The sequence below is a fragment of the Paenarthrobacter nitroguajacolicus genome (genome assembly GCF_007786235.1).
GTDB lineage: Bacteria > Actinomycetota > Actinomycetes > Actinomycetales > Micrococcaceae > Arthrobacter > Arthrobacter nitroguajacolicus_A.
Genome location: NZ_VNFK01000004.1, coordinates 56,242 through 111,468 on the forward strand (window position 1 = coordinate 56,242; position 55,227 = coordinate 111,468).

At 63.3% G+C, this 55,227-nt stretch carries 59 protein-coding genes and 2 pseudogenes (2 of these 61 cut by a window edge); 26 read left to right on the plus strand and 35 right to left on the minus strand.

What is annotated here, in order from left to right; translation table 11 throughout:
• The 3 genes in view from FQP90_RS05990 to FQP90_RS06000 are tightly spaced (at most 53 nt apart) and all read left to right on the plus strand, a layout consistent with a single transcriptional unit that may run on beyond the window.
• A protein-coding gene (locus FQP90_RS05990) for a CHAT domain-containing protein (protein WP_144648783.1) crosses the window boundary here: on the plus strand, window positions 1-1,357 show its 3' portion. The gene continues 1,223 nt to the left of window position 1, outside the view; the window shows 1,357 of its 2,580 coding nt (coding positions 1,224-2,580); its start codon lies off the left edge, out of view; it ends in the stop codon at window positions 1,355-1,357.
• Entirely contained in the window at window positions 1,354-1,698 is a 345-nt protein-coding gene (locus FQP90_RS05995; protein ID WP_144648784.1) for a CU044_2847 family protein, read from the plus strand. The genes FQP90_RS05990 and FQP90_RS05995 overlap by 4 nt, the downstream gene beginning before the upstream one ends.
• Before the next feature lie 53 nt (window positions 1,699-1,751).
• Window positions 1,752-2,258: a universal stress protein gene (locus tag FQP90_RS06000; protein ID WP_144648785.1), complete on the plus strand. Its 507-nt coding sequence runs from the start codon at window positions 1,752-1,754 to the stop codon at window positions 2,256-2,258.
• 200 nt (window positions 2,259-2,458) lie between these two features.
• Here the strand turns inward: FQP90_RS06000 and FQP90_RS06005 are convergent, their stop codons facing one another.
• Genes FQP90_RS06005 through FQP90_RS06020 form a run of 4 tightly spaced genes read right to left on the minus strand, consistent with a single transcriptional unit; the run spans window position 2,459 to window position 7,478 of the window.
• Window positions 2,459-3,850 (minus strand): GntP family permease, encoded by a 1,392-nt coding sequence (locus FQP90_RS06005; protein WP_144648786.1) that lies wholly within the window; start codon window positions 3,848-3,850, stop codon window positions 2,459-2,461.
• Between the two features lie 22 nt (window positions 3,851-3,872).
• On the minus strand, window positions 3,873-4,508 hold the full coding sequence (locus FQP90_RS06010; RefSeq protein WP_144648787.1) for a bifunctional 4-hydroxy-2-oxoglutarate aldolase/2-dehydro-3-deoxy-phosphogluconate aldolase: 636 nt from the start codon (window positions 4,506-4,508) through the stop codon (window positions 3,873-3,875).
• A complete protein-coding gene (locus FQP90_RS06015; RefSeq protein ID WP_144648788.1) occupies window positions 4,505-6,148 on the minus strand; it encodes an N-acyl-D-amino-acid deacylase family protein in 1,644 nt (547 codons plus the stop codon). The genes FQP90_RS06010 and FQP90_RS06015 overlap by 4 nt, the downstream gene beginning before the upstream one ends.
• Before the next feature lie 10 nt (window positions 6,149-6,158).
• Window positions 6,159-7,478, minus strand: coding sequence for an alanine racemase (locus tag FQP90_RS06020; protein ID WP_208759951.1), 1,320 nt, complete (start codon window positions 7,476-7,478; stop codon window positions 6,159-6,161).
• 178 nt (window positions 7,479-7,656) lie between these two features.
• Here FQP90_RS06020 and FQP90_RS06025 point away from each other — a divergent pair, with 178 nt between their 5' ends.
• From FQP90_RS06025 to FQP90_RS06035, 3 genes are read left to right on the plus strand one after another with little or no spacing between them, the layout of a single operon-like run.
• On the plus strand, window positions 7,657-8,664 hold the full coding sequence (locus tag FQP90_RS06025; protein WP_144648790.1) for a sugar kinase: 1,008 nt from the start codon (window positions 7,657-7,659) through the stop codon (window positions 8,662-8,664).
• A gap of 4 nt (window positions 8,665-8,668) precedes the next feature.
• Window positions 8,669-9,430, plus strand: coding sequence for an IclR family transcriptional regulator (locus FQP90_RS06030; RefSeq protein WP_244296534.1), 762 nt, complete (start codon window positions 8,669-8,671; stop codon window positions 9,428-9,430).
• Window positions 9,427-9,831 (plus strand): RidA family protein, encoded by a 405-nt coding sequence (locus FQP90_RS06035; RefSeq protein ID WP_144648792.1) that lies wholly within the window; start codon window positions 9,427-9,429, stop codon window positions 9,829-9,831. The genes FQP90_RS06030 and FQP90_RS06035 overlap by 4 nt, the downstream gene beginning before the upstream one ends.
• A 148-nt stretch (window positions 9,832-9,979) precedes the next feature.
• Here the strand turns inward: FQP90_RS06035 and FQP90_RS06040 are convergent, their stop codons facing one another.
• The 4 genes and pseudogenes from FQP90_RS06040 to FQP90_RS06055 all read right to left on the minus strand — a co-directional run.
• Window positions 9,980-10,807, minus strand: a complete 828-nt coding sequence (locus FQP90_RS06040) for a polyprenol monophosphomannose synthase (RefSeq protein ID WP_280115945.1) — start codon at window positions 10,805-10,807, stop codon at window positions 9,980-9,982.
• Between the two features lie 127 nt (window positions 10,808-10,934).
• The gene (locus FQP90_RS06045; RefSeq protein ID WP_144648794.1) at window positions 10,935-12,248 is read right to left on the minus strand and encodes an LssY C-terminal domain-containing protein; all 1,314 of its coding nucleotides are present in this window, start codon (window positions 12,246-12,248) and stop codon (window positions 10,935-10,937) included.
• Window positions 12,249-12,315: 67 nt separating this feature from the next.
• The gene (locus FQP90_RS06050; RefSeq protein ID WP_144648795.1) at window positions 12,316-13,287 is read right to left on the minus strand and encodes an NAD-dependent epimerase/dehydratase family protein; all 972 of its coding nucleotides are present in this window, start codon (window positions 13,285-13,287) and stop codon (window positions 12,316-12,318) included.
• Window positions 13,288-13,346: 59 nt separating this feature from the next.
• Window positions 13,347-13,679: pseudogene (locus FQP90_RS06055) on the minus strand (cyclase family protein); the annotation flags it as partial.
• Window positions 13,680-13,684: 5 nt separating this feature from the next.
• On the opposite strand from FQP90_RS06055, the pseudogene FQP90_RS23575 reads away from it, so the two are divergent.
• Window positions 13,685-13,789 (plus strand): annotated as a pseudogene (locus tag FQP90_RS23575) (IclR family transcriptional regulator); the annotation flags it as partial.
• Between the two features lie 180 nt (window positions 13,790-13,969).
• Complete coding sequence (treS, locus tag FQP90_RS06065) at window positions 13,970-16,255, plus strand: maltose alpha-D-glucosyltransferase (RefSeq protein WP_144648796.1); 2,286 nt, start codon at window positions 13,970-13,972, stop codon at window positions 16,253-16,255.
• Between the two features lie 78 nt (window positions 16,256-16,333).
• On the opposite strand, the gene FQP90_RS06070 is transcribed toward treS, so the two are convergent.
• From FQP90_RS06070 to FQP90_RS06100, 7 genes are all read right to left on the minus strand, one after another.
• Window positions 16,334-17,035, minus strand: a complete 702-nt coding sequence (locus tag FQP90_RS06070; RefSeq protein ID WP_144648797.1) for a hypothetical protein — start codon at window positions 17,033-17,035, stop codon at window positions 16,334-16,336.
• Window positions 17,032-17,529, minus strand: coding sequence for an RNA polymerase sigma factor (locus FQP90_RS06075; protein ID WP_167510418.1), 498 nt, complete (start codon window positions 17,527-17,529; stop codon window positions 17,032-17,034). The genes FQP90_RS06070 and FQP90_RS06075 overlap by 4 nt, the downstream gene beginning before the upstream one ends.
• A 147-nt stretch (window positions 17,530-17,676) precedes the next feature.
• The gene (gene ppk2 / locus FQP90_RS06080; RefSeq protein ID WP_144648799.1) at window positions 17,677-18,612 is read right to left on the minus strand and encodes a polyphosphate kinase 2; all 936 of its coding nucleotides are present in this window, start codon (window positions 18,610-18,612) and stop codon (window positions 17,677-17,679) included.
• A gap of 80 nt (window positions 18,613-18,692) precedes the next feature.
• Window positions 18,693-19,370: a hypothetical protein gene (locus FQP90_RS06085; RefSeq protein ID WP_144648800.1), complete on the minus strand. Its 678-nt coding sequence runs from the start codon at window positions 19,368-19,370 to the stop codon at window positions 18,693-18,695.
• Window positions 19,367-19,825, minus strand: coding sequence for a hypothetical protein (locus tag FQP90_RS06090; protein ID WP_144648801.1), 459 nt, complete (start codon window positions 19,823-19,825; stop codon window positions 19,367-19,369). Before FQP90_RS06090 ends, FQP90_RS06085 begins: the two co-directional genes overlap by 4 nt.
• 55 nt (window positions 19,826-19,880) lie before the next feature.
• Complete coding sequence (locus FQP90_RS06095; RefSeq protein ID WP_144648802.1) at window positions 19,881-20,417, minus strand: GNAT family N-acetyltransferase; 537 nt, start codon at window positions 20,415-20,417, stop codon at window positions 19,881-19,883.
• A gap of 17 nt (window positions 20,418-20,434) precedes the next feature.
• Entirely contained in the window at window positions 20,435-21,343 is a 909-nt protein-coding gene (locus FQP90_RS06100; RefSeq protein ID WP_144648803.1) for a MurR/RpiR family transcriptional regulator, read from the minus strand.
• A gap of 186 nt (window positions 21,344-21,529) precedes the next feature.
• On the opposite strand from FQP90_RS06100, the gene FQP90_RS06105 reads away from it, so the two are divergent.
• Both FQP90_RS06105 and FQP90_RS06110 read left to right on the plus strand, forming a co-directional pair.
• On the plus strand, window positions 21,530-22,822 hold the full coding sequence (locus FQP90_RS06105; RefSeq protein ID WP_144648804.1) for an exo-beta-N-acetylmuramidase NamZ family protein: 1,293 nt from the start codon (window positions 21,530-21,532) through the stop codon (window positions 22,820-22,822).
• A gap of 79 nt (window positions 22,823-22,901) precedes the next feature.
• A complete protein-coding gene (locus FQP90_RS06110; RefSeq protein WP_244296536.1) occupies window positions 22,902-24,905 on the plus strand; it encodes a glycoside hydrolase family 3 protein in 2,004 nt (667 codons plus the stop codon).
• 6 nt (window positions 24,906-24,911) lie between these two features.
• On the opposite strand, the gene FQP90_RS06115 is transcribed toward FQP90_RS06110, so the two are convergent.
• From FQP90_RS06115 to FQP90_RS06125, 3 genes are read right to left on the minus strand one after another with little or no spacing between them, the layout of a single operon-like run.
• The gene (locus FQP90_RS06115; protein ID WP_144648806.1) at window positions 24,912-25,922 is read right to left on the minus strand and encodes a YdcF family protein; all 1,011 of its coding nucleotides are present in this window, start codon (window positions 25,920-25,922) and stop codon (window positions 24,912-24,914) included.
• 22 nt (window positions 25,923-25,944) lie between these two features.
• On the minus strand, window positions 25,945-26,280 hold the full coding sequence (locus FQP90_RS06120; RefSeq protein WP_244296537.1) for a hypothetical protein: 336 nt from the start codon (window positions 26,278-26,280) through the stop codon (window positions 25,945-25,947).
• On the minus strand, window positions 26,250-26,603 hold the full coding sequence (locus FQP90_RS06125; RefSeq protein ID WP_144648807.1) for an iron chaperone: 354 nt from the start codon (window positions 26,601-26,603) through the stop codon (window positions 26,250-26,252). The genes FQP90_RS06120 and FQP90_RS06125 overlap by 31 nt, the downstream gene beginning before the upstream one ends.
• A gap of 131 nt (window positions 26,604-26,734) precedes the next feature.
• Between FQP90_RS06125 and FQP90_RS06130 the strand changes: the two genes are divergently transcribed.
• On the plus strand, window positions 26,735-27,172 hold the full coding sequence (locus FQP90_RS06130; protein ID WP_144648808.1) for a VOC family protein: 438 nt from the start codon (window positions 26,735-26,737) through the stop codon (window positions 27,170-27,172).
• 12 nt (window positions 27,173-27,184) lie between these two features.
• Here FQP90_RS06130 and FQP90_RS06135 read toward each other — a convergent pair whose 3' ends face one another.
• Genes FQP90_RS06135 through FQP90_RS06165 form a run of 7 tightly spaced genes read right to left on the minus strand, consistent with a single transcriptional unit; the run spans window position 27,185 to window position 33,931 of the window.
• Window positions 27,185-27,835, minus strand: coding sequence for an alpha/beta fold hydrolase (locus FQP90_RS06135; protein ID WP_208759953.1), 651 nt, complete (start codon window positions 27,833-27,835; stop codon window positions 27,185-27,187).
• Window positions 27,836-27,849: 14 nt separating this feature from the next.
• Window positions 27,850-28,254 (minus strand): rhodanese-like domain-containing protein, encoded by a 405-nt coding sequence (locus FQP90_RS06140; protein ID WP_144648809.1) that lies wholly within the window; start codon window positions 28,252-28,254, stop codon window positions 27,850-27,852.
• On the minus strand, window positions 28,251-29,066 hold the full coding sequence (locus FQP90_RS06145; protein WP_144648810.1) for an IclR family transcriptional regulator: 816 nt from the start codon (window positions 29,064-29,066) through the stop codon (window positions 28,251-28,253). Before FQP90_RS06145 ends, FQP90_RS06140 begins: the two co-directional genes overlap by 4 nt.
• The gene (locus FQP90_RS06150; RefSeq protein ID WP_144648811.1) at window positions 29,067-30,689 is read right to left on the minus strand and encodes a beta-N-acetylhexosaminidase; all 1,623 of its coding nucleotides are present in this window, start codon (window positions 30,687-30,689) and stop codon (window positions 29,067-29,069) included.
• Window positions 30,686-31,597, minus strand: a complete 912-nt coding sequence (locus FQP90_RS06155) for a carbohydrate ABC transporter permease (RefSeq protein WP_144648812.1) — start codon at window positions 31,595-31,597, stop codon at window positions 30,686-30,688. Before FQP90_RS06155 ends, FQP90_RS06150 begins: the two co-directional genes overlap by 4 nt.
• A complete protein-coding gene (locus FQP90_RS06160; protein WP_144648813.1) occupies window positions 31,594-32,586 on the minus strand; it encodes a carbohydrate ABC transporter permease in 993 nt (330 codons plus the stop codon). The genes FQP90_RS06155 and FQP90_RS06160 overlap by 4 nt, the downstream gene beginning before the upstream one ends.
• A 52-nt stretch (window positions 32,587-32,638) precedes the next feature.
• The gene (locus tag FQP90_RS06165; RefSeq protein ID WP_144648814.1) at window positions 32,639-33,931 is read right to left on the minus strand and encodes an extracellular solute-binding protein; all 1,293 of its coding nucleotides are present in this window, start codon (window positions 33,929-33,931) and stop codon (window positions 32,639-32,641) included.
• A 274-nt stretch (window positions 33,932-34,205) separates the two neighbouring features.
• Between FQP90_RS06165 and FQP90_RS06170 the strand changes: the two genes are divergently transcribed.
• The 4 genes from FQP90_RS06170 (at window position 34,206) to FQP90_RS06185 (ending at window position 39,543) form a co-directional block, all read left to right on the plus strand.
• Entirely contained in the window at window positions 34,206-36,449 is a 2,244-nt protein-coding gene (locus FQP90_RS06170; RefSeq protein WP_144648815.1) for an FG-GAP-like repeat-containing protein, read from the plus strand.
• A 109-nt stretch (window positions 36,450-36,558) separates the two neighbouring features.
• On the plus strand, window positions 36,559-36,930 hold the full coding sequence (locus FQP90_RS06175) for a metal-sensitive transcriptional regulator (RefSeq protein ID WP_144648816.1): 372 nt from the start codon (window positions 36,559-36,561) through the stop codon (window positions 36,928-36,930).
• Window positions 36,931-36,979: 49 nt separating this feature from the next.
• A complete protein-coding gene (locus FQP90_RS06180) occupies window positions 36,980-37,213 on the plus strand; it encodes a heavy-metal-associated domain-containing protein (RefSeq protein ID WP_167510419.1) in 234 nt (77 codons plus the stop codon).
• 8 nt (window positions 37,214-37,221) lie between these two features.
• Window positions 37,222-39,543 carry a heavy metal translocating P-type ATPase gene (locus tag FQP90_RS06185; RefSeq protein WP_144648818.1) on the plus strand — a complete coding sequence of 774 codons (2,322 nt, stop codon included), beginning with the start codon at window positions 37,222-37,224 and terminating at the stop codon, window positions 39,541-39,543.
• Window positions 39,544-39,617: 74 nt separating this feature from the next.
• Here the strand turns inward: FQP90_RS06185 and FQP90_RS06190 are convergent, their stop codons facing one another.
• Entirely contained in the window at window positions 39,618-39,890 is a 273-nt protein-coding gene (locus tag FQP90_RS06190) for a DUF2277 domain-containing protein (protein WP_144648819.1), read from the minus strand.
• Window positions 39,891-40,048: 158 nt separating this feature from the next.
• Between FQP90_RS06190 and FQP90_RS06195 the strand changes: the two genes are divergently transcribed.
• Window positions 40,049-40,312 (plus strand): WXG100 family type VII secretion target, encoded by a 264-nt coding sequence (locus tag FQP90_RS06195; RefSeq protein ID WP_011776688.1) that lies wholly within the window; start codon window positions 40,049-40,051, stop codon window positions 40,310-40,312.
• Between the two features lie 67 nt (window positions 40,313-40,379).
• On the opposite strand, the gene FQP90_RS06200 is transcribed toward FQP90_RS06195, so the two are convergent.
• Window positions 40,380-41,411 (minus strand): EamA family transporter, encoded by a 1,032-nt coding sequence (locus FQP90_RS06200; protein WP_144648820.1) that lies wholly within the window; start codon window positions 41,409-41,411, stop codon window positions 40,380-40,382.
• 71 nt (window positions 41,412-41,482) lie between these two features.
• On the opposite strand from FQP90_RS06200, the gene FQP90_RS06205 reads away from it, so the two are divergent.
• On the plus strand, window positions 41,483-42,031 hold the full coding sequence (locus tag FQP90_RS06205) for a CGNR zinc finger domain-containing protein (protein ID WP_144648821.1): 549 nt from the start codon (window positions 41,483-41,485) through the stop codon (window positions 42,029-42,031).
• A gap of 181 nt (window positions 42,032-42,212) precedes the next feature.
• On the opposite strand, the gene FQP90_RS06210 is transcribed toward FQP90_RS06205, so the two are convergent.
• From FQP90_RS06210 to FQP90_RS06220, 3 genes are all read right to left on the minus strand, one after another.
• Window positions 42,213-42,563 carry a hypothetical protein gene (locus FQP90_RS06210; protein WP_144648822.1) on the minus strand — a complete coding sequence of 117 codons (351 nt, stop codon included), beginning with the start codon at window positions 42,561-42,563 and terminating at the stop codon, window positions 42,213-42,215.
• Window positions 42,564-42,632: 69 nt separating this feature from the next.
• The gene (locus tag FQP90_RS06215; protein WP_244296538.1) at window positions 42,633-43,217 is read right to left on the minus strand and encodes a hypothetical protein; all 585 of its coding nucleotides are present in this window, start codon (window positions 43,215-43,217) and stop codon (window positions 42,633-42,635) included.
• 9 nt (window positions 43,218-43,226) lie between these two features.
• Window positions 43,227-44,567 carry an MATE family efflux transporter gene (locus tag FQP90_RS06220; protein ID WP_144648823.1) on the minus strand — a complete coding sequence of 447 codons (1,341 nt, stop codon included), beginning with the start codon at window positions 44,565-44,567 and terminating at the stop codon, window positions 43,227-43,229.
• 42 nt (window positions 44,568-44,609) lie between these two features.
• Between FQP90_RS06220 and FQP90_RS06225 the strand changes: the two genes are divergently transcribed.
• The 3 genes from FQP90_RS06225 to FQP90_RS06235 all read left to right on the plus strand — a co-directional run bounded on the left by FQP90_RS06225 (window position 44,610) and on the right by FQP90_RS06235 (window position 46,114).
• Complete coding sequence (locus FQP90_RS06225) at window positions 44,610-45,203, plus strand: antibiotic biosynthesis monooxygenase (protein WP_144648824.1); 594 nt, start codon at window positions 44,610-44,612, stop codon at window positions 45,201-45,203.
• Complete coding sequence (locus FQP90_RS06230) at window positions 45,200-45,610, plus strand: GNAT family N-acetyltransferase (protein WP_144648825.1); 411 nt, start codon at window positions 45,200-45,202, stop codon at window positions 45,608-45,610. The genes FQP90_RS06225 and FQP90_RS06230 overlap by 4 nt, the downstream gene beginning before the upstream one ends.
• A 69-nt stretch (window positions 45,611-45,679) precedes the next feature.
• Entirely contained in the window at window positions 45,680-46,114 is a 435-nt protein-coding gene (locus FQP90_RS06235; RefSeq protein WP_144648826.1) for a DoxX family protein, read from the plus strand.
• A 113-nt stretch (window positions 46,115-46,227) separates the two neighbouring features.
• Here the strand turns inward: FQP90_RS06235 and aztD are convergent, their stop codons facing one another.
• Entirely contained in the window at window positions 46,228-47,541 is a 1,314-nt protein-coding gene (aztD, locus tag FQP90_RS06240) for a zinc metallochaperone AztD (protein ID WP_244296539.1), read from the minus strand.
• Window positions 47,542-47,650: 109 nt separating this feature from the next.
• Between aztD and FQP90_RS06245 the strand changes: the two genes are divergently transcribed.
• From FQP90_RS06245 to FQP90_RS06260, 4 genes are all read left to right on the plus strand, one after another.
• Entirely contained in the window at window positions 47,651-48,055 is a 405-nt protein-coding gene (locus FQP90_RS06245; RefSeq protein ID WP_144648827.1) for a hypothetical protein, read from the plus strand.
• Window positions 48,052-48,384, plus strand: a complete 333-nt coding sequence (locus FQP90_RS06250; protein WP_144648828.1) for a PEP-utilizing enzyme — start codon at window positions 48,052-48,054, stop codon at window positions 48,382-48,384. The genes FQP90_RS06245 and FQP90_RS06250 overlap by 4 nt, the downstream gene beginning before the upstream one ends.
• The gene (locus tag FQP90_RS06255) at window positions 48,381-48,947 is read left to right on the plus strand and encodes a hypothetical protein (protein ID WP_144648829.1); all 567 of its coding nucleotides are present in this window, start codon (window positions 48,381-48,383) and stop codon (window positions 48,945-48,947) included. Before FQP90_RS06250 ends, FQP90_RS06255 begins: the two co-directional genes overlap by 4 nt.
• 73 nt (window positions 48,948-49,020) lie before the next feature.
• The gene (locus FQP90_RS06260; protein WP_144648830.1) at window positions 49,021-49,995 is read left to right on the plus strand and encodes an acyl-CoA thioesterase; all 975 of its coding nucleotides are present in this window, start codon (window positions 49,021-49,023) and stop codon (window positions 49,993-49,995) included.
• 45 nt (window positions 49,996-50,040) lie between these two features.
• Here FQP90_RS06260 and FQP90_RS06265 read toward each other — a convergent pair whose 3' ends face one another.
• On the minus strand, window positions 50,041-51,063 hold the full coding sequence (locus FQP90_RS06265; RefSeq protein WP_144648831.1) for an endonuclease/exonuclease/phosphatase family protein: 1,023 nt from the start codon (window positions 51,061-51,063) through the stop codon (window positions 50,041-50,043).
• A gap of 62 nt (window positions 51,064-51,125) precedes the next feature.
• On the opposite strand from FQP90_RS06265, the gene FQP90_RS06270 reads away from it, so the two are divergent.
• A complete protein-coding gene (locus FQP90_RS06270; RefSeq protein ID WP_144648832.1) occupies window positions 51,126-51,809 on the plus strand; it encodes a response regulator transcription factor in 684 nt (227 codons plus the stop codon).
• Window positions 51,810-51,823: 14 nt separating this feature from the next.
• Window positions 51,824-53,179, plus strand: coding sequence for a sensor histidine kinase (locus FQP90_RS06275; RefSeq protein ID WP_144648833.1), 1,356 nt, complete (start codon window positions 51,824-51,826; stop codon window positions 53,177-53,179).
• Between the two features lie 143 nt (window positions 53,180-53,322).
• Here the strand turns inward: FQP90_RS06275 and FQP90_RS23975 are convergent, their stop codons facing one another.
• The 3 genes from FQP90_RS23975 to FQP90_RS06290 form a co-directional block, all read right to left on the minus strand.
• On the minus strand, window positions 53,323-53,826 hold the full coding sequence (locus FQP90_RS23975; protein ID WP_306439375.1) for a PDDEXK nuclease domain-containing protein: 504 nt from the start codon (window positions 53,824-53,826) through the stop codon (window positions 53,323-53,325).
• A gap of 62 nt (window positions 53,827-53,888) precedes the next feature.
• Window positions 53,889-54,545 carry a GntR family transcriptional regulator gene (locus FQP90_RS06285; RefSeq protein ID WP_144648834.1) on the minus strand — a complete coding sequence of 219 codons (657 nt, stop codon included), beginning with the start codon at window positions 54,543-54,545 and terminating at the stop codon, window positions 53,889-53,891.
• Window positions 54,546-54,657: 112 nt separating this feature from the next.
• On the minus strand, window positions 54,658-55,227 hold the 3' portion of the coding sequence (locus FQP90_RS06290) for a transketolase family protein (RefSeq protein WP_144648835.1). Its footprint extends 426 nt past the window's final position; only the last 570 of its 996 coding nucleotides appear in the window; its start codon lies beyond the right edge, outside the window; it ends in the stop codon at window positions 54,658-54,660.

Consider the following 55,227-nt stretch of genomic DNA (forward strand, 5'->3'; position numbering starts at 1 on the left):
GGCCAACGCCGACCAAGCAATGAAGCGCGCCCAGCTCCGGGCACTCTACGTGCAGGCGTCCGCAGAGTTGCGCGCCCGACGCTTCGAGCAGGCTGTTGAGTTGTTCGACGACCTCCTCACCCTCGAACCGGACTACCGGGACGCACCTGCGCTGAGGGACACTGCACGCAGACGCCTGGACATGGCCCGCGCATACCGCGAAGCGCTTGAAGCAGAAGAGGCGGGTGACTGGCTGGCCGCCGCCGACGGGTTCGCCGTGGTCCAGGACGATCCCGAGTTCCCCGAGGCCGCGGCACGGAAACAGGACTGCGAGCGCCGCCAACGCATCTCCGACCTGCAGGGCGAACTGCGCTACCACTCGTCCCTGGGCTCTTGGGAAGCGGTGTTGGATGTGTCTGCGGAACTGGAGTCAGTGGATGCCGCTGCGGCTGACCCCGATGGACTCGCTACTGTGGCGCGGGTTGAGATCGAGAAAGCCAAGCCTAAGGAACCGCCCAAGCCTGAAGCACCTGAGGTCGATGCTGAGGCACATGGTTCATATACCGCCGTATCCCCGCCGCCAACTCCACCAACGCCACCGCGGAAACCGCCGGAGAGCGCCGCTGCCGCAGCGAGCGCCAGGCAAACAGCGAAGCCAGCCACAACCCCACCCCGTGCCGCGCCGCTTGCTGGTGTCCCGGCGTCGGACGCTGGCGTTTCGGCGTCCCGCCTCGACTCGGCGCCTCGTCCTGGCCCGGCGCCGCGTCCTGGCCCGGCGCCGCATGACGAACCCGTGCCGATGCCGCTCGCTTGGGTTCCACTCGCCTGGGGCGGTGCAGCCCTGGCCTTGGCGGGCGGACTCGGGGCTTGCTTCGCGATCTACTTCCTGTGGTTCGACGACAACTACTGGTACGAGAGCGGCGGAGATGGCTCCCTCCGTGTGGTTTATGGCTTGGTCGCGCCCTTTGGGTACCTGCTGCTGGCGGTTGCCGGACTTCCGGATCGGACCATGCTGGGACGGCTGGTGATGGCCGGCGTGGTGGTGTCCATGGCGGTTTTCGGGCTGTCAGGGCTCAATTACACCGTGGAACTGACCGCCGTCGTGGCCAGCTTTGTGCACGCGGGCTTCGGGCTGTGGGCTGGGATCCTGGCCATCCGAGCGCGGAAATCCCAACCGTTGGGATGGTTGCTGTTGTGGCCCACGGTGACCATTCCGTTCGTCTGGATCGAGGACAAAGGGGTGTTCCTTGAATCCTGGTATCGGACGCACGCCTACTTCGTCTTGATACAGCTCTTGGTGGTGTGCGCAGCCGGTATCGGCCTCTTGGTCGCCGCCCGCCGCCTGAGGCCACGGTCGGCAGAAAGGACAGGAACATGAGCAGGTTGGTTGAGTTCAGCACTGACGACGGCGGCACGGTGGTTGTGGAGGTCGCGAGCGCAGCGGGGAGCCTGGTGACAAGGGGCGGCGACCACGCGGGCGAACATTCGGGCGTGTTCGCGAGGGCCCAGCAGACCTTCGAGCGGGCGTTGGCGCATGTCCGTCCCGCGGTTCAAGGCGTGATCGACGAGCTGCTGAGCCTGGAGAACCGGCCGGACGAGGTCAGCGTGGAGTTCGGCATCGACCTTCATGCGGAAGCAGGGGCGTTTATTGCCTCGGCCAGTACGGCGTCCAACTTCAAGGTGCGGCTCACGTGGAACAAGCCGTCTCCGCCCACCTAGGTTGGGTGGGAAACAGCCTGTTCAACGGCACCCCGCGGCGCAACAATAAGGGTATGGCTGCGGAGAATTTCAGCGGACGGATTCCCTTGGTGGTGGGCGTCTTGCCGGACCAGCATGTGGAAGTGCTGCAGACCGCCCGGACTCTCGCCGAGCAGCTCGGCGTGCCCTTGGTGTGCGCTTATGTGGATGAGGCCAGTTATCTGGTGGAGTGGGACCCGTCGCGCGAGACACACCGGATGTCGCTTCACCCGGAGAAGGATGACGAGGATGTCGCCGCCGTTCGTGACGGTCTTGGCAAAGTGATCGGTGACGCCATGGGTGGCGGCACGGCGGATTGGACGTTGCGGTTGTTGGCCGGCGATCCCGCCCGTGCCCTGGGCCGCTTGGCCTCCGATATCAATGCTTCCATGATCATTGTGGGTACTCCCGAGCCTGGTTTGGGCCATCGGATTTCCGAGGCCTTGAACGGTTCGGTGGCGGCGTGGCTCAGCCATCACCAGCGCCGCCCAGTGCTGATCGTCCCCCAGAAAAAGAGGCCTGAAGCGGCACATAAAAACTAAAGCGAAAGTACTTATTCGAGGTGGTGGCAATGGGGTCTCACGCGACGTAGAGTAATTACTGCAGGACGGCGAAAGCCCCTGCTCAAAGACCGCTCCGGAGTGCGTATCCCCCAATAACGCACTCCGGAGCTCTTTGTTTTAAGTGCCGGTTTCAGGCTCACCAACTCACGACGCCGGCACCCGGGTTGGGTGCCGCGGGGTCACCTGACGAAGGTGTACAGCAGGGCCGCCATTCCGAAGCCCACAATGGACAGCACGGTTTCCAGCACGGTCCAGGTCTTCAAGGTGTCCTTGACGGACATATTGAAGTACTTGGAAATGATCCAGAATCCGCCATCGTTGACGTGGCTGGCGATGATGGAGCCCGAGGAAATGGCCACCACGATCAGCGCGAGCTGGGGTTGCGAGTACCCCGAGGCCAGGCTCGGCGCGAGAATGCCGCCAGTGGTCACGATCGCAACCGTGGCCGAGCCCTGCGCGATGCGCATGCCGGCGCTGATCACGAACGCGGACAGGATGATCGGCAGGCCGGCCTGGGACAGTGAATCCGCCACGGCTTTGCCCACACCGGTGGCCGAGAGGACTGCTCCGAAGAAGGCGCCGGCACCGACAACCAGCAGGATCATGCCCACCGGACGCAACGAGGAACCCGTGATTTCGCTGAGCTCGGCGGAAGTCATGCCGCGCCGGATACCCAGGAGCCACATGGCCAGGAGCACGGCGACGGTCAGCGCGATGGCCGGGTTGCCGAAGAACTGGAGGACGTCACGGAACGTGCCTGCGGGAGCGAAGATGTTGCCGAAGGTTCCGCCGAGGATCAGGATCATGGGCAGGCCGATGGCCAGGAGCACCAGGCCGATGGACGGTTCGTGGCCCTTGGCTTCCTCGGCCTCGGGAACAATGCGGTCCTCCGGCACGGAAACCATCACACGCTTGCCGATCCACGTGCCCCACAAGATGCCGGAAGCGAACCAGGCCGGGATACCGCAGATGAGGCCCATGAGGATGATCCAGCCGAGGTCCACGCCGAACAGGCCGGCCGCAGCAACGGGACCGGGGTGCGGCGGAAGGAAGGCGTGCGTCACGGAGAGGCCTGCCAGCAGCGGCAGTGCGTACACTGCCAGGGACTTGCCGCCACGGATCGCGGCAACATAGACCAATGGCGCCAGGACAAAGATGCCGATATCGAAGAACACCGGAATACCCAGCACAAAGCCGGTGATGCCCATGGCGAGCGGGGTGCCCTTTTCACCGAAGATCTTCACGAGCCGTCCGAGCAGCACTTCGGCACCACCGGAGCGTTCCAGGATGGCGCCAAGCACGGTACCGAGGCCGATGATCACGGTGATGTGGCCAAGGATGCCTGCGAAGCCCTTCTCAATGAGGGCGTCGCTGCTCTTGGTCGCTGAGCCCACCAGGGCTTCCACGGAGATCCCACCCACCAGGGCCACGATCACACCGGTTCCCACCAAGGCGATGAACGGTTCGAGCTTGACCTTAATGATCAGGAACAGCAGCAGGGCGATGCCGGCACCTGCCAGGAGGAGCAGGCCGGCGGTGTCGTGCCGCAGCCATTCAAGGAATTCAGTCATGACGAGTCTTTCTGGGTAAGTCCTACTTGAGGGTGCCGGTGAAGGCTGCGGCACGTGCCGCGATGTCTGCCCAGTCACCTGCAGCGACGGCTGCGGGCGGGACTACGCTGGTGCCGCAGCAGACTGCGGCAGCACCGGCGTCGAGGTAGCTCTTGGCGTTGGAGGCGTCGATGCCCCCCGAAGGCAGCAAGCGGATGCCCGGGTACGGGCCCTGCAGGTCCTTCAGGTACGCCGGACCGAGCTGCCGGGCGGGGAAAATCTTGACGGCGGCCGAACCCAGGTCCAGGGCTTGGGCCACCTCGGTGGGGGTCATGGCGCCGAGGCTGAACGGGATTCCCGCAGCCACGGCGACGGCGGCGACCTCCGGCCTGAGGCCGGGCGTCACCAGGAACTGCGCCCCGGCGTCGATCGCTGCGCGGGCTTGGGCGCCGGTCATCACCGTGCCGATTCCGACGGCGGCACCGTGGTCCGCCGCCGTCTCCGCCGCGCGCTTGACGTGCTTGAGCACATCCGGCGTGGTGAACGTGAGCTCGACGCTGCGGATGCCGCCGTCGGCCAGTGCCCGGCAGAGATCCGCGGCATCGGTGATGGACGGGGCGCGGACCACGGCCAGGGTGCGGTCCGCTTCGAGCTGCTGGAGGAATTGTTCGGGGGTCATTGTTGTCCTTCTCGGGTGAGGCCGTCACTGTGTCGGCGCAGGGCACGGCCGGCGCGGGCGCCGGTGGGCTGGCCGCCGTCGATCGCTGCGGTGCCGTTGACGAAGACGTACTGGATGCCGCTGGCGGCTTGGCGGGGGTTCTCAAAAGTGGCTTCGTCTCGGATGGTCTCCGGGTCGAAGAGCACGACGTCGGCTGCGTAGCCTTCGCGGACCAGTCCCCTCTTGTGGAGCTTGAGTCGGGCGGCGGGGCGGCCACTAAGGTGGTGGACTGTTTCCTCGAGGCTGAGCAGGCCGAGGTCGCGGGAGTAGTGGCCGAGGTAGCGCGGGAACGTACCCCAGGCGCGGGGGTGTGGTTTGGCGCCGACCAGGAGTCCGTCGCTGCCGCCGGTGTGGGTGCGGTGCTTCATGATGGCCTGGACGTTTTCCTCGTGACCGACGTGTTGCAGGATGCCGGTGCCGAGGCGGTCTTCCGTGAGGATGAGCGCGAACACGTCGAACGGATCCTGCCGGGCTTCGGCCGCGATGTCCCGGACGGTCTTGCCCACGTAGCCTGCGAGCGCCGGGTTCTGCACTCCGCTGATCTCCAGGGTGTCCCACTCGGCAACGACGCCGTGGCAGCCGTCGGAGCCGTAGACCTCCACGGCTTCACGGATTCTGGCTCTTGTTCCGGGGTCGGCCAGCCGGGCCAAGGTGGCCTCGGTGCCGCCGGATGAGGCCCAGCTCGGGAGAATGGCACTGAGTGTCGTGGCCCCCGGGAGGTACGGATACGTGTCCAGGGTGATGTCCACACCCTGGTCCAAGGCTTGGTCGATCAGCTCCAGGAGTTCCCCGGCACGGCCCTTGTTCTCCGCGAAGTTCATGGTGGCGTGGGACAGGTGCAGGGCGCAGCCGGTGTCGCGGCTGAGTCCGATCATCTCCCCGTAGGCTCCCAAGGCGCCTTTGCCGTAGGAACGGTGGTGGGGTGCGTAGAAGCCACCCAGTTCACCCACCGCGCGGAGGAGCCCGGCCAGTTCCTCGGTCTGGGCGTACATACCCGGCGTATAGGTCAGGCCCGAAGACATTCCCACGGCTCCCTCTTCCATCGCCGTGCGGATGACGTCCTGCATCTGCTGTTGTTGCTCCGGCGTGGGGTCTCCTTCAGCGAAACCCATCACCATGGCCCGGACGGTCCCTTGGGGTACGAGGTAGGCGGCGTTGGTGGCGATGCGGCCGCCCTCTTCTACGCTGTCGAGGCGGTCGAGGTACTCGCCCACGGTCCGCCAGTTCCAGTCGAAGCCGGCCGGGTTGTCGTTCCAGCCCGCGATTTTCTCCCGGACACCGGCCAGTGTGGCGTCGTCCACGGGCGCATAGGACAGTCCGTCCTGGCCCAGCAATTCCGTGGTGACGCCTTGGCTGAGCTTGGCGTAGTGGTCCCGGTTGACCAACAGTTGCAGGTCCGAGTGTGCGTGCATGTCGATGAAACCGGGGCTCAGGACCAGCCCGGTAGCATCGATGACACGCTCTGCGCCCGTGTCCGCTGCGGTGAGGCTTCCGGCGTCGACGACGGCGGCAATCACCGCACCGTCCAGCAGGACGTCCGCTGGGCGGCGGTCCGCTCCGGTTCCGTCCACCAAGGTGGCGTTGCTGATGAGGGTCTTCATGGCAGGGGTCCTAGAAGAAGGTGTGGATGAGGTCGACGACGGTCTGATCGCCGCCGGGCGTGGAATCCGCGAGGACGGGGATGACGGTCCACTTGTCGAACGCTGTGCACGGGTGGGACAGGCCCAGCCGGATCACGTCGCCGGGCCTGACGGTGGTGGTGCCGGCGTCGAAGGTCATGAAGCTGTGCTGGTCATTGATCGAGGTGATTTCGGCTCCAACCAGGGGCTCCATGGCTCCGCCGAGGGTTGAGCCGATGAGCTGCGGCTCGGGCAGGCCTTCGTCGAACGGGAGGTCGCGCTTGCCGGCATCGAGGATGGCCAGGCCGGGTTCCGTCTGCGAAACGACGCGCGCCCAGCCGTGCATTCCGGCCGTAAACGGCTGATCGCCCACGCGGGAGAACGGCGAGATTCCGCGGTAGAAGCCGTCGTCGTGGATGATGTAGGCGCCGCTGCGGATCATGAGGTCCACTTTCAAGGAATGAGACACAGTTGGGGCCGCCTCTGCTGTGGTGCTGATGCACGGTGAGAGGACCGTGACGACGTCGTCGAAGTACGCGCTGCCACCGGCTGTGATGATCACGGAGCCGGAACCGTAAAGGTCTGCGGCGAGTAGCTCCTCATGAAGGAGCCGCATCTGGGCGAGGTAGCCACGGACGGCGGCCAGGCCGGCGTCGTCCGCTGTGTGCGCGAGCGAGCCCTCGTAGCCACTGACGCCCACCAGGCGCAGGTTTGGCGAGGCCGAGATCGCGCGGGCAATGTCCATGGCGGCGTCAACGCCGCGGGCTCCGGTCCGCCCACCGTGTGCGCCAAGCTCAACCAGGACATCCAGAACAGAGTCGGTGTCGGCCAAGGTGCGTTCGATCAGCGCGACCGTGTCCACTGAATCAACCCAGGACAGGATGGTGGAGTCCTGCTCCGCCACCCACTGGATGGCGTGGGGATCCGTGAGGCTGTTGGCGAGCTGCAGGTTGCGGACGCCGAACTCGCGAGCCACCCGCAGCTGCGCAAAATTGGCCAGCGTGATGCCCCAAGCACCCCGGTTGAGCTGTTCGGTCCAGAGCTGGGGCGCCATCGTGGTCTTGCCGTGCGGCGCAAGCAGGACGCCGTGGTCCGCACACCACTCCGCCAGGCGATCGGCGTTGGCTTGAAGCGCAGCGGCGTCGAGGGTGAGCAGCGGCGTCTGGAAGTCGGACAGCGTGTGCTTGGCGGCCAGGAAGTCCGCGTGGGTGGCCCCGTTCTCGGCGGCGGGCACGGCTTTGTGGCGCCAGTCGAGACGGCGTTCAGCCAGGCCTGCCACGGCGGCTGCCGAGATGGCTTCGGAAGTGTTCACGCGTTTGGTTCCCTTCGCGGTGCTGCGTTTTTGAAGCTGCGTTGTGGGGTTGGTGGAGTGAGATTGCTTGTGTTGCGTATTTTGCAACGCTGGTTGCAAACCTGCTGGTGATATGTCTAACATGGTGGCGGATCGAGAGTCAAGGCCGCTGAGAAGCGCACGAACTAGTGGGAGAACGATGCTTTCAGCTGTATGCGTGGGCGAAACCATGGCCATGCTTACCCCTGTCCATGCCGTCCCCCTGCACCTGGCAACCGAACTCCACTTCGGGATCGGCGGCGCGGAATCCAACGTCGCCATGGGCTTGGCCGCCATGGGCCTGGACACACACTGGATCAGCCGGGTGGGCAACGACGGCTTCGGCACCCGAATCCTCCACGACCTCCGCGATCACGGCGTAGGAGTAGCCGGCGTCGAGATCGACCACGCCCTGCCCACCGGCCTCTACGTGAAAGTCCCCGCCCAGGACTCAGACCCCGACGGCGGCAGCTCGGTTTTGTACTACCGGCAAGGCTCCGCGGCATCGGCCATGGGACGCGACACGCTCTCCAATCCCGCCGTTTCCACGCTGCTTGAGAACGCTGCGCTCATCCACCTGAGCGGGATCACCGCAGCTCTCTCCCCCGAATGCCTTTCCCTGTTGGAAGCAATCCTCACCGCGCCCCGCAACGGCCGCACCATCAGCTTTGACGTCAACTGGCGCGAAGCCTTGTGGGCAGGCCAAGACCGTTCCGTCCTGCAGCGCCTGGCGAACCTGGCCGACGTCGTGCTTGTTGGGAAAGACGAAGCCGAACACGCCTTCGGCACCACCGACGAAGCAGAACTCCGCCGCCTGATGCCCGACCCGGAGGTCCTGGTCATCAAGAACGAGGCCATCAGCGCCATCTCCTTGGACCGGAGCGGCACCCGGGAAGAGGTTCCCGCCCTGTCGGTCGCCGTCGTCGAGCCTGTTGGCGCCGGTGACTCGTTCGCCGCCGGCTACCTCAGCGGCATGCTGTTCGGGCTGGGCCAGAAGGAGAGCCTGCGCCGCGGCCACGTTGCTGCTGCGTGCACCCTGACCGTCCACGGCGACCGCGGCCCCCTGCCCGACGCCGCCGAGCTCGCCGCCATCCTCGATTCTTCGGATGCCGCCTGGGCTGCTATCCATGTTGAAGACGGACAATTCAACACAAGAACCGGAGCGTGACACCGTGAGCCAGAGCCTCATGCGAGCCATCGACCTGCTCGGCGAGCTTGCCGCAAAACCAGCAACCCTGGACGAACTCGCCTCCAAGGCCGCCGTGCACAAGACCACGGTGATGCGGCTCCTGCACGCCATGGAAGAAAAGCGGTTTGTGGTGCGGGACGAAGAGCAGCGGTTCATGCTCGGTTCCAAGCTGTTCGAACTGTCCTCGCTGGCACTGGAACAACGCGACATCCGTAAGGTGGCCCACCCGCACCTGGCCGAGCTCAACGGCCGCACCGGGCACACGGTTCACCTCGCCGCCTTCGAAGGGAATGAGGTGGTGTACATCGACAAGTTCGAGTCCCACCACCCCGTCCGCATGTACTCGCGCATCGGCCTGACTGCATCGCTGCACTCGGCCGCTGTGTCCAAAGTCCTCCTCGCCGACATGCCGCGAAGCCGGCAGGAAAAGATCGCCGCGGGGCTGGACTACGTCAAAGTTACCGAGAACACCTTGACCTCGCCGGGGGCCCTGTTGGCCGAACTCGAGCAGGTCAAGGAGCAGGGCTGGGCCCATGACAACGCTGAGCACGAAGCCTTCGTGCACTGCATCGCGGCCCCCATCCGCGACGCCAGCGGCGCCGTTGTTGCCGCAGCCTCTTGTTCGGTACCGGTAGTGATGCTCAGCTATGAAGGCTTGCTTGAGCTGCTGCCCGACCTCAAAGCCAGCACCGAGGCCATCTCCAACGACCTCGGCTGGATCAGCCACGAAAGGAACTCAGCATGAGTGAAAAGACCGTAGTACTGACCGACAATGCCCCCGCCCCGGCGCACGTTTTCTCCCAGGGCATCAAGAAGGGCGGCATGTTCCAAGTTTCCGGCCAGGGCCCCATGGACCCCGCCACCAACCAGTACATCGGCGAGGGCGACGTCCGCGTCCAGACCCGCCGCACGCTGGAAAACGTGAAGGCCATCCTGGAAGCCGGCGGATCCTCCGTTGAAGACGTCCTCATGTTCCGCGTCTACCTCACCACCCGCGACGACTTCGCCGCCATGAACGAGGTCTACGGCGAGTTCATCCGCGAGAACGTCCCCAGCGGCCAGCTGCCCAGCCGCACCACCGTGTTCGTGGACCTGCCGCACGAGGTCATGCTGGTGGAGATCGACGCCCTGGCTGTCACCGCCTAAGGGACCCTCTCTCACATCCCTACCGTTTTCGAGGGACCCTCTCTCACATCCCAACCGTTTTCGAGGGACCCCCTCTCACATCACGCCGGTAAGGCTCGACGGCGGCACTCACTTGGGTGCCGCCGTCGGGCTTTAAGAGGTTGTCGCCCTAGAAGGCGGTCACCCGTGCGGGCGCCTCCACCTTCTGGAAGCGGAGCTTCCACGGGGTGAGCGCGGATTCGAGTTGTTCGCGAAGGTCCATCTTGGATGCGCCTTCCACCCGCTCTTCAAAATGAATGGGAACCTCCATGATCTTCAGGCCGTGCCGGGCTGCCCGGTAGTTCATCTCCACCTGAAATGAATATCCGTCACTTTGAATGGACGCCACATCGATCTGTTGCAGCGCAGAAGCTGTCCACGCCTTGTATCCCGCCGTAGCATCCTTGACCTTCAACCCCAGGATTGCACCGACATAGAAGTTGGCCCACGCCGAAAGGGCCTTGCGGTGCCAGGGCCATTCGGCCGCAGTGGAGCCGCCAGTGACGTAGCGCGAACCAATCACGAGCGCCGCCCCGGAATCCTGGATCCGTTCAAGCATGGTGGGGATTGCCGCTACAGGGTGGGACAGATCTGCGTCCATTTGGATGATGATCTCCGAGTTCCCGGCCAGCGCCTCGGTCATTCCCGCCACATAGGCCCGGCCCAGTCCATCCTTTTCCTTCCGGTGCAGGACGGACACTGTTCCCCGGGATTCCGCCGACAATTGATCAGCCACCACCCCTGTCCCGTCAGGTGAGTTGTCATCAACAACCAGCACGTGCAGATTCGGAATACTGAGTGCCTGGAGCTGGGCGACAAGAACCGGCAGGTTCTCGCGCTCATTGTAGGTAGGCACAACGACGGTAATTTTCGGAAAAACAGCAGTCAAAACGAGGGTCCCCAATTCGGTGTTCGATAATTGCCGGGGCTCAATGCTGCTATGCGCGGCCCCGGGCACCGCCAGTCTATTGAGCCAAGCTGAAGAATCATGGAAAGCTGTACCTCCATGACCCGCTTTGAATCTGAAACGCCCCCGACACGCCGGAAACGACGGCGTGTCCCGGCACTACCGGCTTGAAAGAGGGTCAGGAAGAGACGCGGCGCCCAACGACCGAGGCAGGGACGGCCGGAATTCGCTGCCGTTTGGCGTAGACCCTCGCCCGCTGGCTGGAAAGTGCCAGGAGGACCAGGATGTCTGTGGCCAGGCCTGAGAGTCCGGCTTCGAGGGTGATGTTCGTGCTTCCGGTGAAGTAGTCAATGGCCTGGACAACCACCGAAATGGAACTAAGGCCCATTGCGATCACCCGGGCTCCGTTGCTGCCCAGGAAAATCCGCCAGGCAAGGAAAATCTCACCCAGGCCGAACAACAGCACCGCAATGGCAACGAAGGTGACCACCGCCGTCGTGGTTTGTGGGTCAAGGGGGTCGCCGTCGGCGGTGAGGTCCGTGAAGACCTCGGACGAAGTCAGCAGCGTCAGGGCGAGGACGAAGGCCGCGATGGACCTGGCCACCACCAACGCGGCACCCATCATGGTGGGTGCCGGCCGCCTGTCACGGCTGTCAGTGGGAAGGGAAGGCTGGCCGGCCGGGACAGTCACGGACCGCGCGTCGATAATGGGCAGGTCGCCGTCAGTGGAGATTGAATCCCCGCCGCCGTTCCGCGAGTGGTAGCCGGTGGAGAAGTCCTTGATCACGTGAACGGACACCGCGGGCCCGGCGTCGGAAACTGTCCGCACGATGTGGTCACGCTCAACGTCCGTGTTTTGCTCAATCTTGTGCGTGATCTGGAGGGTGAACAGCGAGAAACCGACGCTGCGGTCGTAGGTTCCGGCGGCAAGCCAGTCCACCTTGTGCCCGCCCGGCAGGAGCCAGCCTTCGGGGCAGCGCCAGAACCGGACGTGGTGGCGTTTGCCGGGGTTGTTGTCCACTTCCTGCTGGTAAGCGAAATCCTGTTGCCGGTCGAACAGGTAGAGCGGGCTGACCGGCGCCTCGGAATAGCTTTGCCTGAAAATGGTGGAGCTGATGATGCGGCGGCTGCTGCCGAAGGTGACGTCGTCCGCCTGCGTCCAGCCGGCAGCGCGCATGATGGCGTGGATTTGCGGCTCGTGGCCGAGCAACGCGACGTTCACGGGATCGCCCAGGAGTCCGTCACTGGTCCGGGCGCGCCCGATGAAGTAGCCCGGAACGTAAATAGTGGTCAGGATGCGGTGCAGGCGGGGCAGGAGCAGATAAGCAAGAAATGCCCAGAAGAAGAAGTAGAACCACACCTGGCCCCAACCCAGATGGAAGCTCTCCCCCAGCAGCAGGAACGCCAGCCACACCGCAGCCGCCCCGCCCAGGATGAAGAACGCATGGTCCAGCCGGCTGTCAGTCACGTCCCTGCTCGGCGCCTTGTACACAGAGAGCCCCCTTTGCTTGCTTCAAGCTTCGGGCCTCGCGCGGGGTATGTACAGATACCGTTCAGGTTCAGGCGGGGCTGCTGACCTGGAGTTGCCCGTGGTCAACGAGCCAGCGCAGGGACTCGTGCACGGCCTGTTCGGGCTCGTAGCGTGGTGCGTAGCCCAGGAGGGATTTGGCTTTTTCGATGGTGAGGCAATGGTTGCGGGACAAGTGGGCCCAGCTCGTGTCAGCGTGTTCGGGCGTGCTGGTCCGGCGGAATTCATCCCATCCGACCGTCTCAAGATGCGGCTCCTGGCCGAACCAGGACGCCGCAATCCTGGCGTAGCCCCGAACGCTCAGGGCCGTGGGAGCAACGATGTTGAAGTCTTCGCCGGCCGCCGCATCACGGCGGTCGATGGCCTTCTCAAAGGCCTGGGCGAGGTCGTCGGCATGGACGTGATGCATCATTTCCGCACCGCTTCCCGGCATGAGCACTGTCTGCCCGCCGGAGATCTTCTGCCACACCGTGGGATCGAAATTCCCAAGCGGCCCCACCGGATGCCAGCCCGGCCCCACGATATGCCCTGGATGCAGCGACGTTGTGACCAGGCCGCCGGACGCCGACTCCTCCTTCAGCATGCGTGCAATGTCGCGCTTCTGGATGCCGTACTCATCAGTCGGTATGAGGGCGGAATCCGAGCCCTCCGCCAACGGCAACTTCAAGCTCTCGCCGTACCGCCAGATGGATCCACAGTGCAGGAAATGTCCCACCTCGCCACGGAGACGGTTCACCAGCGCGGTGGCCGAGTCGAGCGTGAAGCAGACAAGGTCAACCACGACGTCGGCACCCAGCTCCGCGACCCGGTCACCGAAAGTGCCGTCCCGGTCCTCCTGCTCACGGTCCGCGGCGACTTGGCGGACCTGCTGCCATTCGGGTGAATCCGTGTAGGGCGTGCTGGTTCCGCGGCTGATGTTGACCACCTCATGCCCTGCACGGACGAGCCTGGGAACGAGGAAGGAGCCGATGTGGCCGCTGCCTCCGATGACGACTGTCTTCATGGTGTCCACTTCGCCTTTGCTCCGGGGCCGGGAGTTCCAGCGTAGCCGGGCTTGGTGGTTTACAGCAGGGCGATGGCGTTCGCCGGCGAACCCGTGCCTCCCACGATGTTGAGCGGCTTGATGCTGACAAAGGCGTCCCAGTTTCCGGTGGACCTCATGTGCCGGGCCAACGGACCCAGTCGCCAAAGCTCACCGAGGGGCATGCCGAGTTTGGCGAGGAGTTGCTGGTGCATCATGCCGTTGTCATTCGGTGCCGTCTCCAGGAACGGGCTGTCCGCCACGGCCGGGAGGCATTCGAAGGCGAAGTTGTCGGCGGCCAGCAGCGCAATGTGGTTGTCCCACGCCCAGGCGACGAACTCCTGGGATTGTTCCACGCCTGATGCCTTCCTGCTGGTTCAGCCCAGTGGAGTCCGTCACCGACAAAGCGCTGAGGGCCGGCGTACCGGAACTCAGGCGTGCAGCGGGCCGGCTTTCGGAGCTGCTGGAAGGGTCCGTCTACTAACGCAGCAACAGTCTTCGGGCGGACATTAGCCAGCAACCTGACGACTCACTTCTCCCAAGTTCGACAAACCGCATGCGGTCGTGCCTAGCATGAATACTCCGGGTAAGCCCGGCTACGTGAACTCTTGAACGACCCCCTCGGACGGTCGGCGCCAGCGCCGGCCACGTAAAGGAGAATGCTGTGCGGGAGCCTGTAATCAACGAGAGCGCGGCAGAAGTCAGCGCTGATCCATCTGAATCACAGGAAGAACCGCAGGTAACTGAGGAAACCGCAACAGAGTCACCGGAAATCACGTTCGACGAGCAGTTCTACCCTGCGCGGCCCAAAGCGCTGAGGCCGATTGCCCGCCGTCGTCAGTTCTTTGCAGCCCGACCGTCCCTGGAGTTCGACGGACTGAACTCCACGTACGTCGATTGGCTGCGCAATCAGTCCATGCTCGGCGACGCCAACACCATGGCCCGGCAGCTTTCGGGGCAAGCCAGCATGTGGCAGAACTCCTACGCCAGGCCGAACCCGCGCTCGGCAGTGGAGCGCGCACCTGTCTGGTTCACGGCCTACCCCCTGTCCTTCATCACCAAGGACGGCCAGTCGTTCCTTTCCGCGCTCGGTGACCCTGCACTGTGGGACGCATTCAGCCAGATCGGCATCCGGGGGCTGCACACGGGGCCGGTCAAGCTTGCCGGCGGCATCCGCGGGTGGTCGCAGACACCCAGCGTCGACGGACACTTCGACCGCATCAGCATGGCGATCGACCCTGCGTTCGGCACCGAGGAAGAATTCCGGCAGATGTGCGAGGTCGCCGTCGAGCACGGCGGCACGATCATCGACGACATTGTTCCCGGGCACACGGGCAAGGGGGCTGACTTCCGGCTTGCTGAAATGAACTTCCGGGACTACCCCGGCATTTATCACATGGTGGACATCCCCGAAGAGGACTGGCACCTCCTTCCGGACGTTCCCGAGAACGAGGACTCCGTCAACATCAGTCCCGAGACGGAGAAGGCCCTCCAGCAGGCCGGCTACATCATCGGCCGCCTGCAGCGGGTCATCTTCTACGAGCCCGGCGTGAAGGAAACCAACTGGAGCGCGACCAAGGCAATCGTCGACACCACCGGCAAGAAACGCCGCTGGGTGTATCTCCACTATTTCAAGGCCGGGCAGCCGTCCATCAACTGGCTGGACCCCACCTTTGCCGGCATGCGCCTGGTGGTGGGCGATGCCCTGCATTCCCTGCTGGACCTTGGAACGGGCGCACTGCGCCTGGACGCCAACGGCTTCCTGGGTGTTGAGAAAAGCGCCGAGGAGGAGCCGGGCTGGTCCGAAGGCCACCCGTTGTCCGAGGCAGCGAACCAGCTGATCGGCTCGATGATCCGCAAAGTGGGTGGCTTCTCCTTCCAGGAACTCAACCTCACCATTGATGACATCAAGGCCCAGTCCGAGTCGGGTCCGGACCTGTCCTACGACTTCGTCACCAGGCCCGCCTACCACTACGCCCTGGTGACCGGCGATACCGAGTTCCTGCGCCTGACCTTGAAGCTCGCCATGGAGATCGGCGTCGACCAGGCGTCCTTGGTCCACGCACTCCAGAACCACGACGAACTGACCTACGAACTGCTGCACTTCGCAGCCGGCCACAGGGACGACATTTTCGAGCTTGGCGGGGAAGAACTGACGGGCGCGGAGGTGGCCGAGAAAGTCCAGGACACCCTGCGGGAGCGCCTCACAGGTGAGAACGGCCCTTACAACGCCGTCTTCACCACCAACGGCATCGCCTGCACCACCGTCAGCTTCATCATGGCCACTTTGGGGATCAAGGACCCGGACGCCATCACGGCGGAACAGGAAGCCCAGGTCCTGGACGCCCACGTCCTGCTGTCCATGTACAACGCTTTGCAGCCGGGCGTTTTCGCGCTGTCCGGTTGGGACCTCACCGGCATTACCGCCCTGGACCGCGAGACTGTCCGCGAGTTGACATCCCAGGGCGATACCCGCTGGATCAACCGCGGAGCCCACGACCTCATGGGGACCAGCCCGGACGCAAAGACCTCCTTGGCGGGCATGGCCCGGGCACGCAGCCTCTACGGCCCGCTGCCCGAGCAGCTCAAGGATCCGGCGTCCTACGCGCGGCGGCTCCAACGGATCCTCACGGTGCGGGAAGAGTCCGGGATCGCAACCAGCACGCTCCTGGATGTCCCGGACGTGTCCAACCGTGGACTGTTGGTGATGGTCAACCAGCTCGCTGACGGAGCGGTGCAAGTGACGGTCCTGAACTTCTCCGACCAGGACATCGCAGGCAGCATCCAGTCCTCGCATCTGGTGCCTGGCGCGACCGTCCACGATCTGTTCAGCGGCGAAGACGTGGGCCAGGTGGATGACCTCGGCAGCTTCTTCCTGGAACTGCGGCCCTTCCAGGGCACGGCCCTCCTGTTGAAGGATCCGGTCGCCGAGGACGAAGCTACCGAATAGGAAGCCCGACGTTCCGCGAGTTGGCATTTAGTGACAATGTTTCCCAAAAACATGGGCATTAAATGCCAACTCGCGGGCTCACCAACTCTGGACCAGGAACGCTGCACCGGTCGGAGAGCACACGCCGGGGTCCCTGGTGCCGGGCGCGAGTCCTCCTCCGAACGCAAAGTCTTCGCCCACGTTGACTGCAGTTCCGTCGGGCAAAATGACTCCCGTCCCGGTGATCTGGGTTCCGAAGGGGAAGATCAGGCCCATCGATGTTCCGTCCGGGCGGATTTCGGCGAAGCACCCTCCGCTGTTCAGGCCGAGCTTGCCTGAGTTGAGGGCATCCATGAAGACGTTGACGCCTTGATCCGTAGAGACGGCGGCCTTGTTGCCGTTGGCTCCGACGACGATTTCGGCAGCGCCCGTCGCCGCCTTGGCGCCAATAATTTCGGGCAATGATGGAGACGCGGACGATTCCGTCTCCGGTGCGGCAGCAGATGGGGTGGCGGCTGGACCCGCCTGCTCATTGAGCGGCGCGGACAGGGACGACGCCACGAAAACACCGGCGAGGACTGCCGCTGCCGCCAACCCGGCCCCCGCAGCCAGCCGGAAACGTCGACGCGGGCGTCGCTGATGGAAGGCGTCGATGGAGCCGCCAGGTACGAGTTGCTCCGAGTCAGTGAACCTGACGGCAAGGCTTTTCTCCCGGCTCCGGGCCAGTTCCTCTTCCGTGACGGCCACGCCCGGATCGGCGTCCGTCAATCGTTCCAAAGCGGCCGTTTCCTCATGCCTCATCGCTGCACATCCTCTGTCTCTTGCTCTGCCCGAAGTAGTTGGCTGAGATGTCTTCGAGCCCGGTGCAGCCGCATCCTGACAGCGGTGGCCGAGACTTCGAGCAGTTCCGCAACTTCGGACGAGGTGAAGCCGTCCCAGTACGTCAGGAGGAGAACCTCACGGTCCTCGGGCTTAAGCCGGTCCAGCGCGTCCCGCACCTCGCCGTCGTCGCTAACCGGTTCCCTGGTCTGCTGCCGTTCCAGTTGCTGCGCGAGGTTCAGCGAGCGGACGGCGGAACGGTTGTGGTTGCGGAGAACATTGCGGGCAATACCGAACACGATCAGCACGGACAATTCCTGGTCCTGACGGCACTTCTCCCAGGCGATGCGGAAGACTTCGGCGCATAGGTCCTCCGCAGTGGACGGGTCCGCGGCGCGGCGCCGGAAATAGCGATAGACCTTGTCATGGCAGGCCGAGTGGGCTGCCAGGAAGTGTTCCTGTCTGGCCGGCTCCACACGATCTCCTTGGTCCGTCTGCACGCTCATACCCGGTTAATGTCCGGCAGTCAGAAGAATGTAACGGAACTTTTCAGGAAAAGCGCGACGTCGGCACTTGCGGTGAGTGCCGACGTCGCGCTTCGCCGGGTTCTGCGCGTGGAGCGACTAGTCGCCTACAGCGTCGCGGCCGCGTCGGAGGATCAACGGATCGGCCTCGAAGACCACCGTGGTGTCCTTGTCCTCGTAGTCGAACTGGTTGAGGAAGTAGCGCATTGCATTGATGCGGGCGCGCTTCTTGTCGTTGGACTTGATGGTGATCCACGGTGCGTGGTCCGAGTCCGTATGCAGGAAAGTTTGTTCCTTGGCGTCGGTGTATTCGTCCCAACGGTCCAGAGACGCAAGATCCATCGGGGAGAGCTTCCAGCGCCGGACTGGGTCAATCTGGCGGATTGCGAACCGGGTGCGTTGCTCTTGGCGGGTGACGGAGAACCAGAACTTGGTGACGTGGATGCCGGCGTCGACGAGCATCTTCTCGAAGACTGGAGCCTGGCCCATGAACGTGCTGTATTCGTCGTCCGTGCAGAATCCCATAACGCGTTCCACATTGGCCCGGTTGTACCAAGAGCGGTCGAACATCACAATCTCGCCGGCGGTGGGAAGGTGCTGGATGTAGCGCTGGAAATACCACTGGCCCTGTTCGCGGTCCGAGGGCTTGGCGAGGGCCACGGTCCGTGCCGAACGGGGATCCAAGTGCTCGGTGAAGCGCTTGATGGTGCCGCCCTTGCCAGCCGCGTCCCTGCTCTCAAAGACAATCACGTGCTTGAGGCCACGGTCCTGGCCCCAGTATTGAAACTTCAGCAGTTCGATCTGCAGGCGGTACTTCTCAATTTCGTACTCATCCCGCGTCATGCGCTGTTGGTAGGGATAGTCCTCGTTCCACGTTTCCACTGCCGATCCACCCGGGTCGATGAGGTCCGGGTCTTCGCCTTGGCCCCCGCTGATGGTGTAGCCCAGCTCAACAAGATGGTCGATGGTCTCACGCAGGTTGTCCCTGACCCACCAATCGTCCAATGATGTGGCTGGTGGGGTTGCCTCCGACATACGGTCCTCCTGGTTTGCCTGCTGGTGCGCGGCAGCCTAGCAGTGCTTGGTGACGGGAACGTGAACGGGCCGGGAGGCGGTCAGCCGTGGTTGCGTTGGGCCTCTCTCTGTGAAAAGAGCAACCAGCTCAACCAGACCCCTGCCAGGATCGCGGCGCCAGGCAGCAGGTCTACAGGTGCGAGTTCCCGGCCAGCAGGGAGCACTCCAAAGGCAATCCAAACAGCTACGGCTACCACCGCCAGGCTGATGGCGTCCGAAATCACTACGACTGACCGGCGCCGCACAAGCTTGACCACCAACTCCCCTGCCATGATCAGCACAATGGCCGCCCCCATTCCCAACGGATAGGCGCTGAAGCCCGGCACGAAGTCCTGGTTTGCAGTCCACGCCATGAAGACAAGCAGGCCCACAAACAATGCAAGGGACTTGATCAGGGAGGCAACGATGGTCATCGCTGTCATCCGACGATCCATGTCATGGCGCTTCCGGGGAATGTAATCCCATGCCCCGCGAGTGAGCTTGGCGCCGAGCCATCCCGCAATCACCACCATGACCAGCGGGACAAGAACGGGCGTAACGTAGTTGTTGCTGACGGCCCAAAAGAAGGCCAGGAGCGCGGTGTAGACCTGGGGGGTGGCAACGATTCCCAACCACCAGCCTGCCAAGAACTCCTTGCGGGCCCCTGGCAGGTCCAGGGGATGGACAAGAAATTGGGTCTGCGGGTCCGGCAAGTGGACCTTTTCTTCGATGGATTTCATGGCGTCCTCCATGGGACCTGTTCGATGTAGGGCGGACGAAGGCCTGCCCTGGCGATCTCGTATACCTTCTGACGCGCCACACCGAGCTCGCCTGCCACGGTCACAGCGCTGTATTCATCCAGGAGCTCGGCCACCGCCGCTGACCTGATTCCAGACGCCCTTGAGTTCACATGGGCCGCGAACATGCTGACTTCTGCAGACAGAAGTGCTACGGCCAATGGACCGCCGAAGGGTTCAGCCCAGCCTGCCTTGCCACTGGCCGCCGCAGCATAGAGAGCATCACCGCAGTCGGCCAGCACTGCCCTGACCTGGTTCGGTGTAATGCCTCGTTCAGCGAACCTCCTGGCTGCGATGTCGCGGGATCCGTCGTCATCAGGACGGTGGGTGAGGACGCGCAGCCATTCATTGTCGACGGCTTCGATGCCCCGCATGTCACCCCTGGGTTGACTGGTCATGCCCCCATGATGCCTGTGCTGGAACGCCAGCGTCAACCCCAGGGTGACAAGAGTGCTAGTTTGTTGGAGCAGCGAGGTTGATCCAGTAGCGACGGAAAAGGTCCCCATCGGCGTCAATTCGTGCATCTTCCAAAACCCCGCCTGGGCGTTCAATAGTCTTGGCGGAAGCGGCGTTCGAGTCATCGCAGGTCAAAAGAACGCGGTCCGGCTCTCCCTGGGCAACCAGACGAACACACAATTCCTGGAGAGCCCAGGACGCCACCCCTTGCCCACGTTCAGACGGTCGCACACCGTAACCGATATGCCCGCCCGAGTTCAGGAGGGCAGGGGTGAGGTGATGGCGGAACGCTATGGAGCCCACATACCGCGCGCCCTTGGTCATCCACAAATAGGTGCACGGAACAATCCCGTCCTTTTCAACAGCCCGTTCAGCGGCAAGCAACTTGCGGACCCAGGCCTCAAAACCCTCTTGACTGGTGATGTCATCGCCCGGGAACAGCCCGGTACCGTCCTGGTGGGCTCCGGCCCACTCGCTGTGGGACTCGGTAAACGACTGATAAAAGGAAGCATCCGGAGCAACAAGTGTGAGCATCACACGACTATATGCCGCTACGCCAGCCCATGCCCTCGCGGCAGTTTCCTGCCCTGCACGGCCGCGTGAGTCTTACGCAGCGCCGAGATGGACGCCTCGTACGAATGTTGGGCAACCCCCACGAAGAGGCAATCCACCACCATCATCTGGGCGATCCGACTCCCCATCGCGCCCGGCCGGAAGGGTGTCTCACGCGCTGCCGTGCTGAGCACAATATCGGCAGTCCGTCCCAACGGCGAGTCAGCATGGTTGGTGATGGCAACAGTGGTGGCCCCGGCTTCCTTGCCCGCCTTGAGGAAATCGACCGTGTCCACGGTGGTGCCCGAGTGCGAGATGCCGACGGCGACGCCAGCGCCGTCAAGAAGCGCTGCCGAGGTCAACGCCACATGCACTTCGGGCCAGTTGAAGGAGGTGAGGCCTATCCGGTGCAGCTTCTGCTGCAGGTCTTGACCGACCAGCCCTCCGGCACCCACCCCGAAGATGTCGATCTTCCGTGAGCGGGAAATGACTTCAACCGCCGAGGCGAGCTTATCGACGTCGAGCACCTGGGCGGTGTCAGCGATGGACATCGTCTCGTTGAAGGCGATTTTGGAGACGATGTCCTGCAGCGAATCGGACGGGTTGATGTCTTCATAGATCGCAGCGGGCGCGTTGCTGGCCGAACTCTCGCGAGCTGTTTCCCGGGCAAGGTCCAGCCGCAGCTCGGAGTATCCGCGGTAGCCCACTTTCTTGTAGAAGCGGACTACTGACGTGGTGGAGGTTCCGCCTTGCTCCGCAAGGTCGCCAATGGACAACATCGCAGCCCGCGAAGGGTCCGCAAGAACCAGCTCGGCAACAGAGCGCTCTGAGGGGCGCAACGCTGGCAGGGCAGCGCGGATCCGAACCAAAACAGTTCGCGATGCCTGCGTGTTCAGCTCCTGGTCCACGGCGGACTCCTTCTATCGGCTGGGCTCGAAGTACCGGGCCTGTAAATAATTTACCTAACCGCCGCAATGAAGGTAAGTCATTGACGCAGCACCGCCGGGGGAATACGGTCGATGTAAGGAAAATCACAAAAGTTGTCAAGGAATCCCCACCTGAGAGCACGGCAGCACCTTTCCGAAAGGCACCCCATGAACCTCGACCGTAGAAGATTGATCCATGCCTCGGGGCTGGCCGCAGCGGCCGCCGTCGTGGCACCCTTCACCCCAGCCGCCGTCGCGCAGACGCAGGCCACGCGTCCCGGAAAACCGGGTGTCCCCGTCAGCGGGGCCGACCTCGCCGCCGCCGATAACTGGAGCATTTTCGCCGGGCGCAAAGTAGGTGTCATCACCAATCCCACCGGCGTCCTGGCCAACTTCCGCTCCATCGTGGATGACATGGCAGACAAGGGCGTCGACGTCGGAGCAGTCTTCGGGCCCGAGCACGGCTTCCGTGGAACCGCCCAGGACGGCGGCAGCGAAGGCACCTCGGTGGACCCGCGGACAGGCATCACTGTGTATGACTCCTACGGCGCCGAAGTTGCCGACTACGTGGGCTTTTACGAAGCATCCGGAGTGGACACCATCTGCTTCGACATCCAGGACGTCGGGGCAAGGTTCTATACGTACATCTGGACCATGTGGGGCGCCATGCAGGCGGCGTCCCGGACCGGCGCCACGTTTGTGGTCCTGGACCGCCCCAATCCCATCGGCGGCCAGGCGCGCGGACCGGTCCTCCAACCCGGCTTCGAGTCCGGAGTGGGACGGTTGGGCATAGCCCTGCAACACGGCATGACCGTGGGCGAGCTCGCCACCTACTTCAACGCCGTCCACCTCCCGGCCGCCGGTCTCACGCCCATCAAGGACCTTCACGTGGTGCAGGTTCAGGGCTGGCGCCGCGAAATGACCGGACCGGATAACAGGGCAGCCTGGATTCTCCCGAGTCCCAACATGCCCACGCCGGAAACAGCCACCTTGTATCCCGGTACAGCCTTGTTCGAGGCGACCAACATGTCCGAAGGCCGCGGAACCACCCGGCCTTTCGAAATCATCGGCGCGCCTTATGTGGACTACCGATGGGCCGAAGCGTTGAACGGCAAGGGTCTCAACGGCGTCACCTTTCGTGAGGCTTACTTCCAGCCCACGCTGTCGAAAAACCAAGGCCTCATCTGTGGGGGCGTGCAGGTGCACATCACCGATGCCACCCGCGTTGAAGCGCTTGAAGTGGGCACCCACATGCTGGTTGAAGCCAAGCGTCTGTACCCGGGCTTCGACTGGCGCGGCGACGGTGGCCGCTGGATGGGCCTGCTGAGTGGTTCGGCACGCTTTGCAGAACAGCTCGACGGCGGCGCTGACGCCAGGACGATCCTGGACAGCTGGCGGCAGGAACTGGGCCAGTTCGTTCGCGATACGCGCCAGTACCTCCTCTACAACGGACCACGCTAAGCACGCAGAAACACCAGCCTCAACCAACAACCAGGACGATGGGATTGGGATCCACATGCACAGAAAAGGAACTACGCTCATGACGGCGGCCGCCACGGCGCTGCTCATGACCGGCGCGGGCACCGCAGTTGCCGCCGTGCCCACCAGCACAGTGATGACGACGGCGGTCTCCGCCTCCCCGGATATCGACGCGACGATTGCGGGCATGACGCTGGACGAGAAGATTGGCCAGATGACCTGGACCCATGTCTATGGTTCGTCCGCGGATGACACGTCCATGGCGGCAAGCAACCAAGAGCGGTACGGCGTCAATACGCCCGCCGAGGTGGTGGAGAAGTACAACCTGGGCGGGGTCCTCTACTTCGCGTGGTCCGGCAACACGGCCAACCCCGGGCAGGTTGCGGGCCTTTCCAACGGCTTGCAGCAGGCAGCAGTGGGAGCAGACGGAAAAGGCATCCCGCTGGCCGTCACCATCGACCAGGAAGGTGGGCTGGTTGCCCGCATCGGCCCTCCCGCCACTGTACTCCCGGGCAACATGGCGCTGGGTGCCACCGGAGATGAGGACCTTGCCCGGGAACAGGGCGAAATCCTGGGTTCGGAGATGCGCGCCATGGGCATCAACGTGGACTTCGCCCCGGTGCTGGACCTCAACTCCAATCCGGACAACCCGGTCATCGGAATCCGGTCCATGGGTGAAGACCCCGCACTGGTCAGCAAACTTGGCGTCGCCCAGATCAACGGCATGCAGGCACACAACGTAGGGGCCGCGGCCAAGCACTTCCCCGGCCACGGCGACACCTCGGTGGACTCCCATTACGGACTGCCCACAGTTACCTACGACCGCGAAACCCTGAACAAGCACCTCCAGCCGTTCAAGGCTGCGATCGATGCCGGCGTGGACATGGTCATGACAGCCCACATCATCGTCGAGGCCATCGATCCGGACATGCCGGGCACCCTGTCCCACAAGGTCCTCACCGGGCTGCTCCGCGATGAGCTCGGCTTCAAGGGACTCGTCACCACGGACGCATTGGACATGGCCGCGATGGCCGCCGAATGGCCCCAGGAAGAAATCGCGGTCAAGGCCATTCAGGCCGGATCCGACATCCTCCTCAACTCCCCCGATGTGGATGCGTCGTTCGCTGGGGTGCGTGCCGCCGTCGAGTCCGGTGAGATCACCGAGGCCCGCCTCGACGAGTCCGTTCGACGGATCCTTGAATGGAAGGTCAAACGCGGAGTCTTCGCGCAGCCCATGGCCGACCCCGGCACCGTGGACACGCTTGTTGGCACTGCGGAAAACCTTGCCACCGCCAACCTGATCTCTGACCGCGCCGTCACGTTGATCCGCAATGAGAACCGGGTCCTGCCGCTCAAGTCCGGCAGCTCGGTGCTCATGGTTGGTTCAGGTTCAGCGTGGCCGGAACTCGCGGGTCCAATGCTCAAAAAGCAAGGATTCACGGTCACTGAGGACTACGAGAATGGCGCTTCGCCGTCCGCAGCTTACCGCGCACGTGCGGTGGCCGCTGCCGGCGGCGTGGATGCCGTGGTCTTCGCTTCGTACAACGCCACCAGCAACGCTGCGCAACAGCAGATGGTGGTTGAGCTTGCTGCGACCGGGACGCCGGTGATTGTCCTTGCAACCCGCAATCCCTACGACATCAACGTCTTCCCCGGTGCCGATGCCGTGCTGAACAGTTATGGGGTCAAGGAAGTCAACTTCCATGGCGCCGTCCGCGCCATTTCCGGTGCGGTTAACCCCGGCGGCAAACTGCCGGTGAACGTCCCGGAGGCCGACGGCGACGGGGTCCTCCTGCCGCTCGGCTTCGGCCTCAGCTATGACACCGCGACGCCGGCAGCTGTCACCTTTACGGACCGGCCGGGCAAGGGCCAGGACGCGTACACCATCCCCGCAGTTCCGGGCGTGGCCTACTTTGTTGACGGCAAGGAGGTTGCAGCAGGGTCCTACAGGAAGCCTGCCGGTACTGTGACGGTCACGGCTGCACCTGCCAAGGGGTACGTCTTCACGAATGGCGCAGTCACCGAGTGGAGCCACACCTTCACCACGGGGCTCCCCAACCCTTAGGAAGAGCTACACCACCGGCGAGTTCATCAGTGCGACCGTGATGAGCAGGGCAATCCCGAACATCGGCAGGCAAAGAACTGCGTTGGTCAGGCGGTTGTCCCTCATCACGGCCACGAACTCACGAAGGAACGCGCTGGGCACAAAGTACCTGGCGGTCGGAGCACCCACCACCTCCGCGTTGATCTTCTGCCGACGGGACAGAAGGGCGGCGCGGAGTACGTGGTAGTTGTTGGTGCACACCAGCAGCGGCCCCTGAATGCCTCTGTCGGCCAGCAACGCCACGGAGTACGCCAAGTTCTCACGCGTGGTGGTGGCTTTGTCCTCTTCCACCACGTCGCCCGGAGTGGCGCCCTTGGCCACCAGGTACTCCTTCATGGCCGAGGACTCGGGCCGTGGTTCATCCGGGCCTTGGCCCCCGGAAGGTACCAGAATGGGCCTGACAGATGTGACGCCGTCGTAAATTTCCAAAGCCTTGTTCAAGCGTGCGGCGAGCAGCGGCGGGACCTTGCCGTCAATCAAGCCGGATCCCAGGACGATCACTGCTGCGGGATTCGGGCTGAAGCGCATCTTGGAATACACCACCGCGTACCCCAGGAACACCACGAACGCGCAGCCGAGGTAGGCACAGAGGAAGAACGCGAGGGCTGCGATGCCGGCCAGTACGGGCTGCCCGCTCAGCACAAAAAGGAACGCGACCACCGGTGCGAGGAAGACCGCCATCCCCACTGCCAGCGGCAGAAAGCTGGTGATGCTCGTCCCTTCCCGGCGGACCATGGTGACGCCGTTCGCGATCAGGAAGCCGGCGAACACGAAAATGCTCACCACCGGCACCACCAACACCACAAGGTTCAGCCACTCGAACCACGGATTCAGGTCGATCAGGAAGTCCAGGAGGGCCTGCAGCAGGAACCACGCGGCTACCAGCAGGAGCACGCCGTTCCGGAGCCGGCGACGGTCCGATTGAAATGAGGCAAGGAAGAGGCCCGCGAAGAGAAGTCCTAGGACCAGGGTCAGCATGATCCAAGCCTATGCGGTGGCGCTACCGCTCACGGGGTGCCTCGTACGATTCGGGCATGAGGCCTTGGTCAGTGACCACGTGGGTCTGCATACCGGGGACGATGTCCGTATTCTGTGCGCTGACTGCCAGCCATCGTCCGTCACTCTGGCGCACAGCCGTGAAGCTGATGACTCCGCTCCGCGGCCCGGACCTTTCGCCGGTGGGCGTGATCTGGCCGGAAACATGTGCCGGAATCCGTAGTCGTGGTTGAACTGGATCTGCCGCCGGTTGTTCCACCACATGCCCACGTTCGACGGCGGCACTCAGGTGAGCGTCGCCGTCGAGCCTTACGTTGAAGGCAGCTGTTGCAGCCGCCACGCGATGATTTCGCGGATGAGCTCGGTGGGGAGTGGCGTTTTATGGGGCAGCTTGATGGCGTGCTCGGTGGTTCCGTAATCTGCCAGTTCCGCCGAGAAGTGCGTGATCGCATCCGGCGTCGGATAGAACCCGACGTGTTGCTTTGTTCCGGTGAAGAAGAACAGCGGCTCTGTGCCGAGCTTGAAGGTGGGCATCCTCCAGCTGATCGATTCCACTGCATCATCCGGTACGGCCGTCCGGATCATTTCGTACACGGTCAGCAGCCGTTGCCGCACTTCGCCGTCGTACTGGTCGATGTACTCGCTGATCGAACCCGGTGTCATGGTGGCCTCCCGTTGAGCGATGGTGCACACCCGATCCTATTCCGCCTAGGGTGGAATGCTCGGCCTCATGGAAGCCTCGGGCTACAGAACCACACTGGAGCAATTCCCTACGCCTTGATAGCTTCAAGCCCATGGCCATCAAACTTGAGAACGTCGGTATTGCCGTACGGGACATCGAAGAGACCATCGCGTTCTTCACCGACCTGGGTCTGACCGTGATGGGCCGAGACACCGTCAGCGGCGAGTGGGCCGATACCGCCGTCGGGCTTGATGGCAACCACGCGAAAATCGCGGTGCTCCAAACCCCGGATGGTCAGGGTCAACTTGAACTCTTCGAATACATCCACCCGGATGCGATCGAGACGCACCCCACCCGTCCGAACGACATCGGAATGCATCGCGTGGCCTTCTCAGTTGACGACATCGACGAGGCCCTTGCGATTGCTGCGAAGCACGGATGCACCCCCTTGCGCGGCGTGGCCACCTACGGTGACGTCTACAAGCTCACGTATCTCCGCGGGCCCAGCGGGATCCTGGTGATGCTCGCGCAGGAACTGAAGAAAGCCTGACCCCGCGGCTATCTAGCTTCCAACAATCCGCTGGGCGAAATGATCGAGAGCGGCTGCTACAGCGCCTGGATTGCTCAACGTGGCGTAGTGACCGCCAGGGATCTCTACCGGTTCGATTCCCAGCCGGTCGCGTATTTGGCGCCTCATGAACGACGGTGGAAAGAACAGATCGTCACGGCACAGAATCCCCAAGGTTGGCACGTCCGGATGCTTGCCGGGCCAAGGTCCTGACATCCAGGCGCCTTGCTGGTCGCGCTCCCGGTCGGTGGCTTGCCTCGCCAAATCTTCAGGGACGAGATTGAAGTATGGCTCTTCGGGAATGGCCTCGCGGTCATGACCGGTGTTGGTCCACCAGTCGCCGAAGGTCTCGCCCGGCATCGGAATCATTGCCGAGAGGTACACCAAACCGTCGGAGCGGAGCTCTTCGCAGACCAATGGTGCCGTGAAGCCGCCCAGCGAGTGCCCCACCACGATGGTGTGCTGAGCATCGCCAACTGCTTCCGTTACGGCACGGGTGTAGTCCTCCAGCCGCGCATCAACATCTTCGATGGGCAAGTCGACTGCCACCACACCATGCCCGGATGCTTCAAGCAGTGGGCTGACCAGATGCCAGTCCCACGCGGTGGAGCCACCACCGTGAATCAGTACGAAAACCGCCATCATGCCCCCGCTTTATCTCAGGCCGTGTGTGCTGTCACCAGCGCATCCGGCTTATTCTGAACGGCACCCGCCGCTGTTTCCACGGGTAGCCCGTTCCGAATCCAATATTCGATACCGCCGATCATTTCCTTCACGGAGTAGCCGAGTTCCGCGAAGGCAAGCGCAGCGAACGTACTGCCATTGCACCCTGGACCCCAGGAGTACACCACTATCTGCGATTCAGCCGGGATGAGGTCTGGAGCCCGCGCCGGAATCTGTGCAGTCGGCATATGTACGGCGCCGGGAATATGTCCATGGTCCCACGACGATTGCCGGCGTGTGTCAACCACCACCAACGAGCCCGGCTCGGACTCTGCTACTTCCATGACGTCGATCTCGCACTGAAGCTTGGCGCGGAAGTATTCAGATGCAGTAATACTCATGCGAGTTTCGCCAGCTTCGCAGACGCCCGGCGGGAACCGAGCTTGGCGGAAATCCGGAGGCTCGTCTCCGCCGCCATCGGTCCGACTTCCCGGACGCGCTTGGCAGTCATACGCGACGACAAAGAAGACACGGACAATGCCGCCACCACGTGATCGTCATGACCAAAGATCGGGGCGGCTACGCAGCGAACCTCCGGCTCATTCTCACGATCGTCAATGGAGTAGCCGCGCCGCCGAATGGCTTCGAAATCAGCCCGGAGCAAGGCGGGATCCGTGATGGTCTTGTCAGTGAGCGGATGAAGCTCGGCGGCAAGGATCGGCCCCACCACTTCCTCAGGACTGAACGCGAGCATGGCCTTGCCGACGGCGGTGCAATAGGCGGGCATGGTGGCACCCACCCGCGACGCCATGCGCACCGTGGCCTCGTCCTCCACCTTGTCCAGGTAGACCACGTCGTGCCCGGAAAGCACCACCAAGTGGCACGTGCTTTCCGTGGCACGCATGAGGCTCCGGAGCTCAGCGTTGGCAACGCTGCGCAGGTCCACACGGTCAAGGTACGACTGCCCCAGCCGTAAACAGCCGTGGCCCAGACGGAACTTGCCGGTCTCGTGGTCACGCTCCAGCAGGTTCTCTTCCAGCAACGGTGCGGCCAGACGCAACAACGTGCTCTTGTTCAACCCGGAGAGCCGGGTGAGCTCCACGAGCGCAAGCCCATCACCGTTGCCCGGCTCCTCGGCCACCACAGTCAACAAAGCCAGCGCTTTGCGGAGTGATGCCGAGGAATTACGGGCATCCTTGCCTTCAGTAGTCACTCAGTTCCTCACGAGCTGCTCGGCGTCGTAATCGCGTTTCCAACCCTCCACGCCCGGCCGCTGCTGCCACGGCGCCGGACCGGACAACGGCCGGTATTCCACGCCCATGGCATCGAGTCGCGCCAGGTGCGCATCGGTGAGTCGCGTCAGGAACTCATCGTAGTCCCGGCCCTCGGGGTTGGACCAGAACACTTCTGAGATGGCACTAAGGCGCGGGAACGCAGCGAACTGCACGCGGCGCGGTGAATCCAGGTGCTCGCTCCAGATGTTCGCTTGGGCTCCCAAGAGACGGCCAGGGAAGTCCGTGCCCTCAAGGCCGGGTAGCGGGTCAAACTCGTAGACGGCCTGCAGGGTGGTCACGAAACCGACGGGTATCGGCTCGTCGTCGCCGTCGGCCTGCCGGTGGTCGAGGTAGAGCTTGTGCTCGGGGCACATCACCACGTCGTAGCCGTTGCGGAGGGCGTCAATGCCGCCTTCATATCCGCGCCAAGACGCCACGAGTGCACCGTCCGGAAGGCCGCCGTCGCCAATTTCGTCCCACACGGAGGTTGCGCGGCCGTGGCGCTGCAGGTGCAACGCCAACTGTCCGACGAACCAACTGTGAAGACCCGAGACGTCGTCCAGGCCGAGCTCGGCAGCCTTCGACTGCGCGTGGGCGCTGGCCTGCCACTGGGTAAGTGGCACTTCGTCGCCACCCAGACTTATCCACGGGGAGGGGAAGATCTCCACTACTTCGTCCAGGACGTTCCGGTAGAACTCCAGCGAAGTTTCGGACACTTCCAGGACGGTCTCGTTGATACCCCAACGTGTCCACACCTCCACAGGCGCTGAGGCCTCGGCGGAGCCCGCACCCAGCTCCGGATACGCTGCGATGGCCGCCTGGCTGTGGCCGGGAACGTCGATCTCCGGGATGACGGTGATGTGCCGGGCAGCGGCGAAAGCCACGATCTCCCGGAGGTCGTCCTGCGTGTAGAAGCCGCCGTGCGGGCGACCGTCGAAAACGCCTGCACGCCAGGAACCAAGCGACGATTCACGGCGCCAGGCCCCGGTTTCGGTCAGCTTCGGGTAGCGCTTGACCTGGATCCGCCAGCCCTGATCGTCCGTCAGGTGCAGGTGCAGGACGTTGAGTTTGTGCATGGCCATCACTTCGATGAACCGGAGCACGTTGTCCTTGGGCATGAAGTGCCGCGCGACATCCAGCATGGTGCCGCGGTAGCCGAATCGCGGCTTGTCCTCCACAGAAACGCGCGGCACCGACCATCCCTCAACAGCCGCAACAGGCGCCTGCCGCAGCGCAGCCGCTCCCATCAACTGCAAGAGCGTCTGTGCACCGTAGAAAGCGCCTGCGGCACCACCCGCAGAAATCACGACGGCGTCACTCACGTCCAGGCGATAGGCCTCGGCGTCGAGCGCGGGGTCAAGCAGGAGGCGGATGCCCGCCCCGCCGGCCGGCGCGGGAGCCAGGTCCCAACCTGTAGCAGCGCCCAAAGCCCGGGCGAGCCAGCGGCGAGGACCGCTCAGTGCGGGGTCGGCACCCAAGGTAGTGCAGGCGTCGAGCTCCAACTCGCCTATCCCCGCGGAGAAGGCCCACGGCGCTGGGACCAACTGGTGAAGCGCGCTCATCCCTTCACCGCCCCAGCCAGTCCGGACACGAGCTTGCGCTGGACAGATACGAAGAAGATCAGCACAGGAATGGTCATGATCACCGAACCGGCCATGATGGCGCCCCAATCGTTTTGGTCGGGCTTGAAGAACGTCAGCAATGCCATGGGCAGAGTCTGGTTCTCCTGGGCGGAAATGATGAAGGTCTTGGCGAACAGGAAGTCGTTCCACGTGGAAATGAACGAGAACACCGAACATGCCACCACGCCCGGTGCCACCAACGGGAACAGGATGGAGCGGACAAACCGGAAGCTGCTGGCGCCGTCCAAACGGGCGGCCTCCTCAACTTCCAACGGAACAGCGGCCACGAAGCCCCGAAGCATCCAGATGGCGAACGGAATGCTGAACCCCACGTGGACCAGCACCAGCGAGCCCAGTTGGTTCAGGCCCACCAAGGGAATGGCTTCGCCGGCGTTACGGAGCAGGAAGAACAGCGGAATCGTCAGGGCTTCAACGGGCACCATCTGCGAGACCAGGATGATGATCAGCAGCTTGGTCCGCATCTTGAAGTTGTAGCGGGTCAACGCCACTGCCGCGAGGAACGCCAGGATAGTGGACAGCACCACCACCACCAGCGCCACAATCACGCTGTTCAGGAAGTACTGGCCAAAATTGTTGACCCCAAGGACGCGCCCGAACGAGTCCAGCGACGGTTCCAGTGTGTACGGCGCCGCGTCCCCGGCGTCGAGCGCTGTTTTGGGTTTCAGCGCTGACAGCACCATCCAGAACAGCGGGAAGGCAACGATCAGCGCGATGATGATCGCCGCAGCGTCGGCGCCAAAACGGCGTTTGCCTTGCTTGCGAAGCTTCTGCGGGGCATCAGTTGTGGCGGTTCGGCGCGAGACCGATGAAACGTCGACGGCGGTCATAGGGCTTCGCCTGTTCTCTTGAGGATCCGGAGGTAGACCAGCGTGATGACCATGAGCAGTGCCGTCATGATCACGCCGAGTGCAGAACCGAGGCCGTAAAGGCTCGCAGCGAAGGCCTGCTGGTAGCCGTAGACGTTGAGCACCAGGTTCTGGCCGGCGATGCCACCACCGTTGGTCATGATGTAGATCTGCGAGAAGATCTTGAAGTTCCAGATGATGGACTGGATGGTCACCACGATCACGATTGGCCGGAGCATTGGAAGCATGATGCTGCGGGCAATCCGGGGCATGGACGCACCGTCGATCCTTGCGGCTTCAATGACCTCAGTGGGGATCGCCTGGATGCCCGCGTAGACCGTGACCAGCACGAACGGGAACGAGCACCACACCACTTCGCTGGCCACCAACCCGAACGCCGACCATTTGTCGTAAGTCCAGGAGTACCCCTCGAACTGCGTCAGACCGATGGCCACCAGCGACTTGTTGACCAAGCCCAGAGTTGGTTCGAACAGGAACAACCACACCGCGCTGCCCGTGACCGCGGGGGTTGCCCATGCGCCCAGCGACACCACGAACAGCATCGAGCGGACCCACGGGCGCAACCTCGTAGCCAGCACCGCCAGCGAACTGCCCACCAACAACGTGAAGACCACGCAGGCAGTGGCGAAGACGACCGTGTTGCCAAGGACAGTCCAGAACTGCGGATCGGCGAAGAGCTTCTGGTAGTTCTCCAAACCCACGAAGTTCAGGGGTGCCTTGCCGCTGACCTGCGCCTGGCGGTAGTCGTACAGCGAGACGTTGATCAGCTGGAAGATCGGGTAGCCAAGCAGTGCGATCAGGACAATGAAGGCCGGGGCAAGGTAGAGCCAGGGCTCCAGTCCGCGCTTTCCGTTGGCGAAACGCTGGGACTTGCGTGCCGCCGTCGTCGGGCCTTTAGCTGGCGTGCCGCCTTGTGGCGCCTCGGGCAGGACGGGGGTGAGCGCTGTCATGATGTGCCCTCAGTTGGTGTTGGGGTGCCGCCTGGTGATGGAGTGCAACGCATTACTTGGCTCCGAATGCCGTGTTCATGGCGGTTGCGGCCTCGGTGGTTGCCGCGTTCACGTCAGCCTTGCCCGTAACCACCTTCTGGTACATCCCCGTGAAGACACCCTGGGCGTCGATGGTGGACCAGTTTTCGGTCACCGGAACAAACTTGGTTCCGGCACCCAGAGTATTGATGAACGGTTCAACCTGCTTGTTGTTCTCCGCCACGGACTTCTGGACGTCGCTGAACGTGGGGAGGTTGCCCATGGAGTCGAACATCTTCTGCTGGTACTTCTTGCTGGCCAACAGCTTTACGAAGTCAGCCGCGAGGGTGCGGCGTTCGCTGCTGTTGAAGACACCCAGATTGTTGCCGCCGGCAAAAGCCGGCGCGATGGAACCGGCAGTCTTGCCGGGAACCGGAACCACGGCGAACTTGTCCTTGATGGCGCTGGCGGCAACAGCCTTGTAGTTGAAGTCACCGCCGATGGTCATGGCGGACTTGCCCGCGATGAACTGCTGGACGCTGGCGTTACCACCGAACTCGGCGCAGGTCTGGGCCGGGCAGATGTCGTCCTTGAGGAGGCGCGTGTAGGCCGCAACGCCTTCACGGGACTCCTTGGAATCCAGGCCGGCAACGAACGTGTCGCCTTCCTTCGTGGCGATCTCGCCGCCGTTGGCCCACAGATACGGCATGGCGGAGAACTGGGCGGCGCCTCCCACAGAGATGCCCAGCAGGTCCGGGTTCGCTGCGCGGACGGCGCGGGCAACGGTTTCTACCTCGTCCAGGGTCTTGGGAACCTCAAGGCCGAGCTGCTGCAGAAGATCAGTGCGGTAGTAGAGGGCACGGACGCCGACGAACCACGGCACACCGTAGTTCTTACCGTCGATCTCGGTGGTGTCCAGGATCTTCTGGTCCAAATCCTTGGCCTCATCCCAGGACTTGATGTCCTCGGTGACGTCCGCCAGGCCGCCGGATGCCACGTAGCTGGCCAGGTCCGTGTTACCGAACTCAGCCACATCCGGTGCGCTGGAAGGATCGTTGAAAGCAGCCTTGAATCGTTCGGCGCGGCTATCAACGGGAATGTACTGAACGTCGATCTTGGCACCACTGTGTGCCGCTTCGAATTCAGTAACGGCTTCCTTGACCACTGCGGACTTGGGATCCTGGTTGACCTCGGAGAAGAGCCAGACGCGGACAGTGCCCGTCTGCTCGTCCGAGCTGGAGGCTGCGTTGTTTGACGTGGGCGGAGCGCAGGCGGTCAATGCGAGCGCTGCGATGGCTATTGCCGCGGCGGAGCGTGCGAGTTTCAAGTGTCCTCCATGGAGAAAAGTTGGGTTCCGCGGGACTTCCCCCTCCGCGGCTATGAGACCAAACACTATGAACGCGGGAGTGTGGGCGGAAGCACATTTACCAAAAGGTTTGCAATGCAAAACAAGAATCCAATTTTTAGGCATTTTGGTCTATACCAAGGTGACTTTTGCGTCGCTTGGGCCGGCTTCCGTCTGACGTGACGCCGCCCACGCGTTGGTAGAGTGAACCATCACTTACACCGGCCGACGCCCCGGCCGCTTCTTGGGGGATTTTGTGGACTCTCGCTCTGCCCAGCTTTCGCCTGCCAGCCTGCGGCGATATGCCGCCGTCGTTCTTGCCGTTGTCCTGGCGGCTTTCCTTCTGGTGGCGCCAAACACGCCCGCTGCGGCCGCCGATCCGCTGGTGTTTACGTTCAAGCGCACGACGCCGGACACCCTGGCCGCCGGACAGGCTGCGACCTTCGAATTCACGGCTTCGAGACCGGTGAGTCGTGTTGAGATCCGGGCTTCGGACGCCCTCGGAGACTACCGCGGCTACTTCACCGAATGGACCTCATCAAGCCCCGCGACTTCCGGCACCGTCTTGCTGCAAGTGCCGGCGGAAAAATGGCCGGACGGGAAAGCGACCATCCAAAACGTTGGGGTCGAGGTAGCGGGAATGCAGTACCCAATCTCCTTCCTGCGCGAGGGAGCGGTCTTCTCCTATGGAACACCGGGCGGCGGAGCGAATTCCCTAGGGCACCTTTCGGCCTTCGACTTCACCGTCTCCAATCCAGCGCTTCCCCGGAGGGCTCCCGCACTTACGGCTCTTTCCGGGCCCTCCAACCCGGTTTTGCCAGGACACAACGCTTCCGTGCAGTTCGCCCTAAGCCTCCCCGCCCAAGAAGTTGAGTTGCGCTATATCAACGACTCGGGGCAGTCCGGACCGTCCGATGTCCTGCTCACCTGGACCGGTCCGGCGTCGACTACTCCAGCCAGCGGCACAGCCACTGGCCCCATCACGACAGCGACGTTCGACGGCGGGTACACACTTGCGCGGGTACGGGTCACCTACCTGGGCAGTTCCTCTGTCACCTACTACCGCGATGGCCGCTACGACGGGTTTGAGAAGCCTTACCCGGAAACCTGGGTGGCCCTGGGAGGCGGAGACTTCCAAGTACTTAATCCACACAAGGTCCTCCAGCCGGTTTCCTTCCCCTCCGGCGTCAGGATTGCCACCGACTTCCAACTCGGAACGTATCCAACTGCCGACGTCGGAGCTGTGGAACCCATCGATGCCAAACTCAAATACGAATGGTTCAAGGACGGCCAGCCTGTACAGGAGTTCTACGATGGCACTCCACTACTCGCCGAAACCAATGGTGGCTCCGTCCTGACCCTTCGGGTCACCGGCAGTGCCACCGACAGGCTACCCGCCACCGTCATGTCAGCTCCGATCGGCCCCATGCCGCGGCGGCTCAACACCGAGCTCATGTTCATGCGGGGCAAGGCATCCCTGGGCGGGCAACTGTTCCCCGAGTGGTCGATGCCTCCCACCGTCTACCCTGAGGGCGGCACCCCCACCTACACATATGCCTGGAAACGGGACGGTGTACTGATTCCGGGCGCTAACAACGCCATTTACACGGTCGCCAAAGCCGACCTCGGACGTACGCTGACGGTGGATGTCACGGTCATGTACGAACCCCTGACGCAGAAAACGGTCAGCGCCGATGTCCCCGTTCCGCTCGCACCGCGCGGCGAGGGCTTCAACTCAGACCGGACCGCGGATATTTTTGCCCGCACATCCTCAGGCGACCTCTTGCTGTACCCCGGCAATGGCAAGGGCGGCTGGCTCCCCGCACAGACAATCGGCCGCGGTTGGGGCATCTTCGACACGCTTTTGGCACCAGGCGACTTCGACGGCGACGGCGCCACTGATGTGATCGGCCGTGACAGCGCTGGCCGTTTGTTCCTGTACTCCGGCAACGGCTCCGGAGGCTGGAAGGGCAGCCGCCAGATCGGTCAGGGGTGGCAGGGCTTCAAGGAGATCGTGGCACCCGGGGACTTCAACCGTGACGGAGCCAACGACCTCTTGGCCAAGGACAGCGCAGACCGCCTGATTCTTTACCCCGGCGACGGGGCAGGCGGATGGCGCCTGCCGGTCACCGTGGGCTGGGGATGGGGTGGATTCTCCCGCCTCATCACCCCGGGGTGGTGGACCGGATACCACGAGACAAACATCCTGGCCCAAACGACGTCCGGCGAACTCAAGCTCTACTACGGGCTCAGCGAGGGGTTTGCTGACATGCCGGTCAGTACCGTCGGTTGGGGCTGGAATTCGGCCGTCAGGGCAGGTGGACCCGGCGACTTCAATGGCGACGGCAGCCCCGACGTCTTCGGCGTGGATGCCAACGGCACCATGACAATGTACTGGGGTAACGGGACCGGCATCAACGGATGCGGTCTGGGCTGCGGCGCCTGGAAGGGATCGTCCGCCGTCGGCTGGGGCTGGGGCGGCTTCACGGCGGTCTTCTAGGCACGTGGTCCAGGCGCTGGGTGGTCATTACGACACCCAGCGCCTTCTTGGTATTGATACCCCCCAGGGGTACTTGATTTGATACCCCCATAGGGTATATGTTGGCGGTATGAGCAAGGTAGACCTGAGTGTCAATCACCCGAGCGCGGATGTTCCTGTCATCGAAGTGGACCTGGAGCACGCGCCACCGCATGGATACACCAGCAACAAGGACGCGTACCTCAAACGGCTGAAACGCATTGAAGGCCAAGTCCGTGGAATCGCGCGCATGGTGGAGGACGACAAGTACTGCATCGACATCCTCACGCAGGTTGCCGCTGCCACCAAGGCCCTCCACGCGGTCAGCCTTGGGCTTGTTGAGGAGCACATCGGCCACTGCGTGGTCGGGGCCGCCTCCGAGCCGGATCCTGAAGCCCGCGCCGAGCAGATCGATGCCAAAGTCAAGGAGGCCACCGATGCCATCGGGCGCCTGCTGCGGTAATTCCGCTCCCACTCATCACACCATCCAACTCAGCACCAAGGAGCACGCCATGAGCCAGACAATCCAGACCAACGTGAACGTTTCCGGCATGACCTGCGGCCACTGCGTCTCCAGCGTGAGCGAAGAACTCGAAGCGCTGAGCGGCGTCCAGGATGTCGCCGTGGACCTCAACCCCGGCGGCCTGTCCACCGTAACCATCACGTCAACCAGCGAGCTCTCGCCATCGGAAATCGGCGAGGCCGTCGCAGAAGCCGGCTACCTGGTGGTAGCCAACGAAGCTTAGGAGTCCTCTTGAGTAGCCAGGAGACTTTCAACCAGCCCGCACACAGGGTGATCGAACTCGACATCGAGGGCATGACCTGCGCCTCGTGCGTCAATCGAGTGGAACGAAAACTGGGCAAGCTCGACGGCGTCGAGGCAAGCGTTAACCTGCCCCTCGAATCAGCCCATGTGACGGTCCCCGCCAGCGTGACCGACCAGCAAATCGTGGACACGGTCAACGCAACGGGTTACAAAGCAACCGTTCGCCAGGCCCCGGCACCACACACTCGCGAACACAATACCCACGAGCACCACCACGGCGACGAGGCTCCGGAAGCAGAGCACGCAGCGCACGAAAATCATATGGAGCATGGCCCCTCCGCGTCGACGCTCCGTCCGCGCCTGATTGCCGCAGCGCTGCTGACCGTGCCGGTGTTCGCGATCTCGATGATTCCCGCGCTCCAGTTTGCCAACTGGGGATGGGTAGTCGGCGCCTTGGCTTTGCCCGTGGTTAGCTGGGCGGCCTGGCCGTTCCACCGGGCAGCGGCCATCAACGCCAGGCACTTCGCGTCCACCATGGACACCCTCGTTTCCATAGGCGTCATCGCCGCTTACCTGTACTCGGCATGGCAGTTGTTCGCAGATCCCCGCATGACAGAGCACCCCGGCATGGAAAGCATGTCCGGCGGTGGGCTGTACTTCGAGGTCGCGGCAGTGGTCACCACCTTCCTGCTCCTCGGGCGCTACCTGGAGGCCAACGCCAAGGCCAAGGCAGGCAATGCACTCAAGGCACTGCTGAACCTGGGAGCCAAGGACGCCACAATTCTGGTGGACGGCGTGGAGCAGAAGATTCCAGCCGACCAACTCCTGGTGGACGACCTCATCGTGGTCCGCCCAGGCGAGAAAATCGCCACCGACGGCGTGGTCACGGACGGCGCTTCCGCCGTCGACGCTTCCTTGGTAACCGGCGAATCGGTGCCGGTTGAAGTGGGACCGGGCAGCCTGGTGACGGGAGCGACGATCAACACATCCGGCCGCTTGCTGGTGCGGGCAACACGTGTCGGCTCCGACACGACGCTCGCTCAGATGGGGCGCTTGGTCAGCCAAGCTCAGACGGGCAAGGCCCCGATCGCCAGGCTCGCAGACAGGATCAGTTCAGTCTTCGTGCCGATCGTGCTGGTCATTGCCTTGGTGACGTTCCTGCTCTGGCTGTTCTTCTCCGGCGACCTCAACGCAGCTTTCACGGCCGCCGTCGCCGTCCTGGTGATCGCTTGCCCCTGCGCCTTGGGCCTTGCGACTCCCGTTGGACTGCTGACGGGGACGGGCCGCGGTGCGCAGCTGGGCATCCTCATCAAGGGCCCGCAGGTCCTCGAGGACACCCGGCACGTGGACACCATCCTGCTGGATAAGACCGGAACCGTGACCAGTGGCAAGCTTGCCGTTGACCACACGTTCGCTTTAAATGGCTACTCCCCAACCGCCGTACTCACCTTGGCTGGTGCTGTCGAGTCAGCGTCGGAGCACCCTATCGCCCATGCGATTGCGGCTGCGGCGAAGGACGCTATGCCCGACGCCGGCGCCCTCCCTTCCGTTCAAGGCTTCAGTTCCGCTCCCGGCGGCGGAGTGCGGGGAACCGTGGTGCTGGACGGCACTGCACAGACGGTAGTAGTTGGACGCTCCGGCTGGCTCGAGGAAAACAGCATCTCCCTCGACTCAGACCAACGGGACACCTTGGCCGCTGAGGAAAACGGCGGTGCCACAGCCATCTGGGTTGCCGTGGACGGTCAGCCAGCAGGGATAGTCAGCCTGACCGACACCATCAAGCCTGGTTCCGCTGCAGCCATCCAGCGGCTGAAGGACCTGGGAATCCGCCCCATCCTGTTGACCGGTGATAACGCCGCCGTCGCCGCGCAAGTGGCTGCCGCCGTCGGAATCGCCCCGGACGACGTCTTCGCCGGAGTCCTGCCGGAAGGCAAAGTGGACGCGGTTCGGAAGCTGCAGCAATCCGGTGCCACGGTGGCCATGGCCGGCGACGGTGTCAACGACGCCGCGGCCCTGGCACAATCGGACCTCGGAATCGCGATGGGCTCGGGCACGGATGTTGCTATTGAAGCCTCTGATCTGACGGTGATGGGTAGCGATCTTGGTCAGCTGGTGCAGGCTATTGAGCTCTCCCGAAAAACACTTTCCACCATCAAGACCAATCTGTTCTGGGCCTTTTTCTACAACGCGATCGGCATTCCGGTGGCAGCACTCGGGTTCCTGAATCCGATGATCGCAGGGGCAGCCATGGCAGCGAGCTCAGTGCTGGTAGTAGCCAACTCGTTGCGGCTGCGCTCGTTCGGCAAGTAGGCCCAACTGACTGGCAGTAGTGGTTGCTCTGGGTCCCCAGAACAACCACTACTGCCAGCTACTTTTGCGTGGAGCTAGGCCGTCCCGAAGCGGACAGCAGCCCGGGCCTTGGCCTTGGCAGCTTCCTCGTCGCGGTTCTTCGCCGGCGCATGGCTCACCAATGAGTCCAAGAGATGCTGCGTAATATGGGCGATCTCGTGAACAGCCTCAGCGAAGGCTTCCTCGTTGGCCTTGGACGGGTGCGTTGCTCCGCTGATCTTGCGTACGTATTGCAGCGCAGCAGCCTCCACCTCCGCCGTCGTAGCTCGTGGTTCAAAGTTATGAAGGGTCCGAATATTGCGGCACATAACCCCATGCTAACTATGGGCAGTGCTGCATGGGGAGGGGTGCCCATCGACGGGTTTACGATTCCCGGGATAGGTTTTAGCTATTGGATCTTCCGGATGAGCCGGAGGCCGCTGGGGATGCCGAAGAGCTCGGGTCCGAACAAATGAAGGAGAATCTCATGGCTATTTGGGGTGCAGATGTTGATCAGCTTCGTCAGCTCGGTAACAAGCTGAAGGCAGGTGCCGAGAACATCGAGCAGCAGCGTTCACAGCTGAAGGGTGCTCTTGACGGCACTGACTGGAAGGGCCCGGACGCTGACAAGTTCCGCGGCGAGTGGGACAGCCAGCACGCTTCCAACCTGAAGAAGGTTGCCGACGCACTTCGCGAAGCCGGCGATCGCGCTCAGAAGAACGCTGAGCAGCAGCAGCAGGCTTCCAACTAAGACAGTTGGGAAAGGCCCCGGACGCACGAGCGTCCGGGGCCTTTCGCTGTTAGGAATCAAACCCCTGCTAGTGCCGCGATACCTTGGTGACATGCCCGGAAGGGACGGGTTCGACGTCGTTCGGGTGATCCAGGGCCCTTGCCGCTGCGGCAGCCTCGCGTCGGTCCCCGCGCAGCTCGTCAACGCGGACCAGGACTACGCCTCCCACGATCAGGAGTCCGCCCAGAAGTTGAATCGAACCCGGCAGTTCGCCCAGCAGCAGCCACGCCCACAACACGGCGAAGAGCACTTCAGTCAGGGACACGAAGGACGCCACCTTGGAGCCCAGGCTTCGGGCAGCCATGATCCCGGAAACGTAAGCCAGAACGGTAGCGAGGATGACAAGCCCCAGCGCCGAAACCCACCATGGCGTGGTCCACGGACCCAGGGTGGTGTCCGCGGTGCTGAACGTCATGGGCAACAGGCCCACGAGCCCTACCAGCCACATGGTGAGTGCGCCTACCACCAGGCCACCGGAGGCAAGGACCAGCGGGGGAAGTGTGTCATTTTCCTTGGCGGTGATGAAGAAATAGATCACCAGGCAAACGGCCGCCGCCATGCCCCAGAGGACACCGATGAAGTCCACCTTTACGGCGCCCGTGAGGTCCAGTACCAGCACCAGGCCGCCCAGTGAGAGCAACGCCCCCGCAGCAGTGAGGGCGCGGGGCCGGCGTCGGCTGGCGATCCAGAGCCACAGCACGATCATCACCGGGGCCAGATATTCGAGCAGCAGCGCAACACCTACGGACAGCCGGGCCACGGCGTTGAAGTAGAACAGCTGGCAGCCCGCCACACCAATGAGACCGAACAGAAGGATGGTGAGCCAATTGTCCTTCAGTTGGTGCCAGCGGCCGCGAAGAACCACGACGGCGGGAATCGCCAGAATCAGCGCCGCACCTGTGAGGCGCACGGCAACCGCGGCGCCGGGTGACCACCCGGTTTCCAGCATCGATTTGGCAAACGAGCCGGAGGTGCCGAAAACAGCGGATGAAAAGAGTGCGATGCCGAGTCCTGATGCCAGGAAACCTTTTGCATCAGCCTTCGTCGTTGGAGCTGACACAGCAGCCTCCTGTCAGGAGTAAAGTGGGCTTATGGTCATGACAGTACTCCCGATTTATGTAAGGAGTCAAAGTGCTTTTTGCGCCTGACACCGAGGTGGCCCTCCGCAGCGTCGTTAATTTGATCAATACAGCGGCCAACGGAGCGGATTCGCTTGCCTCCGTAGAGGATCTGGACGCCTTCCTGGATGCCGAAGAGTTCACAGGTTCACGGACAAAATCGGCTGCGGAGCTGAGCAGCATTAAGCGACTTCGCAGCGCCCTGGGCGCATTGTGGAGCTCCGACGAAGACACCGCCGCCAAGTCCGTCAACAAGCTGCTGGCCGATGCGAAGGCCCTGCCCCAGCTCGTGAAGCATGACCACTGGGATTGGCACCTCCACGCCACCACACCCGAAGCTCCGCTGGCCGACCGGATGGGCACCGAAGCCGCGATGGCCATCATTGACGTGATCCGCAGCAAGGAAATGGAGCGCATGCGTGTGTGCGCGGCCGACGACTGCGACGCCGTGGTTCTGGACCTCAGCCGCAACCGCTCCAAGCTTTATTGCGACACTGGAAACTGCGCCAACCGCGCCCACGTGGCGGCCTATCGGGCTCGTAAAGCCGCGGAGGGCGAGTAGTCGGCGCCGCTGGCGCCACGCAGATTCGTTGACGCCACGGACCCGGACCAGCGCCACTCGGATGTGCCTGGCACCGGACCGATTCAGTGGCACACATGGTTTTGGGTGTCCTCACGCAGCAGCGAAACCCCGGCGGCAAACGAAAAGCGCTCCCCCACCACAGTGAGGAAGCGCTGGAAGGTTAGCGGCCGGCGTCGGGCGTTTCCGGCTCGTCAGGCGAGTCCGGGGCCGCCGAACCGCCATGACCGGGACGCTTCGAGCTGAGGTTGACGCCGGAGCCCTTGCCCAGGTGGTCGGCGTTCTCCTTATGGCTCATGGAAAGCATGGCTGCCACCACAAGGCTCACAATGAACGCGATGCCGGCGCCGGTAAAGGCGAGGTCGAAACGCGGGGCGCGCGCACTGCCGCCTGAAGCGAATATCAGCACGGCGATAAAAGCCAGTACGGCAAAGAACGCGGAGAACATGAGGGGTCCCTTGACCGAGGTCCGCATCTTGCGCGGTTCTCCTGGTGTCTGGTCTTCCACGGTCATTCCTCCAATGATGGCGGTTCAGCGTCCGCCGGTCTGCAAAAGTTCTACAACGAGTAGAACGTCCAGCTACTAGTTTACGGCCTCGGGCGAAGCGCCGGGCGCAGCAGCCTGGGCCGAGCCGCCGGCTCCGGTCCGGGCGTCATGCCGCAGCGTCAGTCCGGACAGCACCCACAACATTCCGGAAAGGATGGCTCCACCTCCGGCCACGCCCAACAGCGCATGTGCTCCCAGCGAAGTGAAGAACGGGAGTGCCACGGCAGTGCCTACCGAGATAAGGCCGGAAATGAGCCAGTCGCGGGCCAATACGTCACGCTTCCGGAGGCCATGGGCGAACTCAAGAAGGCCCAGCACCAGCAGCGCCAACATGGCAGCAAGCGCCACACCCTCGTCCGACTGGGTGACCAAAGCGCCGACGCCACCGAGCGCCATCACCACAGGCACCGCCACCGGCAAAGCGCGGGACATCCACACGGCCACTGCGGTCACCAGCAGATACAGTCCCACAGCCCACGCCAGCACGTGCACTGACGGCGAAGCCCAGAAGATGGTGACCGCGCCGAACAACAATGCCACCGTCGCACGGATCAGCACGGGTTTCCAGAGCCCGCCCACGGAGGCAGAAGGAGTCTGGGCAGGAGTCGCTGGGAGAGTCACCCATCCAGTTTAGTGGGAACCCAGCACCATCCACCGATCGGTCCGCGCGCGCAGCCCCAAAGTCACCCCGCGTGCCAACATGTAGCCCAGCGCAAACGCGGCCCACAACCAGAGGAGCCCCGCCTCGCCGTCGGGCCTTACTTGATGGATGATCACCAACAGCGGCAAGTAGACAGCCAGATTTACGACGCCGGCAATCGCCAGGTAGCGCGCGTCACCGGCGCCTATCAGGACACCGTCGAGGACGAAGACATACCCGGCCAGTGGTTGCCCCACCGCGAGGACCCAGAGGGCAACAGTGAGGGCGGAGCGGACGCCCGAGTCGGAGGTGAAGAGGTATCCAGCCCACGGCGCCGCTATGGCCAGGAGTACGCCCGTGATCACTCCGAACCCGAGACCCCAACGGATCATGGTGCGGGTCAATTCACGGACACGCTGAGCATTCCTCGCGCCGAGTTCCTTGCCGATCAAGGCCTGCGCGGCAATGGCCAAGGCATCCAGCGCGAACGCAAGGAACGAGAAAATGGTCATGGCCAGCTGGTGCGCTGCCAAGTTCACGGCGCCTTGGGCCGTCACCACCAGGACGGTGGCAAGGATGGCGAGGCGAAGGCTGAGGGTCCGCAACATCAGCCATGACCCCACCTTGGTCATGGCCCGGATTCCGTGCCAGTCAGGCCGCAGGGATACGCCATGATGCCGGGCGTTCCGGCTCACCATCACCAAATAGACGGCGGCCATGGCCCATTGGGCAATGCTCGTACCGATCGCCGACCCCGCCACGGACAGGTTCAGCCCGTAGACCAGGAACACGTTGAGGGCGATGTTCAGGGCGAAGCCGGCCGTCGCCACCAGCAGCGGAGTCCGGGTGTCCTGCAGGCCGCGCAGCACACCGGTGCCCGCGAAGATGAGGAGCATCGCGGCCAGGCCGGGCATGCTCCAGCGCAGGTAATCGACGGCAAACCCCCGCACTTCGCCAGTAGCACCCATGAAACCCACCAAGGGCTCAGCCGCAACAAAGCCGACCACCGCGAGCGCCAACCCGAGCAGCAGCGCCAGCCATACGCCGTCGCGCCCTGCCGCCAAAGCCTTCCCCAACTTGCCGTCGCCGATCGCCCGGGCGACTGCCGGCGTCGTCGAGTACGCCAGGAAAACCATCAGCCCCACTGCGGTGTGCAGGATGGTGGACGCGAGCCCCACGCCCGCCAGTTGGTCGACGCCCAGGTGTCCAACGATGGCGGAGTCCGCCAGGAGGAATAGTGGCTCGGCGATGAGGGCGCCGAAAGCAGGAACGGCCAGGCGCAGGATCTCCCGGGCGTTGGAGCGAGGTGTGGTGGTTGTGGTTTGAGGCACTAAACAAGCCTAGTCCGCCGGGAGCCGGGTAAATTTGGGGCCGTGTCCAACGAGCATCCCGTCACCGTTTCCGTGGCCCGCACCATCCTCCCCGGCTACACCCGTCAAGCGAACGCCTGGGCCCATGCAGGCCAGGAACTCGCCCGTGAATGGCCCGGATATTTGGGGTCGGGGTGGGTACGCAATGGTGCCGGCTCCAATGAGTGGCACATGCTGTATCGCTTTGCCGACGCCGGGTCACTGCAGGAGTGGGAGGACTCGGAGGAGCGTCGGTGGTGGATTGACAGCGCCAGGGACATGATGGAGACCACCCGCGTGGAGCGGCACACGGGGATCGAGGGTTGGTTCTCGCGGCCGGGTGACGTCTCGGTGGTGGTGCCCGAAACCGTGGTGCCACCGCGGTGGAAGCAAGCCATCAGCATCTTCCTGCCGTTCTTCCCGCTCAGCCTGCTGGCAAATTTCCTGCTGCATCCACTGACGCAGGAATGGCCGCTGGTTCTTCAGGTTCTCCTCAACATCGTCATCCTGACGCCGCTGATGACGTACATCTTCCTGCCCATCACCACCAGGCTCCTGCAGCCGTGGCTTCAAAAGCCGGCCAGGAAGCGCCGGAATCAGGCGAAGGGGACACGATGACGTTCTTCCTCTCCACTGACAAGGACCGCGTGGATCGCGATTGGCTCTGGACCCAGCTCTCCACGAATGTTTACTGGGCAAAGTGGCGCACGCGGGCCGACGTCGAAGCGCAACTGGACAACGCGTGGCGGATTGTGGGCGCGTACGACTCTGGAACAGGTGCCATGGTGGGCTATGCCCGGGCGTTCTCCGACGGCGTCGCCCTTGCCTATCTTGCCGACGTTTATGTTCACGAATCGGCGCGGGGCCAGTCGCTGGGCAAGGCGATGGTGCAGGAGATGATCGACGCCGGGCCGGGGGCCAACTTCCGTTGGATGCTCCACACCGGTGATGCCCACGGGCTGTACAAGCAGTTCGGCTTCGCTGAGCCCGACGCGCGATACATGGAGCGCCCGGAAGTTCGATAGCTCCTGATTTTGGTCATAAGAGGCCACAATTAGTTGACACTTCAACCTATGTCCGTAAGGGTTGAAGATATGAACAAGTCCAGCTTGACCACCACAGCCCTGACCATCCTGCGCGTTATTGCAGGATTTCTCTTCGCCGCGCACGGTTGGCAGAAGTTCAACGAATTCACCATTGCCGGCACGCAGGCTTCCTTCGCCCAGATGGGCGTGCCCGGCGCCTCCGCGGTAGCTCCGATTGTCGCAACCCTTGAGCTGGTGGGCGGCATTGCGCTGATCATCGGTTTCCTGACCCGCGTCTTCGCAGCCCTCCTTGCCGTGAACATGCTCGGTGCACTGTTCCTGGTACACGCCCCGGCCGGCGTCTTCGTGGGCAACGGCGGATACGAGCTGGTACTCCTCTTCGCCGGCGCAGCCTTGGCCCTGGCGCTTGCGGGCGCCGGCAAGATCTCCGCCGACGCAGCCCTGTTCGGCCGTTCCGGATCCAAGCTCCGCGTCCTCGCGTAACCCAACCGCGGACGCTCTCTCACATCCTGACCCGATTCGTCGATCGCTCTCTCACTTCCTTGAGGAAAGTGAGAGAGTGATCGGCGTTAAGGGGTGGGATGTGAGAGAGCGATCTAGCCCGTGACGCCGGTGAGCTCGTTCGGGACGTGGTCCACCTTCGCCGACTTCGCAACCTTGCCCGTCTTCAGGTCCACCGCGTGAATGGTGCTGGTGGCCGGTTCGGTGACGAACGCCGTCGGACCTTGCACAAAGAGCGTCGGCCGGGGGTCCTGCCACGTGGCAGACTCTTCCCAAGCAGCTACCACGGGGATGGTTGACGTAACCGCTCCGGAGAGCGGATCGATCACGCGCAGTCCGCCATCAGTTCCGAGGACCAGAGCCTCACCCGACGGCCCGCGGCCCAGTGAGCGGAACGAGTAGCTGGTGCCGATGTCCACGAGCTGCATGGCGGCGGTTTCAGTGTTGACGAGCGAGATTCGCGTCGGACGTTCGGGCTTGGCCGCCTTGTCCACCTTGTAATCGCCCAAGATCACGGGAGACTTCTCCGAACCGGCCTGGTTTCCCAGCCGACCGTACGCATCCGGGCTCGCGACCTTAGTGATGATCCCGTCCTTATAGATCAGCATGCCGTCCTCGCAGCCAACCACCACGGCTTCGCCTGCCGCAACGGCCTCACCATGGACTCCCGGGCAGTCCTCGTTGCGCACGATTTCCTTGCGGTCCTGGCCCTTGCCGGCCGAGAGCACCGCGATGCCGGTGCGACTTTCCTCGTTGCCGACGGTCACCAGCAGCTTGCCGTCCTTGAGTTCGACGGCGACTCCGTGGTGCGCTTCCGGCGTCACGTAAGTGTCCGTGGCAGGCAGCTTCCCATCCTCCACCGCGGCGGCCAGCGCCGACGTTTCGTAGCTCTCCACCTTGCCCGAGCCGTCATTGAACAGCACGGTCTTACCCGCGTGAAGCACCACGTGACCGGCCTTGTCAGCCTCAAACGCCAGATCGGTCAGCCTGGGATCACTTACGTAGTGATGGCTGTGGTCGCCATGCGGTTCGGTCCAGGCGCCCGCGTCGAAGAGGCGGAAAGAGTCGCCGGTGGATACGAAGACGTGCCGTCCGTCGCCCGCCGGATTCAGGCGGTTGAAACCGGACATCTCCGCGGTTCCCACCTCCTTCAGCGAGGTGGCATCGAGAACTGCGATACCGGCGTCGTGCGTGTATACGAGGCGAGGGGTCGGAGCGCCCGCCTCCTTCGGGCTCGGCTTTGAGGTTGCGGACGGCGACGCTTCGTTGGCGTTTCCGGCCGAGCCGCCGGGAGCCGCACAGGCGGTCAGGAGAAGGGCGGAAAGCCCGACGGCGGCAATTGGCCGCGCGCGGAAGCGGCGTCTGCGCGTCGTGGGGGCAAAGGTGGCGAGGGTTGCGTGATGAGGCATGCGTTAAATGATATTGATTCTCATTTACTGCGCAAGTTGCGTGACTTTGCCGCATTTCTACACTCAACATGTTGTTGACAACAAAGTGTTGATAGCCAAAGCTGGGGCAATGAACCAAAGCGCAGCCACCCACGACGCCGCCGCAACCTCCCTCCAAACGCAGGCAACACGCCTGCTCCTGGACAGGGGCGCCTCTGACCTCCCCGCCCGGCCATGGCTCCGCCAACAGCAACCGCCGTCCGCGATGGACCTGATCCAACACGTGCTGTGGCGCTCACGGGGACAGGACAACGCTCCTGCGCCCGACACCCTGGACCTCCGCGCCGCCCTCACGCTGGTATCCGCCGCGCGAGGTGAGATGGACGCCGTCGAAACTGCGCTGTTGTTCCTTGCCAGGGCGGAAGGCCTGACGTGGCCGCACATCGCCGAAAGTCTGGGGCTCCGCTCCGCGCAGGCAGCCCAGCAGCGTCTTGACAGGCTCGCGGATCGTCCACGTACAGCGGCAACTCAATGACCCAAATCCTCACGGGAACTCCTGCGAGCGCGGGCACATCCCGGGGTCCTGCCCGGCTCATTCACGGACCCGACGAATTCAACCGCTTCCAGTCCGGCGATGTTCTGGTCTGCCGCACCACCGACCCCGCATGGACGCCACTCTTCTGGACGGCATCGGCGGTGATCACGGAGACTGGCGGGATGTTGTCGCACGCCGCGATCGTCGCCCGCGAGTTCGGGATCCCCGCTGTGCTGGGGGTTCGGGAGGCGCTGGAACTGCTCCCTAACGGCGAGACGTTGGCCGTTGACGGATCACACGGAACCGTTGCCCGGATGGATGCCGAATGAGGCTCCTCACCTTGCACGCCGTCCGCCTCTTGGGCTTTGCCGATACCCAGGCCGTGGCGGCTCGCTTCTCGCAGGATCGCAGTCTGGTGGAGTCCCAATTGATCGACGCGGGCGTGAACGGTTTTGTCTCCCGCAGCACTTTTGCGGGGACCAGCGGTTGGTCGTTGTCGAGCTTGGGGAGGGCCGAGAATGAGCGCTTGCTTGCCGAAGAACTGGACAGCGCGGGTGCGCGCGGCATGGTGCTGGCCGTCCATGACGATTTCACGGACTACAACACCGGAGTTGTGAGTGCTTGCAGTGCTTTCCAACTGCAGGCACCGGCCACTCAGGATGCCATGGACATCCTGATAGGCGCCCTGGCAGCGTGGCGTCCGTTGGAGGCACGGCTAACCGGTTTGTTGCCTCGCTTCGAGGGGTATTCCGAACGTCTGCTCCGCGCACTCAAAGCAGCCGTAGAGGACCCTGCCTGGGTTACCGCTACCGACCGTGATTCCTTCCACCGGGTCTGGTTCGAATTGCACGAGGATCTCATTTCCACCCTCGGCATCCAGCGCAACACGTGAGGTGTCTGTCCGAATGGACAGCGAGGACCGACTTACTCGCGTAACAGAAACCCGCCAACAGTAAACTTCCAGCATGAGCGACGCTGCCGGCAATTCCGTGACCCTCCGCTTCCTCGCGGCCCCCACTGACGTCGGGCACAGCGGGTCGGTGGATGCCGGCACAGTTCTTGAGTGGGTGGACAAGGCTGCCTACGCGGCGGCTGTTGGCTGGGCGAAGTCCTATTGCGTCACCGCCTACGTGGGCAACATCCACTTCACGGATCCGGTGAACAGCGGCGACATGGTGGAGGTGACCTCCACGATTGTTTACACCGGCCGCTCCTCCATGCATATCCACACCGTGGTCAGCTCCCGGGATCCGAAGGGTGGACCGGAGACGATGCACAGCCAGTGCATGGTGATCTTCGTAGCCGTAGGTCCGGACGGCAAGCCGATCCCCGTCCCGCAGTTCGCCCCCTCAACGCCTACAGAGATTGAGCAACGCGACCACGCGCTGGCGCGCATCGAAGTTCGCGAGCAGATCGTCAACGCTATGAACGCCCAGGAATATACCGACGCCGGGACGGCCGAGCGCGTCACGCTGCGGTTCATGGCGTCCCCCACTGATGTGAACTGGGGCGGCAAGGTCCACGGCGGCATCGTGATGAAGTGGATCGATGAGGCCGCGTATGTTTGCGCGTCCCGCTACTGCGGGAAGGACACCGTGGCTGTGTTCTCCGGCGGCGTCCGCTTTTACCGGCCGCTGCTGATCGGTCACGTCGTGGAAGTCGAGGCGCGCCTCGTGTACACGGGAGCCAAAGGCATGCACATCGCCGTCCACGTTCGCTCCGGTGACCCAAAGACGCGCGAGATGAACCTCACCACGTACTGCCTCACGGTGATGGTCGCCCGCGACGAAACGGGGACAGCCGTGCCGATTCCGTCGTGGGAACCGGTGACTGACGAGGATAAGAAGCTCCACGCACATGCCCGGGAGCTCCTTGAAATCCGCGGCCGAGCCCCGGGAAACCGACTGCCGGATCACCTGCTGAAGGCTGGTGGCAACTAAGGGGACAGGCAGGCTGTTGGGTGTCGTTTTCCCCCGCTCGCTTTGTCATCCTTGAAAGCTCACCGTCGGGCGGGTAGGCCCGGGCTGCAGCCACGCCATCGTTGCGAGATGGTCGGTGCCCGGCGAGCTGATGACAGAGGCTCCGGAAACGGTGAACCCGCGGAACAGAATATGGTCAGGCCTCGTGGCGGGCAGGCTGGCCGGCCAGGTGAATCCGAAACCGGACCGGGCGTCGTCGAGTATTGCCAGCAACGGGCTGAAGGCGCGGTCCGTGTTGGCAGCGTTAAAGTCTCCCACCACCAATATTCGCGGCGAGGGGTCCGCCTCCACCATCCTGCTGAGCTTCGCGAGCCCGCTGTTCCTGCTGGTGACGTCGCTGGGTCGGACGGAGGGCAGGTGCACGGCATAGAGCTGGACGGGACCGTCCGGCGATTCCAGCTGCATGCTCAGGGCGCGGGACCAGCCGAGCCCCAAAGCAAGGGGCCTGCCTTGGCTTAGCGGAAAGCGGCTCCACACGCCCACCGTCCCCGCTACCTGCCGATGCGCGAACGTCCCGTCCATCAGCGGAGAGATCCGTTCCAAGGTGGGCCCGGAGAGCTCCTGGAGGACCACGACGTCGGCACCTGACTTGATCAGCTTTGCCACAGCCACATCGGCATCCGGGTTTCCTGCGCGGAGGTTCTGCGTGACAACGCTCCATCCGCTGACAGCCTCCTCCGAGGCGCCTGCAGCGGAAGCCGACGCGATTCCGGTGGCCACGACGGGTAGAAAGATCACGCACCAGGACACGAGTGCGGCCGCCGCCGGGAGGGCTCCAAACCAGGCTTTCGAGAGCAATGCCACTATCAGCAAGGCCGCTATGACCGCCCCCACCCAGGGCAGGAAGCTCTCGATGGCCAGCGCCATCCCACGGACCTCCGGCACCAGTCCATGGCCAAAGAGCAGTGCCATGAGCAGTCCTGCAAACAGGCACACAACCCAATCCCTGGCTCGTGGACGGCGCCGCCGAGCCTCCAACAGCCCACGCTGCCTGGCCGTTGCATAGGTGGTTCCAGTGTCCTTTTCCATAGCCCCATGGTTCAGAAAGGAACTTAAAGGATTCTGAAGCCCCGCAAACTATGCTGGTGGCCATGACGGAGCCCATAACAGTCTTGGTCGTCGACGACGATCCGGATATCAGGAGCTCCTTGCAGTCCCTGCTCGAAGCGGCCGGCTACCAGGTTGAATCGGCAGCTGACGGCCGGGAGGCGTTGGAAAGGGTGGCCGCAACATCCCCGGACCTAGTGGTAGCGGACGTTTTGATGCCGGTGATGGACGGACTCGGCCTCTGCCGAATGCTCCGAGCGGCCGGCAATGCGGTTCCGATCCTCTTGCTCACGGCCCGCAGCGATGTGGCCGACTGCGTTGCAGGGTTGGACGCCGGAGCGGATGACTACCTTTCCAAGCCGTTTGACCCCAAGGAGCTGCTGGCACGGTTGAGGGCCATGGCACGCCGGACAACCCACCTTCCGGCCAGTCCCAGTGGGTACAACGATTTGGAACTGGTGCCCGAGGCCCACGCAGTGAGGCAAAACGGACGGTGGATTGACCTCAGCAGCACCGAATACGCCATTCTTTGCGTCCTCGCGGAAAACCCTGAGCAGGCACTCAGCCGCGGCCAGATCAGTGACGCCGTGTGGGGATATGCAATGACGCCGGCCTCCAATTCATTGGAGGTCTACATCAGCTACCTGCGAAGAAAACTCGAAGCCGAGGGCGAACCACGGATCATCCAGACCGTTCGGGGCGTCGGATACCGGCTGGCTGCGTCGTGACGCTACGGCTGAGGATGACGCTGGTCATCGCAGCGGCCATCACTCTCACCGTCATGGTGTTTGCGGTGCTGGTATATGCCTTGGTGGGCCACGAACTGCGAAAGAACGAGGACCTTTCCCTGCGGCGTGAATCGGATCGCATCATTCAGCTCATCCAGACCGATCCCAACTGGCAAGGGTTTTCGCAGTGCACCTGGGTCCGTTCGCCTGCCTGCGCCCAGCTCGTGGCGCCCACCCCCGGCGAAGACCCTGATTCAGGCGCCGGGCCTGCCTTACCCATCACTGGGCAGATGCGCGACGTGGCAGCCGGCAAGAGTGAGGCTTTCTTCACGGAAGCTGCCATCGGCAACGACCCAATCCGGGTTTACGTCAGACCTCTGCCAAACCAACAAGCGTTGGTGGTGGGCGTCAGGAACGACAGGGTGCTGGCGTCCTTCGAGCGGCTCGGCTGGCTGCTCACGGCGACGGTGCTGGGCGCCTTGGTTGTGGCCGCTGCTACTGCCTATGTGGCAGCGCGACGCGGACTCCGGCCGGTAGATCGCCTCACAGCCGTGGCAGAGAGTATCGCCAAGACCGGCAACACCGACGTCAGGATCCCGCGAAGCACCACAACGGAGATCGACAGGCTCAGCATCGCCTTCAATACGATGCTCGGCGAGTTGGAGGAATCCCGTCGCCAGCAGGAACAACTGATTGCCGATGCCTCACATGAACTGCGGACTCCCCTGACGTCCCTGCGAACCAATGCGGCTATGCTCAGGAATCCCGAACTGTCGCAGGCAAGCAAAGATCGCATCACCGGGGCCTTGGAGCATGAACTGATAGGGATGCAGTCCCTCATTGAGGACCTGATCGACCTTGCCCGCCACGAAGAGGCTCCTTCCTTCACCGAAGAAATGGACCTCAACGAACTTGTGCTTTTCTGCCTGGATAACGCCGAACGGCGTTACCCCGGAGTTGCATGGTCACTCGAAGGCTCCGGGCACCCGCTCCTGGTATCAGGGGAACGCGTCAGGCTGGCCCGTGCCATCGCGAACTTACTGGACAATGCTGGCAAATTCACGGCTGGCAAATTCACGGCCGGCAAATTCACGGCCGAGCCAGGCCAGGTCCGGGTAACCCTGAGCGTGTCCGAAGGCAGCGTCACTCTTGATGTGCGGGATACGGGACCGGGTATTCCATCGGAGGACCTGCCGCACGTCTTTGACAGGTTCTACCGTGCCACCAGCGCGCGAAGCGTGGCAGGATCCGGATTGGGACTGGCCGTGGTGCACCACGCAGCCCTCGCCCACGACGGCACAGCAAAAGCTCATCCGGCCCCACGTGGGGCACACTTCAGCCTTACCCTGCCGCTGGCCGAAGGCAGCTGAACACAACGACAGTTCGTCACCCGGGCCTCGGCGTGGGCGTCCTTCAAGGAAACGTGCTGCTGGAGGGTGGTTACCGTTCTACTAGTCGTTCGGTGCCATACCCTACTTAGTCTTGGTCACCGGAGTCGACCACCGTTCCCTGCTCAAGCGCGGCAGTAATTGCTTCCGGAGATGGCAGAGCTTCCCTCTCTTCCGGAGGGAGGGAATCGTACGTATATGAACTCACGGCGACTGGCTGGGATGACCCGTCCAGTGCGTACCTCACTGTCGGCTCGTGCTTGGAGCCGCAAACCAGAATTCCGACTGTGGGAGACATCCTCAGGGAACTTCACCAAGTCATTGACCGCAGCCACGTAGAAATTCAGCTGCCCAAGATGTTCGGGCCTGAACTTGCCGGACTTCAGCTCAACGACCACAAAGCGATTGGTAGGCACGTGAACTAGGAGAAGGTCTATGTAAAAGTCCCCACCCTGGGCATCGAGATGGAACTGCCGGCCATAAAAGGCAAACCCCTGCCGAACTCCGCGAGCGTCTGAGACATGCGCTGGGTCATCGCCTCCCCGCGCCCGGTCGGTAGTGTCGGACAGGTTCCAGGCCGCTGCGAACGCTCGCATGTAAAAGAGATTGGAACGAGAGAAGCCACGCATGTGTGGAAGAGCGCCTTTGTGATCCGCCGCCAGCCCTAAATTGCCCGGTGAAACTCCCCGAACTACCCCACCAAATTCTCGGCAGCACCGTCCATGTGCGCGATGATCGTCTCGCGTGCTTTCGCCGCGTTTCCGGTCTCAATGGCAGCAACAATGTCGTGATGCCGGCCGACGCTCATGTTGCGCGTGGCGCGTTCCAGCCCGGCGAACATGATGGACATTCGGATGGAGCCCTCCAGGGATTCCCACGAATGGAGCAGGGTTTCGTTTCCGGACAGGCGGCAGAGCGTGCGGTGGAACTCGAGGTCGGATTCAATCCGCTCCTCCAGTGATGACTTGGCGGCTTTGTCCATGGTGTCGACGGCGGCACGCAGCTCTGCGAGCGCGGCTTCCTTGTCCGGCATATCGCTGAGGGTCCGGGCAGCCAACGACTCCAGGACGCCTCGAACGGCGAAGATGTCCCGGATTTCCTTGACGTCCAGGTGCCGCACGGACATCCGCCCGCGCGCGCCGGCGGAGATCAGGCCTTCCTGTTCCAGCTGGCGCAGGGCTTCGCGGAGGGTGCCGCGGCTGATTTGCAGCATCTCGGAAAGCTCGGTTTCCACCAAGTGCCGCCCCGGCTCGAGTTCACCGCTGGTGATCGCGGTCCGCAGTGCTGCGAGTGCTTGTTCCCGCAGGCTCTTCTTCTCAAGTCCCAGCAGGGATGCGGTGGCGGCCATGGTGTGTCCTCAGGTTCTATGGGCGACTGCTGACAGTCCGGTGTTAACTGTCGATACTACGGGCAGGAGTACGGGACGGGCAGTCATGTCCGTCCCGCACTCCCAGGAAAACTCAGCCGAGTTCCGCCAACACTTTCGCCACAATCCGGTCCACGGACAGCCCGTAGCGTTCGTGCAGCGTTGGCAGTGCACCGGCGTCGAGGAATTGGTCCGGAAGCGCGATGGGAACCACGCGCTTGCCGAGACCAGCAGTCACGACGGCGGACGCAACAGTTTCGAACAGGCCGCCAACAACCGTGTGGTTCTCCAGCGTCACGGCCAGGCGATCCGTGTTCAGCTCGGCCAGCACGGTGGCGGAGTCGAACGGCTTGATGGTGGGAGTGTGCACCACGGCCACATCCACGTTGTGCTTCGCCAACGCATCCGCCGCCTGCAGCGCACGCATGGTCATCAGGCCGGAGGATACGAAAACAACATCGTTGCCGCCACGCAGGACTTTGGCCTTACCGAGCTCAAACTTATAGTCGTACTCGTCCAGGACAGTGGGCACGTTGCCGCGCAGCAAGCGCAGGTACGTGGGTCCATCCGAGGCCGCAAGCTGCGGAACAGCCTGCTCGATGTCCACGGAGTCGCAAGGATCCACGATGGTCAGGTTGGGCATGCCGCGGAAGATGGCCATGTC

What these genes read in the sequence shown, in the direction of transcription:
- FQP90_RS06195 (WP_011776688.1), top strand. Translation starts at nt 40,049, where the DNA reads ATGGCTATTTGGGGTGCAGATGTTGATCAGCTTCGTCAGCTCGGTAAC.
- FQP90_RS06090 (WP_144648801.1), bottom strand. Translation starts at nt 19,825, where the DNA reads ATGACCAGTCAACCCAGGGGTGACATGCGGGGCATCGAAGCCGTCGAC.
- FQP90_RS06155 (WP_144648812.1), bottom strand. Translation starts at nt 31,597, where the DNA reads ATGACCGCCGTCGACGTTTCATCGGTCTCGCGCCGAACCGCCACAACT.
- FQP90_RS23975 (WP_306439375.1), bottom strand. Translation starts at nt 53,826, where the DNA reads ATGCGTGGCTTCTCTCGTTCCAATCTCTTTTACATGCGAGCGTTCGCA.
- FQP90_RS06015 (WP_144648788.1), bottom strand. Translation starts at nt 6,148, where the DNA reads ATGAAGACCCTCATCAGCAACGCCACCTTGGTGGACGGAACCGGAGCG.
- FQP90_RS06130 (WP_144648808.1), top strand. Translation starts at nt 26,735, where the DNA reads ATGGCCATCAAACTTGAGAACGTCGGTATTGCCGTACGGGACATCGAA.
- FQP90_RS06070 (WP_144648797.1), bottom strand. Translation starts at nt 17,035, where the DNA reads ATGAGGCATGAGGAAACGGCCGCTTTGGAACGATTGACGGACGCCGAT.
- FQP90_RS06115 (WP_144648806.1), bottom strand. Translation starts at nt 25,922, where the DNA reads ATGCTGACCCTGGTCCTAGGACTTCTCTTCGCGGGCCTCTTCCTTGCC.
- FQP90_RS06285 (WP_144648834.1), bottom strand. Translation starts at nt 54,545, where the DNA reads ATGGCCGCCACCGCATCCCTGCTGGGACTTGAGAAGAAGAGCCTGCGG.
- FQP90_RS06095 (WP_144648802.1), bottom strand. Translation starts at nt 20,417, where the DNA reads ATGCTCACACTTGTTGCTCCGGATGCTTCCTTTTATCAGTCGTTTACC.
- FQP90_RS06135 (WP_208759953.1), bottom strand. Translation starts at nt 27,835, where the DNA reads ATGATGGCGGTTTTCGTACTGATTCACGGTGGTGGCTCCACCGCGTGG.
- FQP90_RS06210 (WP_144648822.1), bottom strand. Translation starts at nt 42,563, where the DNA reads ATGACCGTGGAAGACCAGACACCAGGAGAACCGCGCAAGATGCGGACC.
- FQP90_RS06265 (WP_144648831.1), bottom strand. Translation starts at nt 51,063, where the DNA reads ATGGAAAAGGACACTGGAACCACCTATGCAACGGCCAGGCAGCGTGGG.
- FQP90_RS06190 (WP_144648819.1), bottom strand. Translation starts at nt 39,890, where the DNA reads ATGTGCCGCAATATTCGGACCCTTCATAACTTTGAACCACGAGCTACG.
- FQP90_RS06005 (WP_144648786.1), bottom strand. Translation starts at nt 3,850, where the DNA reads ATGACTGAATTCCTTGAATGGCTGCGGCACGACACCGCCGGCCTGCTC.
- FQP90_RS06150 (WP_144648811.1), bottom strand. Translation starts at nt 30,689, where the DNA reads ATGAGCGCGCTTCACCAGTTGGTCCCAGCGCCGTGGGCCTTCTCCGCG.
- FQP90_RS06175 (WP_144648816.1), top strand. Translation starts at nt 36,559, where the DNA reads ATGAGCAAGGTAGACCTGAGTGTCAATCACCCGAGCGCGGATGTTCCT.
- FQP90_RS06110 (WP_244296536.1), top strand. Translation starts at nt 22,902, where the DNA reads ATGACGGCGGCCGCCACGGCGCTGCTCATGACCGGCGCGGGCACCGCA.
- FQP90_RS06000 (WP_144648785.1), top strand. Translation starts at nt 1,752, where the DNA reads ATGGCTGCGGAGAATTTCAGCGGACGGATTCCCTTGGTGGTGGGCGTC.
- FQP90_RS06180 (WP_167510419.1), top strand. Translation starts at nt 36,980, where the DNA reads ATGAGCCAGACAATCCAGACCAACGTGAACGTTTCCGGCATGACCTGC.
- FQP90_RS06050 (WP_144648795.1), bottom strand. Translation starts at nt 13,287, where the DNA reads ATGAAGACAGTCGTCATCGGAGGCAGCGGCCACATCGGCTCCTTCCTC.
- aztD (WP_244296539.1), bottom strand. Translation starts at nt 47,541, where the DNA reads ATGCCTCATCACGCAACCCTCGCCACCTTTGCCCCCACGACGCGCAGA.
- FQP90_RS06035 (WP_144648792.1), top strand. Translation starts at nt 9,427, where the DNA reads ATGAGTGAAAAGACCGTAGTACTGACCGACAATGCCCCCGCCCCGGCG.
- FQP90_RS06235 (WP_144648826.1), top strand. Translation starts at nt 45,680, where the DNA reads ATGAACAAGTCCAGCTTGACCACCACAGCCCTGACCATCCTGCGCGTT.
- FQP90_RS06105 (WP_144648804.1), top strand. Translation starts at nt 21,530, where the DNA reads ATGAACCTCGACCGTAGAAGATTGATCCATGCCTCGGGGCTGGCCGCA.
- FQP90_RS06230 (WP_144648825.1), top strand. Translation starts at nt 45,200, where the DNA reads ATGACGTTCTTCCTCTCCACTGACAAGGACCGCGTGGATCGCGATTGG.
- FQP90_RS06255 (WP_144648829.1), top strand. Translation starts at nt 48,381, where the DNA reads ATGAGGCTCCTCACCTTGCACGCCGTCCGCCTCTTGGGCTTTGCCGAT.
- FQP90_RS06260 (WP_144648830.1), top strand. Translation starts at nt 49,021, where the DNA reads ATGAGCGACGCTGCCGGCAATTCCGTGACCCTCCGCTTCCTCGCGGCC.
- FQP90_RS06140 (WP_144648809.1), bottom strand. Translation starts at nt 28,254, where the DNA reads ATGAGTATTACTGCATCTGAATACTTCCGCGCCAAGCTTCAGTGCGAG.
- ppk2 (WP_144648799.1), bottom strand. Translation starts at nt 18,612, where the DNA reads ATGTCGGAGGCAACCCCACCAGCCACATCATTGGACGATTGGTGGGTC.
- FQP90_RS06250 (WP_144648828.1), top strand. Translation starts at nt 48,052, where the DNA reads ATGACCCAAATCCTCACGGGAACTCCTGCGAGCGCGGGCACATCCCGG.
- FQP90_RS06025 (WP_144648790.1), top strand. Translation starts at nt 7,657, where the DNA reads ATGCTTTCAGCTGTATGCGTGGGCGAAACCATGGCCATGCTTACCCCT.
- FQP90_RS06245 (WP_144648827.1), top strand. Translation starts at nt 47,651, where the DNA reads ATGAACCAAAGCGCAGCCACCCACGACGCCGCCGCAACCTCCCTCCAA.
- FQP90_RS06085 (WP_144648800.1), bottom strand. Translation starts at nt 19,370, where the DNA reads ATGAAATCCATCGAAGAAAAGGTCCACTTGCCGGACCCGCAGACCCAA.
- FQP90_RS06270 (WP_144648832.1), top strand. Translation starts at nt 51,126, where the DNA reads ATGACGGAGCCCATAACAGTCTTGGTCGTCGACGACGATCCGGATATC.
- FQP90_RS06160 (WP_144648813.1), bottom strand. Translation starts at nt 32,586, where the DNA reads ATGACAGCGCTCACCCCCGTCCTGCCCGAGGCGCCACAAGGCGGCACG.
- FQP90_RS06275 (WP_144648833.1), top strand. Translation starts at nt 51,824, where the DNA reads ATGACGCTGGTCATCGCAGCGGCCATCACTCTCACCGTCATGGTGTTT.
- FQP90_RS05995 (WP_144648784.1), top strand. Translation starts at nt 1,354, where the DNA reads ATGAGCAGGTTGGTTGAGTTCAGCACTGACGACGGCGGCACGGTGGTT.
- FQP90_RS06125 (WP_144648807.1), bottom strand. Translation starts at nt 26,603, where the DNA reads ATGACACCGGGTTCGATCAGCGAGTACATCGACCAGTACGACGGCGAA.
- FQP90_RS06010 (WP_144648787.1), bottom strand. Translation starts at nt 4,508, where the DNA reads ATGACCCCCGAACAATTCCTCCAGCAGCTCGAAGCGGACCGCACCCTG.